This window comes from Jonesia quinghaiensis DSM 15701 (genome assembly GCF_000423205.1).
GTDB lineage: Bacteria > Actinomycetota > Actinomycetes > Actinomycetales > Cellulomonadaceae > Jonesia > Jonesia quinghaiensis.
In genome coordinates, this window is sequence record NZ_AUHN01000011.1 from 1 (window position 1) to 57671 (window position 57671).

Below are 57671 nucleotides of genomic sequence, written 5' to 3' on the forward strand. Positions count from 1 at the left end.
CAGCCTTCATCCATACAAAGAAAATCCCAACCCCACAACAACCACAAAAGCAGTCATCGCAAAATTGAATAAAAACGATCCCCCAACCACCAACAAATAGCAGCCAGAAAACCACAAACAAACTCTACAAAACAAACACACTATTGAGATAACAAACAACAAACCCACCACGCGAAACCAACCAAAAACCCGGCCAATCCCGCCGCTAAGGCAACTTCTCAACCCTACCAGAACCTCACCAGCGATGCAAACCCCGTGTGTGACACACAGTCACACAACAACAGCCCAACACCAACCAGCAAAAACCCACACACAAGGCCAAGAACAACCCGCCAAGCGGGCCGAGAAACAACACTACAACACCCCAACCCCACAACGCAACAAACGCCAAAACACAACGATTCGCCAATGAAAATGTGCCCTCACAAGGGATTTTAGGGTGACCGCCCGATGTGCTCAATAATGTGATCCGCGCAATGCTTTGATCGCGCATCGGCGATTCTTCCGTGGGACAGCATCGAATACTCTTGCCCCCATAAACAAAAGTGGCGTGGAGTTCAGAACGACCTGAACTCCACGCCACATCGAGAGCAACCAACAACTAGTCATCTCAGTGGGTGGATTGCCCACTGACAACGACACAAAGACCTACGCATGGCCTCCTGCTGCCAGAAACAAAACACCGGCAACAATCGCACCAATACACACACCAAAGCACACGACACCCCAGGCTTTACGCCCAACCGATATCGCAACAACATCGCCACTAGGTGTGGTCTGCGGGGTGAAGGCTCGCACCCCCAACGCGAACAATGTAGGTAACCCAGCGCCAAGAACAATTCCCGCAACCACAACAGCGAGAAGCGCATCGAATTCGATGAATGCAGACATCAGCGAGCCTCTTCCTTCGGTTCAGGAGCAGTGTCATCTGTACCCGCTGTTGCGACAGCAACCAGAACTTCCGCTTCTGCGGGATCCTGTGAGGTAGTGGCAGGAGGGTCAGTCACATCGGATGCAACAGCATCGGCGGCTTCTGGCGAACGGCGAGCACCAATACCAATGGGCTCATTCGCATCATCCTGCCAATCCTCGTTGACGTTGTCAGGATTAACCGGCTGACGGCGAGAAGCGAGGAATAACCACGTAGAGACAGCAATAAGCAAAGCAAACACAGTGATGGAACCTGCCGCCCCACCCAAACCATGTTGAATGCCGTAGCACACGGCCCCAACCAAACCAGCTGCAGGCAGCGTAATCATCCACGCGAGGAACATGCGCTTCGCAACACCCCAACGCACCTTAGCTCCAGGCATACCAACACCAGAACCCATGACCGAACCAGTAGCCACGTGCGTTGTTGACAGCGAATACCCAAAGTGTGAGGACATCAAGATCACGGCAGCTGACGAAGTCTCGGCGGCCATACCTTGGCGCGAATCAATCTCAACGAGCCCTTTACCCAAGGTGCGAATGACACGCCAACCACCGGTATAGGTGCCCAACGCCATGAATGACGCACAAGAAATGATGACCCACAGGGGCACCGAGGAATCAGCTGGCGCAGCACCAGCAGCAATGAGCGCAAGAAGGATGATTCCCATCGACTTCTGTGCATCATTTGTGCCGTGAGCCAGCGACACCAGGGAAGCAGAACCAATTTGCCCCCAACGGAAAGTTTTCTCCTGCGTTTCCTTCGGGATACCCGCAGTGATGCGAGCAACGATCCACGTTCCAATGCCCGCAACCAAGATGGCGAGCAGTGGTGCGATCAACGCTGGAAGCAAAACCTTAGCGATCACCCCTGTCCACAACACGCCAGCTACACCGCTAGCAGCCAGCACGGCGCCAACCATGCCGCCAACCAGTGCGTGAGAAGAAGACGAAGGGATCCCATACAGCCATGTGATGAGATTCCATACGATCCCGCCGACCAGGCCAGCCAAAACCACCTCAAGGGTAATCACGTTGGCATCAACAATGCCTTTAGCGATGGTTGCGGCGACAGCAAGCGACAGAAAAGCGCCAACAAAGTTCAGTACTGCCGATAGTGCCACCGCGACTTTAGGGCGAAGCGCCCGGGTCGCAATTGACGTGGCCATTGCATTGCCTGTGTCGTGGAAGCCGTTCGTAAAATCGAACGCCAGGGCAGTAGCCACGACCAGGACGAGGAGAGTCATCTCGTTCACGGGATTAATAGTGCCGGTTAATGTCGTTAACGCAAACCAACTTCAACCACGCTTCCACTGGCGTTCACCTGTTGTTCATTTTTTAACGGCGTGTTGTGGGAACTGTGCCACTGGCGTGTCGAATTGGGTGAACGGAAAGTGACCGCCACCACGAAAAATCTCATCAGGTGGATCAACGTCAACGACACCCACAACCCCCCACAATAGGAAGGTGCCACGAAACGACGAACTGCTCGACATCCTCACCGCCGGGGGGCGCAGAAACGAGCGCCTGCGGCACGTCCACACGATCAATGCCCAGCAAGGACAAACATCGCAATGGCCTAACTGGGTTAACGAAGATGTGGCGCACGCCCTCAAAGAACGCGGCGCCCAAGAACCGTGGACGCACCAAGTAGCAGCAGCACAAGCAGCCTGGGACGGGCACCACGTGGCTCTAGCGACCTCCACCGGGTCAGGCAAATCCCTGGCCTACTGGGTCCCCACTTTGTCCACAATACGCGCAAGCAAAGACCAATCAACGCGGCGCATCGAGCACGCCCGACATTCAGTAACCGCACTGTACCTTGCCCCCACCAAAGCCCTGGCCCACGACCAACACCATGCGCTCACGCAGCTGCTCGGAGCAGGCAACATCACGGACATCTCAGCGGAACCCTGCGACGGAGACACCCCCTTCGAATCGAGACGTTGGATCCAAGCACACGGTGACATTGTGCTCACCAACCCCGACTACCTGCACTACTCACTCCTCCCCCAACACCAACGCTGGTCAAGGTTCCTGCGATCGCTGCGCTACGTCATCATTGACGAAGGGCACGTGTACCGCGGTGTGTTTGGCGCACACGTCGCCCTCGTCCTGCGCAGACTCCGCCGCCTCGCTGCGCACTACAACGGAGACGAGCAACTGCAATGCATCGTGGCCTCCGCTACGACAGCTGAACCTGCCGCCAGCACCGCGCGACTCATCGGGGAAACACCAGAAACTATCCGTGCAATCACCCACGATCACTCACCACGAGGCCGCAAAACCATAGCCCTGTGGCAACCTCCTACCCTCGACCTCACAAACACTCAAGCGCCCGGCACCCCCACAGCCGATGACTCCCCTTTTAGTGCACTTCTTGATTCCTCTGCGCAATGGAGCGCAATTGACGATGACCTCACCGGCCCCGCCACACCGCGCGGCGACGACATCACCGGGCTCCTGCCCGATGCCCCACTCCCCGCAGCACCACGACGAAGCGCAACATCGGAAGCAACCGACCTACTCGCAGACCTGACCGCCCATGGAGCCCGCACCCTCGCCTTCACGCGATCCCGGCGGGCCGCAGAATTCGTTGCCCTCCACACCCAAGAAGCGCTACAACATTCCATGCCGCGCTTAGCCAATACCGTCGCCGCATACCGCGGCGGATATCTCCCTGAGGAACGCCGCGCCTTAGAGGCACAAGTGCGTAACGGAACGATACGCTGCCTAGCCACAACCAATGCCCTCGAACTCGGAATAGACATCAGCGGACTCGATGCCGTGGCCATCATCGGATGGCCAGGGACCCGCACCTCCCTGTGGCAACAAGCAGGCCGGGCAGGCCGCGCCGGACAAGACGGGTTAGTTGTCTTCATCGCGCGCGAAGACCCACTGGACACCTACCTGGTGAACAACCCTGACGCTATCTTCGGAGCGCCGCTGGAAGCCACCATCTTTGACCCGCATAACCCCTACGTTCTCGGAGGGCACCTGTGCGCAGCAGCCGCCGAACTCCCCATCAAAGCGCACGATGTCACACGCTGGTTTGGTGGCGAGGCGGCCCACGCAGTACTCGACAAACTCACCGCCCGGGGAACACTACGGCAGCGCACATCGGGATGGTATTGGACGCACGACTCAAACGCAGCTGACTTCACAAGCATCCGCGGCGACAACACCCCAACAGTGCAAGTTGTGGAACGTTCCACCGGACGACTCCTTGGCACAGTTGACGGTTCAGCTGCCGACGGGCAAGTCCACGACGGGGCGGTTTACACCCACCAAGGGGAGTCCTACGTTGTTGCCCACTACGACTGGGAGGAAGGAACCGCACTGGTTGATCGCGAAGTTGTTGCCTACTCCACCTGGTCGCGCGACGTCACCTCGATCGAAATACTCGACACCGGACGCACCACCACATGGCAGGACACCGGCGTCGAGTGGGCCTGGGGGCAAGTCAATGTTCACGGGCAAGTCACCGGGTTCAGCCGCCGACGCATTCCCAGCGGTGAAATACTCTCCAACGACACCCTTGACCTGCCCACCCGGACCCTGACCACAAGCGCCGTGTGGTGGACACTGACCGCAGATCTGCTCACCACCGCACAACTAGACCTAGAAGAAATCCCCGGAGCGCTCCACGCAGCAGAACACGCCGCCATTGGGCTCCTCCCCCTCATTGCAACCTGCGACCGGTGGGACCTTGGCGGGGTCTCCACCGCACTGCACGTGGACACAGAGATGGCAACGATCTTCGTCTACGATGCACTGCCCGGTGGGGCCGGGTTCGCCGAACGGGGCTTCACCCAAGCCCGACAGTGGATGACAGCAACGCTTTCAGCACTCACAGCATGCGGATGCGCGGACGGTTGCCCCAGTTGTGTGCAGTCACCAAAATGCGGGAACGGCAACAACCCACTCAGCAAAGACGGCGCCATCCGGCTGCTCCACGTGATGCTTCACGGTTCACTGAACGACACCGTGCAGCACTGACCACGAAGCAGCGCAGACGTTGAGGGAGGGGTAGGCGCGAACGCTTTTGCTATCAGGCATTATCCCCATCACGGGTGTGAAGTGCGTGCTCAACGGATGCCAACAACACGCATGTCGCTACCCCATCCATTGCCGCGTGCACCGCTTCAAGCGGTGGGAACGAGGGTGCCAACCGGATGTTCTCATCACGCGGGTCCCGCCCATACGGAAACGCCGACCCCGCAGCAGTGAGCGCAATACCAGCACTCTTCGCCAACTCCACGACACGGCGAGCCGTACCGGGCAGCACATCGAGACTAATGAAATACCCACCCTCGGGGCGGGTCCACCGGGCGACACCAGCTGACGCTAGGCGGGCATCGAGAATGTCGAGGACAGCTTCAAACTTCGGAGCCAAAATCGCGCGATGCCGGGCCATGACATCCCGCACGCCCTGAGCGTTCTGGAAAAACAACACATGACGCAACTGGTTCACCTTGTCCGGGCCGATACTGCGCTTGCCCGTGTGTGACAGGTACCAATCAAGGTTGGCCGTCGAAGCAGCGAAGAATGCCACCCCCGAACCGGCGAACGTGATTTTCGAGGTCGATGCAATCACGTACGGGCGGTTAGGGTTACCCGCCTGGGCGGCAAGACCCAAAATGTCGATAGCTTCCGGCGCCTGATCAACGAGCGTGTGAACCGCATACGCGTTGTCCCACCACAAACGGAAATCAGGGGCGGCGGTCTCCATCGAGACCAACGCCTCAACAACCTCACGCGAGTAGGTGGCACCCGTGGGGTTGGAGTAGGTGGGAACACACCACATGCCACGGATCGTTGGGTCTGCAGCAACAAGTTCACGAACCACGGTCATGTCTGGCCCGTCTGCCAACAGTGGGACGGGGATCAGTTCGATACCGAACGATTCACAGATCGCAAAGTGGCGGTCATAGCCGGGGACTGGCGCCAGAAACTTCACGGGGGTGTTCGTGACCCATGGGCCCGTGGAGTCCACGTTGCCGTGCAGCAGTGAAAAAACAACAAGATCATGCATGATCTCGAGGCTGGAGTTCCCGGCAGCGATGATGTTGTTCACGTCAAGGTTCAGAAGCTCCGCGAAAACGGCGCGCAACCCTGGCAGCCCACGGTTGCCCCCGTAGTTGCGGGTATCTGTGCCGTCCGGGCATCGGGACACTCCCCCCGGCAGTGTCAACAGTGCATTTGATATGTCCAGTTGCTCCGTTGATGGTTTGCCGCGTGTGAGGTCAAGAGATAAGCCACGTGCCGTGAGGTCCTCGTATTCACGCTGGAGTTGTGCGTGTAGATCACGCAAACCCTGGGTTGGGAGGTCGAGGATTGCTGACGGTGAAGACATGGTGGCACCTCTCACCGGCCGTGGGCCGGTCACATTCATGGTCTGCGACGCCTGGTGGCGCTGGTCACGTCTTATCTTATCGGGCTGTTGTCAGTGTGCGCTGCTGGGGTCATGCTGCGCGTGCCGAGCGGGTCACCGAAAACCCCATCACACGTACCGTTACCTCCACAGACACAACATCGTCTGTCACTGAGCAACTCATACGAGCCCCAGGCTCACTCACGGACAGTAAATGCTCCGCGGCGTCACATGGAGAGCCCTGCGCTAAGCCCTCAGTAGGACCAAGAATGAAAGAGCTATTGAACAGCACGTTCGCACCAGCAAGCGCTGCGAAGTCAGCAGTTGATTGAGCCCGAGCACCAGCGGCATGCACACCGCCAATAGTAAAAAGGACCCCGGCAAGTACCGCCCACACAGCGATAACTGCGAGCGCAGTGACGCTGACAGAACCGTTTTCATGACGGTGAGTGTGGGGAAGCCACTTGGTTGTGCGGGACGGAGAGTGGTTACTGGGACCGGGGTGGCAGGTGAGGGTTGGCTGGCGGCTGAAGCCGGGTTGGTGGTTATGGGCGGGTTGGGGCACCGAGACCCTCCTCGTCGAGTGCGGTTGCGGACGCTTTGAGGGTGAACCCGGGGAGGGTAACTCCGATGATTTTGACGCGTCTGGTGGCTTGCGTGTGCACCCATCCTGGGGTTCGTGTGGTGGTAATTGCAGTGATTGTTGCGGGCGTGTAGGTGGTTCCAATGGAGGCAGCACGGGCGGCTTGTTGCGCTTCGGCGATGACGGCGACATGTTGGTGTGCTGCGCTGGCAATGGATAGGAGGAGGGCAAGAAGGGCGACTATTGCTGGCAGGATGATGGCGAATTCGACGGTTGCACTGCCTTGTTCGCTGTTTGTTGTGGCGTCGATGCTTGGCCGATTCTTGTTAGAGAGGGTTATGCGTTGTGGTGTTGTCATGGGTGTTGTCCTTGCGCGGGGGCTTGGTGGGGCGCTGGGGGTAGCGCCCCACCGTTTGTGTTGGGTTACCCCACGACGGATAGTGCACCTTCGACGATGCTGGTGAGGAGTGACTTCACAGTGTCACTTTTGAGGAGGACCACGAGCACACCGGCGAATGCGGCGGCTGCGACCATGACAATGGCGTATTCGGTGGTGGCCATGCCTTGTTCGTTGGTGTCGTTGATGCGTTGGCGGGCTCGGCGGGTGATTGTGGTGGTGATGCCGTGAGCGTTGCGGCGGGTGAGGTGTTGCACGGTGTTTTTCATGGTGGTTCCTTTCCACAGGGTTGCTCTGTGTGATTCACAGTGCTGCCAGCCTGTCAGAGGGGAAGGAATACCTTCTGCGGAGCGTGATGCGTGAAGTGTTTTCTGTGGATATCCCAGTATCTAGCGTGGTGTGGATAACTCATCAGTTCGTCAACTATCTCGAAACTGAGTAACTTGCGCAGGCTTCACTTGATCAGGTTGGCGATGTGCAACTATCGCATCTCGCTAAGTGGCTTTATGTCGATCACCCCACCGCCGGCCGTGCAAACCTATGCAAAAGTTTCAAAATACGTTTCCTCACCGCGGCTCTCTCTAAGGAAGAGAGGTATCGCTTCACTTCATCGTGGGTATACCGCGGAGGAAGCAGCAAGGAAAAAATCAACCCCGCAGAGATCTTCGTGCGCGCCATTCGAGATGTCCGAGGACGTTTGATCACCGCTCAGAGCCTAATCCACCGGCCACCAATCACAGAAGAAGTACTCAGTGCAGTTTCAGAAGGCGAGATATTTGGACAGCAGTAGGAACTTATCGCGGGCAACAGACGGAAGAGCAACAAGAGCGATCTTGTTTGACGCTTCAAAAAAGCTTCCACTCCCCGCGAGGATGAACTGCACCACTGGGCGAATTTCGTTGAAGCACTCTGCCCTACCTACTCCAATGGGCAGTTCAGTGCCGCTCAACTGGCAGACCTAGTGAATAAACCTGACGACTTCGAGAAAATGTCCGAAAGTGATGATGGCGCCAGTAATCTCACTGGGGCGCTGCCGGACGCACTTGAGGACGAGGCTGAAGCAGAAATCGGCAGTCACCTCACCCGCTAAGACACCTTGTCTGAAGGCGCGCAAGAACTGTAGGCGCCTCCATATGGGCGCACGACGGAACGCACCAATACTCGTGATCGGCGACTTGGGGACATCATGCGCCTACTCGAGGAAAGACAGGAAGCCCAAGACGAAGTCTAGCCATTCCAAGTGGACAAGACTGTCAGGCGAATCAAATTTAAGCCCACCAATGTGCCTTCAAAAGGCTACCTTTTCAACCTGCTATGTAGTTCACTCAACGGGGTCGTTAAAACCCGATCCAGTGAACTGATCTCCCTCTTCGAGGCTACTTTTTGTGAGGCATTCGATGCGACCCTTCCGAACAATGCCGAAGTTCACACGTACGGAACATTGCGCAGAATCCCTCCCGGCAATTTCAAATGCACGAGCAACAACCATGACCGGCGCTTTCAATCGGTATCTGAACTCCGCGGAGTGATTTTACTCCACAAGCGAGACTTTCACCCGAACGGCAGCGGAGACAACGTACTCGATCCTGTGACGTGGATACAGATGGGCGAGAACAATGATGTTCTTCCGTACTACTACCGCACAGCAGGTCACGATTGGTACACGACGGTTGACCTCCCCACATTAGTCATTGATCGCCTGGGCGCACTCCGTCACGAGTCAAACCCTCTGAGCGATCCGCAGATTATTGCTCTTGTGGATGAAGCAACTAAATTCAAACGAGAAGTAGTCTCGTTCGTCACTCATCGAGATGACGAACCTCCTTTGGTCCATTTGCTGACGGCTACGGTGCTACTGCGGACTTCTGTTTTACAGGGAAGTTTTCTCACTGCTTGTTGTCCCAACCGCACAATTAGGATTGGTTACCAACCTTTGCTTCCTTCATTTTTGGTGAGCAGTAGCGTGCTCGTTGTCGGACATCGCTTGATAGATACGTTTACCTCTCTCAGTCGCCATCAGCAGCCCCTTGTCACGTTCGACGTGAGCGGCTAAAACTTGCCGCACAACTCCGGTGTTCACACCGTTGCCCAACTGCTTGAAAGTTGCAGCGTCTTTCTGGTCGCCGAAGTTGAAATCGTCGCTCAGCCCTTGCAACCGCGCCGCCTCACGCCACGACAACCTACGCCCCAATGGCCCGATGATCGGTGTCTGTGTGATAGCCACAAGCGCGGGAAGATGAGTCGGCCTCTTTACTCTGAGACCGGAAGGCCGAAGTGAGATAACGCAATCCCAGAGACTTGTAGCGTCTTGCGCCTGCCACTCGAGTTTGCGGCGCGACTCTGGGAATGTACGGACCCTCCTGAGCCAATCTTGCATCTGCGCATCCCCCATAAACAAACGCAGACTTTCGTATAAATCGAAGTTCTTGCGCAGGAAGTCAGCCTTCCAAGCTGCTACGCCCTTCAGTTGCTCATCGTGCTCACGCTTTGATACCCAAGCCTCCGTCCAAATCGGAAAACCTGGCAGGCGGCGCAAGTACTGGCCAGCGAGACGCGCCTGATCGGCCCGCCAAGCACGCATGACCTGCACCATAAGGTCCCAGTGGTCGATCCATCCGCGCTCGGCGTCAGAGATCTCTGTGCCAGGGATACTTGACTGATTATCCATCGGCAGATCCTGGATCAAGTCCCATTCGCGTTGCATCAGCACTTTTTCAGGCAGGCGAATCGGTTCAGGTTCAGGATCCATGACCATTCCCTCTGGCACGAGCGTAGCTGTAATAAACAGCCGGTCACGGGTCTGAGGACGGCCTCCGTATTCGGGCGCGATCATGTGCGGGGAGAAGATCGCAGGAGCGGACGACACTTGGTAGCCCGCGTCACGCAGGTGGTCAATGATGACCTCCCATTCGTGACGGTGACGAGGACCAACCAGATTACGGACGTTTTCAAGCACAATCAACGTGGGCTTACGGGCCCTCAATATCTTCTCGATATGGAAGAACAAAGTGCCCCGAACTTCGTCCATGCCACGCTGCGCACCGGACTTGGAGAATGGTTGACACGGGAACCCGCCCGCCAGCACATCATGCTCTGGCACGGTTACCCGCAAATCATTGGCATCCTCCGTAATATCGCCAAGCGGGTCATGCCCCCAGTTACGGGCGTATACCAAAGCAGCAGCCTTATCAATCTCAACGGCGTACGCGTGCTCGCCTTCTAGCGATCTAAACACTGATGCAAAACCGCCGATACCAGCGAATAAGTCTGCATAGCGGAAGGCGGGTTCGAGTAAGTTATCGCTTGCACCATCTGAGAGTTCGAACATGTGTTCAGCTTAGCTCGAGGTAACGATTGGCACAAGTTCCATCGAAAGCAAGTTCACACGCTAATGCTCTGGGAGTAGATGAGGAAGTTATCGATGTTCTTTTTATCGATCATCACCTTGACAGCTCGTTCCGCGCCACCAACCTGCCTCCCTTGCTTGAAGTCATCAAGGACGAGGTGGAAGTTTGCAACGTTGACCTCGAGAATCTTCATTCGAACGAAACGCACAGCTGACTTAAACTTGCGCGCATAAGACATCGAGTCATACCCAGCCCGCGGCGTATAACCCACCGAACGCCGCCATTCGTTCCAAGCGATCACCGGTTTGGCACCTTCGTCCTTGCTGTGCCATGTCTCGTGCTCGTAAAGCACATACCAGAAACGCCCGTACTGGGCAACGCACTCCAAAAGGTTCGCCGCATCGTTCCCGGGTGCCCCACGTGATGAAATACTTGAGGCTTTGAGGTCGCCAAGGAATGCCACTTCTTGCGATCCTTTGAAGATCAGGTCGTAGTCAAAGTCTCCACGACGCTTGGCTTTTTGGAATTCGACAATTCGGTGTGCGCCGGAGTTGCGAAGAAAGTCATCAACTCTGAACTCGAGGTAGAAACCGGCCCACTCTGCTTGCATAGTGTCCGGCCACTGTGCGTTATGCATCTGTTGGACAGCATCCAGGGCCGACAAATGCTCACCAGTCAAGAACTCAGCGTTGAATTCCTCAAATACCCGCGCGTGCGCCATCTCCTTACCCACGTTTCCAAGGAGATAGTCGCCAAATCGATCGGAACGCAGGCTCGTCAGACTGTTACCATTTTTGTCTGTCCGGCGAAAAATCCCCAGAGTTTGCGCCTGGAAGAGATCATTGGTCGCCACATGAGCAGCCGAGTTATTTGCCTTCCGCTCAACATAAGTAGTTGGGTCGAAATCAACGAAAACCGACACCTCTCCGTAGTGGTAAATGCCCACGAATCTGGTCACGATGCCATCAGCAGCAGCACGGCGATACACCTCGACCCAACGGCGCGGAATCTGGATTCGCTTCTTGAACCCCGGCCACGGATTTCCAAGGTATGTGACCTGTGCGCTAAGAATGATCTGACCGGCGAATCGAACAATCTGCACGCCAGCAATCTTTTCTACAACCGCCCCAGGGAGCGCGTCCATGAGCACGCCAACTTTCTGAGCCGGACTGAGAGTCGTGTCAACATCAATGACCAACTCGCCTGTTAGTCCGATTTGGTCCACCGCAATGTTTCCCATATGCCTATTTTCATCGGGAACGATTATAGATTTAGTATAATCTATGTAAAGTTACAAATTGATTGTAAACGAAGACCACTATTTTTTCAACTATTTCCAGGTGTCGTGACTAACCTACATACGTGAGCACCATGCCTGCGTCGCGCAACCCAAGATCCCCCACTCAAATAACTTTAGTGTCGCAAGCGATGAAGACACTCAAGGCATCCTGGAAATCACTACTTAACTGGCCCGTGAAATCGGAAAGCGTCTCAGAGCCAACTAGAATCGCTCGAAAATTCGTCAAGCAGTTTCCACGCTGAGCAAGGAACCACTACGCCGTCTGGAATAATTGTGAAACTGCTGGGTGACAGAAGCCGGAGCACATCAACATGTCCGATAATAGCTCTGCACAACATAACGCTGCGTAGCCTGCATCGACTTGATGCGGGATTTCGATGAGGCGTCTTTCTACCACCTTTGAGAGAGTTACCGCGATCAGAGCAGTCGCACGTCCGTTGGAATCGTTAGCAAGTTAGTTCAGATTGCGCTCCACACTCTTCAGTCGTTCACCACGGACAGCCTTTGGCAAAGCCACCAGTGAGCGTTAAGGCGTGGGGGCAAGCAGGTTGGCGAACCCTAAGGACACCAGCGTGGGCACCACCCCCACGAGCACAAAAGCTGGGAGATAACACAACCCCACCGGCAAAGCGATGTTCACCCCCAGCGCTTGAGCACTCGCTTGGGCTTGATCTTTGCCCTGATGAAGGATCTGCTCACGTGTTGCAGCCAACGATGACGTCACGGACGCACCTTGATGCCATCCATGGCGCAGCGCATCGCGAAGAAAGAGAAACCGGGGCGGTGCAACCACCCACGCCTCATCCCACGACGCCCCCTGGATGAGCGCGGTGGCGACCTGCGACAGTGCTACCCCTTCCACTCCTTTCAGTTCTTCGCCGATACAGGTCAACGCACTAGGTAGCGAATGCCCGCTCGTGAGCAGGGTGATGAGGAGGTCAATCACCACGGTTTCTGAAATGGGGGCAGATTCCGGCGACTGTGTGCGGGCGATGCGTGCTGATCTGGCGCGAGCAAGAAGGGACATAGCAACTTCCTAGAGTTGTAGGTTCAAAGAACAGCGCTCAGCTACTCGGTGCCGGATTAGGTGTGCGATGTACCAGGAGTCCTTGGGTGCTGGCGGCAGAAATGAGGCGGGCTACCCACCATCGCCCCGTCACAGTGCACACCGTGGCAAGAAAAAGACTGAGATATCCCAGTGGTGTGGTGAGCAGCCAGCCCACGGGATCTGCGCCGAGGGCGTTTCCCATGAGCAACCCAAACAGCGGTAAGAAAAAGAGTAGACGGGCGGTAGCCTGCGCCCCGGCAACAGCAGAGTGACGGGCGCTGTCAGCGTCGCGTGAATGATTCAGCGCGGTCACTGCTTGTTCAAGAACAACTGCGAGGGAGAGCCCGGTACGTTGGCTTAAGCGGCACGCAAGAACAATAGTCGCCGCGGCGTGGGTGCAGTTCCCCGAGGTGTAACTTCCGTCTGCTGTGAGTCGGTGCTCTAAAGGGCCAGGCAGCGGGATCCCATTGATGGTGGCAACCTGGCGGCGTTGCCATACTGCATCAGGCTGTTGACCAGCAGCTAATTCACTGATCACCCCGGGCAAAAAGGGCGCCGGGGTGGGTGCTACATGGCGGGAAAACCAGGTGGGGAAAACCTTTGCGGCAAAGCGCTGATAGCGCAGTAAACCCGATGCGGGGCGTGCCAGGCTCCGCAGGCGCCGGCGGGTCACGTACTTGCGGAGTAGCCACATGAGATAAACCACGAGTGCAGCGGTTACGCCAACCATGCTGGCACCACAGATACATCATGGCGGCGGGGAACACTCACGCCATCCCAGGTCAGTAATGGTTGAACAACAAGATGGCCGCTGTCAGAGCAGGTGAGCGCTGAAATATCAGAGATGTACCGTCGCCCGTGAGGTGGCCGAGTGATGTGCACAATGACGTCAAGGGCGCTAGCCACCTGAAGGACCGTTGTTTGCGGGTCCATGCCCGCTAAAGCACCCAACGCGATAAGGCGAGCAGGGACATCGTGGGCACTATTGGCATGCAAGGTGGCTGCCCCACCTGAGTGCCCGGTATTGAACGCCATGAGGAGGTCGCGGATTTCGGCGCCACGGCACTCCCCCAGCATGACCCGGTCAGGGCGCATCCGCAGAGCGTTGCGGACCAGTTCCGTAAGGTCGACTGCCCCAGCGCCTTCAGCGTTTGCCGCCCGTGACTGCAACGCCACAACATGGGGGTGAGTGGTGGCGATTTCTCGGGAATCTTCAATCGTAATGATCCGTTCTGTGTGGGGCACATGCCCCAACAACGTGCTCAGCAACGTTGTTTTCCCCGTGCCAGTTCCCCCGGAAATCAGCAGGTTCACCCGGTGCTCCACTAGGGCAGTAAACACCGAAACCCACTGGGCAGGGATCATGTCCCACTGCACCAAATCCCGCAGGCTCAAGTGACGGGCACGAAAAGCACGTAACGAAATCGTGGCTGGGGTTGGGCTAATAGGTTCAATGACAGCATGCAAACGCGACCCATCAGGGAGTTGCGCATCAACCACCGGGTGCGCGTCATCAAGGCGCGCCCCCGCACGCGTTGCCAACTGCACCGCCAGTTCCCGGGCCGCACGTGGCGATTCCAACGACAGCCCAGCATCGACAAGCCCCTGCCCTCGATCAACCCACACCTGGTGGCCGTTAACCAAAATGTCAGTCACCAACGGGTCTTCCAACAGCCCTTGCAACGGGCCGGCACCAAACATGTGATTCCATGCATGGCGGGCAACCGCTTGCTGAGTGTCCTGCCCAAACGCGAGGTTCCTGGCAACCACCAACCCGCGCACATCGTCAACACTGACACCCTGCGCGGTAGTGTCATCACGCAACCGGCGCATCCGCTCACCGCTTTTCATGGCGCTCCTGACCCACTACAAGATCAGTCAACCTCGCCACCACACGCCGCGCGGCCTTGTGTGCCCCGCGCGGTAAATCCACTGCAGTCGCCCCATGCTCCACTGCCTCCGCCAACCCGCGAACGTGTGGCCACTCCCCCGCTAATGGCAACCGCACATAGCGCGCCACCTGTTGGGGAGTCATCGACACCGGACGCTGAGGCGAGGTCACAACACTGCGACCGCCGCCAGGAGACGGTAACCCCGCGAGCGCGGCGGCGCCGGCAACACCACAGACGTTGCGTGCAGCGAGGACAAGATGGTGGGTGAGGAGGTGGTGGTGGTTATGCACGATGCTCGCCGGGGCGTCAACGACGACGTTGCGCCCGGCTGCTACCGCGCTTGCTAGCACTGTATTGACCGTGGGTGTGGCTGGGAATACTGGTGCGGTGCGGGTGCAGGTCACGACGTGCACCCCGCGCCAGGTTGGTAGTTGGGTTTCTAGGTGCGTCCAGTCGAGTGCCCCGCGGGCGTCGTGGAGTTCTGGCCATTTCACACCAGTGGAATCTTCCATGCCTAGGAGAACCTCTAACCCTGCGCCACCAAAGTGGGTGTCGAGGAGAATGGTGGGGCCGCGTGTTGATAGTTCGTCGGCGAGCGCTGCGGCGAGCAATGATGTTCCTGCCCCACCGGTTGCTCCGGTTACGGCAAGGACGACGCCGGGTGATGGTGTAGTTGATGGTGGGGACACACCCAGCACCCTATGGTTGAGGTGTGAATCACCGTGGTTGGGGAGTGGGGTTTGCCCCGAAGTTGTGGATAGCTTCGATGCTTTGACCCTGGGGACAACCAGAAAACGCTCAGCACCAGCAGCAAACGTTGGATAGGCTCATGGGGTGGCTTCTTCCTCTCCTGCTGCGACGCCCCGCATCGCCGCATTTTTTGACCTTGATAAAACGATCATCGCAACGAGCTCTGCTGCGGCGTTTTCCCGCCCGTTCTACCGGGGCGGGTTGATCTCACGCAGCGCTGCGCTACGCAGCGCCTACGCGCACATCATGTTCATGACTCGGGGTGCCAGCGAAGCCCAAACCGAGCGGTTGCGAGAAAACCTTTCCGCTCTTGTCACAGGGTGGCCGGTGGAGCAAGTCACCACCATTGTGAGTGACACACTGCACCAGAACATTGACCCCATGGTGTACGCCGAAGCGCTCGAACTGATCCGTCACCATCATGAAGCGGGCCACGATGTTGTGATCGTTTCAGCCTCGGGCAGCGACCTGGTTGCCCCTATTGCAGCGATGCTTGGTGCTGACCGGTTTATCGCCACGCACATGCAAATACGCGACGGTAAATACACTGGGCTCATCGATTTTTATGCCTTTGGTGAGAATAAGGCGACCGCTATCGCTGAACTTGCCGCCGAAACTGGGTATGACCTGAGCACGAGTTATGCATATTCCGACTCTGTGACGGATGAGCCGATGCTCTCCCTTGTAGGTCACGCTTTTGCGGTGAACCCTGACCGGGCGTTGCGGCGTATGGCCCAGGAACGTGGTTGGGGTCTTCTGACCTTTAAGCACCCCATTACGTTGCGGAGTCATATGACTCCGCGCCGTGTTGCTTGGGGTGTAGGTGTCGTTGTTGGCGGCGTTGCGCTGGCACTGTGGGGATGGCGGCGGCGGGTTGCTCGACGACGTTCGGCCTGAGATCACCCGCTGAGAGAGCGGGAAACTCATCTTCACCCTCGCTTTAAAGTGTGATGCAGGGCATACTGAAGTCATAACAGAACAGCGTCCGGAACCCACGCGCGATCGGTCCACGTATAGGACCTCCCGGTCGGACTTAGTGCCGATACGATGCCAACAAGTGCACGCTTGATACCCGGACGCATTCGACCTCATGGCACCCCACGTGGGTGCCATGAGTGTGTGTGAAACCTTCATTAAACACCACCGTGACGTGGGTAAATACCACAGCCGATGGTGAGAAGTCACGATTGCGGGCAAGCCGGATATACGGAAACCTTAAGGACACAGGGCAACACTGTTGCCCCAAGCTGTCGGGAACGCCGTGGGGGTGGGGCTCGACAGCTCGGAACGTAAGTTCCAGATGCCGCGTCAGCGTTCACCGCTGACGCGGCTTTTCTTATGACACTGCCTTACGCCACGCTCAGGCCACACTTCACCCGCCAGTGACCAGCAACATTATTTTTTTGACAAATATGTCGGCCCAAAGTCCCCCACCATTCATAGGATGACCTGAGATAGTGGGAGTATGCTCAGCTACCCCGAAGCCCTCGAGTACCAGGTCGCAGCCGCACAAAAAAAGACCAAGGCCGCGACGCACATCGGCAGCTACACCATCGCCAGCATGCTGGGTGGCGCCTATGTAGGGATTGGTGTTGTCGTCATGCTCACCGCCGCTGGGCCTTTTTTTGAAAACAACGACCCGGCAGTGAAACTCATCAGCGGCATTGTGTTCAGCGCAGCACTGTCCTTGGTGCTCGTCGCAGGTGCCGAACTCGTCACATCAAACATGATGACCCTCAGCCAAGGGCTCTTCCAGCGACGAATTCGGTTCACCGTGTGGGGTCGCACACTCACCCTGAATTTCCTGGGGAACCTCCTCGGCGCTGTCTTTCTCGCCGTCGTCGTGTGGCTATCTGGTGTCACACACCACGGCACAGCCGCGTACTCCTACCTTGAAGCTCTCCTCACCAGTAAAACGAGCGAATCCATACCGGTTATGTTCTTCCGAGCCATCTTGTGTAACGCACTCGTATGCTTGGCCATCTGGAGTGGAGTGCGCCTCAAGAGTGAAGTCGCACGGCTCATCATGATTTTCTGGTGCATTCTTGCTTTTGTTACCTCTGGGTTTGAACACGTTGTTGCCAACATGACAACGTTCACCCTCGGCTTCCTCAACGGGGTACCAGACATCACAGCCACTGACTTTGCCCTCAATATGGTGGTCGTAGGTGCAGGGAACCTCGTGGGAGGCTCGATCCTCGTTGGCCTCACCTATGTTGTCCTCGCCCGTGCGGAAACCCGAGCACACGCTGAGGAAGTAAACATCGAGAGCACACCTGCAGTGCAGGCCGATGCGCCCCCCACCAGTGCTAAGGCGGCAAGCAACGCTGACAGCTCAGTCACTCCCGCAGCCGACGTCTCATTGAGCCGGTAGTTTCACTCGTCACTTCTTGATGCCCGCCCACCAGCACATGGTGTGCGGGCATCTGTGTGCCCGCACAGCGTCAACAGGGGAAGGACTGCAGTGCCCATTTCTCCGATGCCCTAGGACTGATACTCATTGGGGGCCGCGCTTTCATCCACCACACACCAGCACTTGCAAGGAGTGACCATGATAAAAGCGACAGTTGTCGCCATAGCAGCCGCGATGACCGCAGCAGCTGGACTCATTTATCCAACGACAGCCGCCCAGGCTGCCCCTCAACACGGAATCCACGTTGAGGACGGCAAAATATACGAAGCGAACGGGCATGAACTGGTATTGCGTGGAGTCAACCATGCACATGCCTGGTTCCCCGGCAACACCCAAGCCTTCGACGACATCAGTTCGTTAGGTGCCAACTCTGTTCGCACTGTTTTGTCCAATGGTGTGACCTGGAACCGCAACAGCGAAGCTGACGTACAAAACGTCATCACCTCAGCAAAAGAAGCTGATCTCATTTCCGTCCTTGAGGTCCATGACACCACAGGCTATGGGGACACAGCAGCCAACGAAAAACGCTCCACTCTTGCACAAGCAACCGACTACTGGATTGACATCAAGAGCGCGCTGATCGGCGAAGAAGACTACGTCATGATCAACATCGGGAACGAACCCTACGGCAACAATAATGCCGCGAACTCTCACTACGTTGCAGAAACTAAAAAAGCCATCAAACGGCTCCGTGACGAGGGTTTGCACCACACACTTATTGTTGATGCGCCTGGTTGGGGACAAGACTGGCAGTACCTCATGCGCGACAACGCCGAAGAAATCTTCGCCTCCGACCCAGACCGGAATGTTGTGTTCTCCGTGCACATGTACGAGGTCTTTGACACCCCAACGAAAGTGTCAAACTACCTGGAGTCTTACCGCGCTAAGCGATTGCCCATCATCATCGGAGAGTTCTCCTCCACCCACTTTGACAAGCCAGTTGCTTGGGAAACGATCCTCACCGAAAGCAACCGCCACAACGTTGGTTACTTCGGTTGGTCCTGGTCAGGAAACGGTGCCGGCCTAGAAAAACTCGACCTCGTGCGTGATTTCTCTAAGAACTCGCTCACCCCATGGGGGCAAGAACTCTTCAACAGCCCCCACGGGATCGCGGCAACATCGCGCACTGCAACAGTGTTTCAGGAAGACACACCAGACGGTGACACCTACCCGACCTGCACCAGTTCAGCGTCAGACCCAGACGGTGACGGGTGGGGCTGGGAAAACAACCGCTCCTGCCGTGTTGCGCCTTCCGACACCTACCCGACCTGCACCAGTTCAGCGTCAGACCCAGACGGTGACGGGTGGGGCTGGGAAAACAACCGCTCCTGCCGTGTGAAGTAAGAAGCCATTCATCTCTCACGTGCCCGCACACCAGTACATGGTGGGCGGGCATGTGTGTGCCAGTGAGGTGTCAACATCGCAGTGAGCATTAGGCAACACAAAGTCAACCGAACCAGTGAAACGTTTAAGCAGGTGGGTGCGCACCCTGGACCTTGGTACCCATAAGGAGTCATGCTTCCCCACAGCACCCGACACCACAGCGAAAGCAAGGAGTAATCAATGAGGATGAGACACGCAGTCGCTGCTGCCACGGCGATCGCCGCATCTGCGGCCCTCGCCGGCACCGCAGCCGTCGCAGCACCAACCACAACCAGCGCCGACGACCCCATCGGGATCCACGTCAAAGACGGCCGGATCTTTGAAGCGGACGGCACCGAACTTGTTATGCGCGGCGTCAACCATGCGCACACGTGGTACACCGGGCGCACCCAGTCCTTCGAGGACATCGGGTCCCTGGGAGCTAACACTGTTCGCACTGTGCTGTCTAACGGGGTGAAATGGGAACGCAACGACGCAGCTGACGTTGCCAACGTCATCCAGCTCGCCAAAGACGCCGAACTCATCAACATGCTTGAAGTCCACGACACCACTGGGTACGGCGACCAATACGCAGACCCACCCCGGTCCACCCTCGCCGAAGCAGCAGAATACTGGGTTGACATCAAAGATGTGCTCATCGGCGAAGAAGACTACGTCATGATCAACATCGGGAACGAACCCTACGGTAACGACGCCGCCACCAATGCATCATTCGTAGCAGACACCAAAGCCGCCATCGCAACGTTGCGTGATGCTGGGCTTGAACACACCATCGTGGTCGATGCGCCAAGCTGGGGACAAGACTGGCAGTACCTCATGCGAGACAACGCCGAAGAAATCTACGAGGCTGACCCAACCGGCAACACCGTTTTCTCCGTGCACATGTACCAAGTGTTTGGCACCCCCGCCTCGGTCACGAACTACCTGCAATACTTCCTCGACCGCGACCTGCCCATCATCGTTGGCGAATTTGGTTGGGAGCACCAAGGGGAAACCGTGGCGTGGGAAGCGATCCTCTCAGAGTCCGAACGCCTCCAAACCGGTTACCTTGGTTGGTCGTGGAGCGGAAACACCGAGCCCTACTTGGACTTGGCGATGAACTTCAACAAAAACACCCTCAGCCAGTGGGGTGAAGACCTCTTCTTTGGACCCAACGGCATCCAAGAAACGTCACAGATAGCCAGCATCTTCGGCGGAGGAACCACAGACCCAACCGACCCAACCGACCCAACTGATCCCACGGATCCAACAGATCCCACCGATCCGACGGACCCGACTGATCCCACGGACCCCGGCACTGAGGTGTGCACAGCCACCTATCGCACTGTTGGCCAATGGCAAGGCGGCTTCCAAGGAGAAATCACCGTCAAAGCCACCACACCCATCACCTCATGGACACTGGAATGGAGCGCTCCAGGGGTAAGCGTTGGGAGCACGTGGGGCGGTGCAACAACAACCTCCGGCTCAACACTAACCACCGTCAATGAAGCATGGAACGGAACACTGGCTGCCAACAACACAGCAACCGTAGGTTTCATTGGCAACGGTCCAGCGCCAACAACACTGAATATCGCTTGCCGCTGATCACCGCCTTGTGTGACTGCCTGCACCGCAGGTAGTCACACCCCACTCACGATGCCCGCCGCCCCTGCACGTTCAGGGCGCGGCGGGCATCGTGCTGCTGTGGGTTTTTTGGTCGCGTGAACGCAGTCTCTCGCTCACCACACACAAGACATGTGCTCCGCACCACATTAGTATCGGAGGGGGACTAAGGTCCCAGCACCAATGATGATGCAACCGGAGGTATCCGTGACCCACAATGACACCCAGGCGACTCTGGACAACATGCTCCACGAAACCCGCTCCTTCCCGCCCTCCCCACAGTTCGCTGCGCAAGCGAACGCCCAACCCGAACTCGGTGAATCAGCTGCCACAGACCGCCTCGCCTTTTGGGCCACTCAAGCCCGCACCCACCTCACCTGGAAAACCCCTTTCACCCAAACCCTCGACTGGTCACAGGCCCCCGTAGCCCGATGGTTCGCCGACGGCACCCTCAACGCCGCCTACAACGCAGTAGACCGCCACGTACTCGCAGGCAACGGCGACCGAGTTGCACTGCACTTCGAAGGCGAACCCGGCGACACCGCGACCTACACCTACAACGACCTGCAACGCGAAACCAGCAGAACCGCAAACGCTCTTGCAGCCCTCGGCGTAACCTCAGGCGACCGCGTCATCATCTACATGCCACTCATCCCTGAAGCAGTTATTGCCATGCTGGCCTGCGCCCGGTTAGGCGCAATCCACTCAGTAGTATTTGGCGGGTTCTCCGCCGAAGCACTCCGTTCACGGATTCTCGACGCTGACGCCGCCATCGTCATCACAGCTGACGGAAGCTACCGCCGGGGCTCAGCGACCGCTCTAAAACCAGCCGTCGACGAAGCCCTAAACATGGACAACTGCCCCGTTCGCCACGTCCTTGTGGTCAGGCGCACCGGGCAAGACATTGCCTGGACGCAACACCGAGACGTGTGGTGGCACGATGCTTTAGCCGACGCCGACACCTTCCACGAACCTGCATGGGTGGACGCCGAACACCCCCTCTTTATCCTCTACACCTCAGGGACCACCGGAAAACCCAAAGGGATTCTCCATACAACAGGCGGGTACCTCACCCAAGCCGCCTTCACACACCATCATGTGTTTGACCTCAAAGCTGACAGCGACGTGTACTGGTGCACCGCGGACGTTGGATGGGTCACCGGACACTCATACGTTGTCTACGGTCCGCTCATCAATGGGGCAACACAGGTCATCTATGAAGGCACCCCCGACACCCCGCATCAAGGGCGCTGGTGGGAAATCATCGACAAGTACAACGTCACCATTTTGTACACGGCCCCCACCGCGATTCGCACCTTCATGAAGTGGGGTGAACACATCCCCCAGCAATACAACCTCGATTCCCTGCGAGTCCTAGGGTCAGTGGGAGAATCCATCAACCCCGAAGCGTGGATGTGGTACCGACGGGTCATCGGCAAAGACACCGCACCCATCGTTGACACCTGGTGGCAAACAGAAACCGGCGCCATCATGATTTCCCCCTTGCCCGGGATCACCGCCACCAAACCGGGCTCAGCCCAAACACCGCTGCCAGGCATCGTCGCCGATGTTGTGACCGACTTTGGTGAACCCGTAGCCCCCGGTGGCGGCGGCTACCTTGTCCTCTCCGAACCGTGGCCCTCCATGCTGCGCGGAATCTGGGGCGACCACCAACGGTTTGTTGACACGTACTGGTCCCGGTTCACCGGCCGCTACTTTGCCGGGGATGGCGCAAAACGCGACGATGACGGCGATATTTGGCTCATGGGCCGCGTTGATGACGTGATGAATATTTCTGGCCACCGGCTGTCCACCATGGAAATAGAGTCAGCACTGGTTTCCCACCCCAAAGTGGCAGAAGCTGCAGTGGTTGGCGCAACCGACGACACCACCGGCCAAGCGGTGGTTGCCTTTGTCATTTTGCGTGAAGAGTTCGCTGCCGCAGCAGCAAACCCAGAAACCCTCGACGCACTACACGCTGACCTTCGAGGGCACGTTGCCCACGAAATTGGCCCCATCGCGAAACCCCGCGACATCCTCGTGGTTCCAGAACTACCCAAAACACGGTCAGGGAAAATCATGCGGCGCCTCCTGCGCGACGTCGCAGAACACCGGATCGTTGGCGACGCCACCACCCTCGCTGACACCAGCGTCATGGATCTCATCACCGCTAAACTCTCGACGCCTGCATCGCGCTAATTTTGCACGTTACAGTAGGGAGACACCCTGTGGCCGCGCCGCTGGACGGTTGCGGCCACAGCCATGAGCACGACCTTCACCACCAACCTGAGGAGACACCTATGGCAGAGCAGCCAGACATCGACCGGGCACGCTTGATCGATGAGTTATCGCTGGCCGCTAAAAACGCTGAGGGCGATGCGAAAGCAGATACCTGGCGAGAACTATGGCGCCTCGTATTACCTCTCGAACGGTGGTTTTTCATCAAAGATGAATCCGAAACACTGTCTCCCATCTTCCTGAAAGACGGCGACAGCGTCATCCTTCCCGTCTTCACCGACTCAGAGCGCGCAACCCGTTTCGCGCAGGACTTTGGCGGACCAGACCGGGTATACGCATCGGCTCCAGGCTCGATGCTCACCGCCACCCGCCAACTCACCCAAGGCGGCGTAACCCTGTGTGTATTCAACCCGCAAGAAGAACCCTTCGCGGTGACCCCTGGCACGTTGGAACAACTAGCTGACGGGTATGTTTCCTCCGGTGAGGGACAAATTGTCGGGGTGCGCGGAACCGACCCACAAACCCAGGTAGATGTTCTAGCCGACTTTGCCCGCAAAAACCCCCAGGACCTCAAAGCTCGTGGCGCCCTGTGGGTACACACGCTGCTGCTTGAATCGTGGTACTTGGTGCCACGCGGCGAAGGGGAAAACATGCAGCCCTTCGCGGTGACTGGGGCAGACGGTGCCACGCTCATCGTTTTCACCGAAGCGAAACGTGCAGCCGACTACGCAAAACTGCGTGGAATGGGCGAGCTCGATGCGGTCATCGCTATGACTCCCGACGAGGTGGTGTCTGTGTTCACCGCTGAAAACAACCCCGTGACATCCGTGCAAGTAGACCCACAACACGGGTCCTTTTACACACCGGTAGACCAGCTGGCGTCCATGCTGGAGATTGCCCGCGAGGTAGAGCGCAAGCAAAAAGCCGCATCAGAGGAGTGACGCGGCTTTGTACTTGCTACTCCAGCTCGGTGAGGAACTTGCGGACCTCACCGTCAAGGGTGGTTGTTGACCCGATGAGGCTGGTTCCCGGACCAGCCACCTGAGTATCTAGTTCGCGGACTGCGTTGTCGATCCGATCAATGGATCCGTCAATGTCTGCGAGCGCAGCGGCCAGCGACGCAATGTGGTCACGTGATTCTGTGAGGCGTTCTTCGATTCCGGAGGACGCCTCACTGGTTTGGTCGGCTAGTTTGCGGATTTCATCGGCGACCACGGCGAAGCCTGCGCCTTGTTCACCGACTCGTTTTGATTCGATGGTGGCGTTGAGGGCGAGGAGCCGGGTTTGTTTGGCGATCTGTTGGATGAGGGAGTTGATGTCTCGCATCGCTTCGGAGTGTTGGGTGAGGTCTTCTGCCCTGGTCGCGGTGTCGCCGATGTGTTGGGCGACGCTTTGGGTGTCTGTGGTCAGTGTTGAGGTGACGTCGCGCAGGTCGTGGGACACGGAGGATAGTTGCTGTGCGTGGCGCAGGACTTCTTCTTCGAAGTGGGTGGCCAGTTCTTTGCGGCGGGCTGCGACTCCGGCGAGTTCTTCGTGGGTTGCGTGGAGTTGCCTGGTGGTGGCGTCAATGCGGCCTGCTTGGGTGGCGAACACTCCGCGCATCCCTGTTTCGAGGAAGCGGCGTTCGAAGCGTTGTTCGATGGCTGATGTTAGTGCGCCATCTGCTTCGCGGAGGCAGACATCAACCATGTCGAGGAAATGATTGAATTTGTCGCGGAGTTTGCGTGCGCCTCGTACTTGGTCGAATGCTGGTGTGTCTGTCCAGCGTTGTTCGAGGTTGCCGTCATCTATGCCACCGACGGCGGTGGTGAGGGTGGTGAAGAGCTGACGGTAGGCGTTCAGTTCGTCGCGTTCGCTGGCGGTGATGTTTGATCCGCCCAGGAATGAGGGTCTGTTCACGCTGCAACTCCTGTGGTGAGCGACCAGAACCATTGGCTGTAGGTCATTCCGGCTTGTGCGAGTGTTTCTTCGAGGCGCGCGTAGGAGGCTTCCCCTCGGGCACGCCCGGTGAGGCCGTGTTCTGCGGCGCGCATGGCGCGGTAGGTGTCCTCGACGGTGCGCAGTACTTGGCGGTTTATTGCGCGCCGGGAGGAGTGGTATCCGATGCGTTTGCCTTGCGCATCGTAGGTGGGGGTGACGTACGCTAGGACCCAGTAGTACGCGCCTGATGTTGCTTGGTTTTTGACGTACGCGAAAACTTCGTTGTTGGTTTCGAGGGAGTCCCAGACGAGTTTGTACACACCGGCGGGCATGTCCGGGTGTCGGATGATGTTGTGTGGTTTGCCGAGAGCTTCTGACTCTTGGAGGTCAGAGATGTCGAGAAAGACACTATTAGCGTAGGTGATACGCCCCTTGAGGTCGGTTTTGGTGACAATGATGTCCTGGGGGGCGAGGATCCTCTCCTCACCGGTGCGAGCTACGCCTGTCATCTGACGCTCCTTCTTGAGTCAACACGCCGATCGGCAGAGTCGATATTTCCTGTAGGTTTCGAGCGGGTGACTTTGCTGTGCGTATCGCCTCATTCGCCGCGTTTCACGATGCTCTATGCCGCCTTGTGTGGTGGAATGGCGGTATGTCAGCGGTCCTTTTGACGTCAACCAGCGGCCCCCTCACAGATGATGCGGCCAGTGGTGTTCTTGAACTTGTTGCTGCGATGACGCAGGAACTGGGGACGGCACCACTTTCAGAACAACCCCTTTTTAACCTTCGTGACCCGCGTGCACGCGTTGTGCACTTCATGGACACCCATGGCGGGGTTGTCACCGGTTACGGTCAGCTTGATGTCACCCCGGAAACTGGTGGCTCCTTTGAAGTCACGGCGCGCGGTGAGCACCGTGCGCACCGTATTCACCGTTTCCTTGAGGAAGCTGAACTTGTCGCAGCAGATCACGAGGTTGGTGTGCGCCCGTGGTTGCACGGCGATGACCCTGATGCGCGTGCCGCTTTCACCAGGGCTGGGTATTCACCAGCTCGTACGCTCGCAGTATTGCAACGCCCCTTGGACACTCCCATTGACGCGCACATCCCTGATGGGATGGTCATCCGAGAGTTCAACCCGCCTCATGACGTCACCGCTTGGCTTGCCACGAACGCGCAAGCGTTCTCGTGGCACCCTGAACAAGGCGACATCACGCTGCATGACTTGAACCACCGCATGGCTCAGCCGTGGTTCGATGCCAGTTTGTTTTTCCTGCTGTGCCCTGCTGATGACCCCTACGCTATTCACGGGTTTGTCTGGCTCAAAGCAGAACCAGGGGCATCGGACATCGAACTGTATGTCATTGGTGTCCACCCAGAGAGCCAGGGGCGCGGTTACGGTTCATTCCTCTCTGCTTACGCCGTTGACCATGCAACCCGCCTCGGGTACACCAGCATGACGCTGTATGTGGAGGGTGACAATGCCGCCGCAATGACCGTCTACCAACGCTTGGGCTTCTCACCTGTTGAACACCACGTTAATTTTGCGAAGATCAGACCTGAACGCGAGCAAGGATAAGACAATTAATGGCACCATGGAGACATGACTGAACGTGCCGCCGAGCAGCCCGATGTCCTTGTCACGCCCCCCAGTGCCGCCCCACTCGATGACGACCTTGCTGCGCACATCGCCGAGCACATAGCTGATATCCCCGAAATCGCCGCTGATGGCATTGAACCGTTGCCGGAGGGACGGTTCGTTGATCGGGAACTCAGTTGGCTAGCGTTCAACGAACGCGTGCTGAACCTCGCAGAAGACGAGCACGTGCCCCTGCTGGAACGTGTACGGTTCGCCGCAATCTTCGCCTCCAACCTTGACGAATACTTCATGGTTCGGGTGGCTGGGCTCAAACGCCGCATCGCAACCGGTTTGGCCGTCACATCTGCCTCAGGGATGACACCGCGTCAAACACTTGATGCGATCTCCCAACGCACCGGCGAACTCATGGAACGCCACGCACGCCTATTCCACAAAACACTTCAACCAGCCCTGGCTGAAGAAGGCATCACCATCGTGCGGTGGGAGGAACTCTCACCGCAAGAACAAGACCGCCTCCACAAGTTCTTCCGCAAACAAATCTTCCCCGTGCTCACGCCACTAGCCGTGGACCCAGCGCACCCATTCCCCTACATTTCAGGGTTGTCACTCAACCTTGCGGTGCTTTTACGTAACCCCACAACCGACAAAGAACACTTCGCTCGCGTGAAGGTTCCGCCCCTTCTGCCCCGCTTCATTGCTGTTGACGCCAAGGGCCGCCCTTCAGCGCCTGACTCTCACACCGTGGAACCCACCTCGTTTGTGCCGCTAGAAGAGATCATCGCCCACCACCTGCACTACCTGTTCCCTGGCATGGACGTCATGGAATATCACACATTCCGGGTCACCCGAAACGAAGATGTCGAAGTCGAAGAAGACGACGCCGAGAACCTCCTCAAAGCAATGGAAAAGGAACTGCTGCGCCGCCGCTTCGGCCCGCCAGTGCGCCTCGAAGTCGCGAAAGGCATCACCGGGAGAATCCGAGAACTGCTGGTGCGTGAACTTCGCATCACCAACGACGAGGTATACATCCTCCAAGCGCCCCTAGACCTCACTGGTGTGAACCTTATTGCTGATCTGGACCGAGCTGACCTGCACTACCCAGCGTTTGTCCCCACTACCTCACGCCAACTCGCCGACGTCGAATCAGCGACCCCATCAGACATTTTCGGGGCCATCAAACGCCACGACGTGTTGCTGAACCACCCGTATGACTCGTTCTCCACCTCGGTGCAAAGCTTCCTCGAACAAGCAGCGTCAGACCCTCACGTCCTGGCAATCAAACAAACCCTGTATCGCACCTCGGGTGACTCCCCTATCGTGGACGCCCTCATCGACGCTGCGGAAGCCGGTAAACAAGTCCTTGCACTGGTCGAAATCAAGGCCCGCTTCGATGAACAAAACAACATTTCCTGGGCGCGCAAGCTCGAACGCGCTGGTGTGCACGTGGTATACGGCATTGTGGGACTGAAAACCCACTGCAAACTGTCCCTCGTCGTTCGCCAAGAAGCCGACGGACTACGCCGCTACTGCCACATCGGTACGGGGAACTACAACCCCAAAACAGCGCGCGCCTACACCGACCTCGGGTTACTCACCTGCGATCCCGATGTCGGACAAGACCTCACCCGCCTGTTCAACCAACTCTCCGGGTACGCACCACAATCACGATTTCACCGCCTCCTCGTTGCCCCCCGCAGCGTCCGATCCGGCCTGATAGCCCGCATCGAACGTGAAACACTGGCAGCACAACAAGGGCAACCAGCCTGGATAAAAATGAAAGTCAACTCCATCGTTGACGAACAAACTATTGACGCCCTCTACCGGGCATCCCAAGCCGGTGTGACCGTTGACCTCGTAGTACGCGGCATCTGCGCACTACGCCCAGGAGTACCAGGCCTCTCTGACAACATTCGTGTTCGCTCAATCCTTGGCCGCTACCTCGAACACTCCCGCATTTTTGCGTTCGCGAACTCCCTCGGTTCCGCACCAGGCTCAGAACACTCACTGCCCGGCTCCGTGCACATCCCCGGTTTGCCCGATGTCTTCATCGGGTCCGCTGACCTCATGCACCGCAACCTCACTCGCCGTGTTGAAGCACTCGTCTCCGTGTCCAACGAACGGCAAGTCAACGGCCTCATCCAACTCATCGACCGATCCATGGCCGACGACATCTCCTCATGGCACCTGCTATCCGACGACACCTGGGAGCGACGCCACCTCAACGAAGAAGGCACCCCCCTCAGCGACCTGCAACATGAACTCATTGCCCGACAACGTCAACGTTTGACTCTGGGACAATAAAACGTGCCCACTCCACGACGAACCCCGCACTCCAAAGTAACCGGCGGGAGAGTTCACGGCGCCCTAGGCGTAGCCGTAGAACCACGATCAACCGCGCCAGTCATCGAATGCGCAGGATCATTGATCTGGCGTGAAAAAGAAGGAACCCTCCAGGTTCTCCTCATACACCGCCCCCGCTACGACGACTGGTCATGGCCAAAAGGGAAACGCGACCCCGGCGAAGCCCTGCCCTGCACCGCCGTACGCGAGGTGAAAGAAGAAACCGGCCGAGACATCGTGCTCGGCATCCCCCTGCCAGGGCTGCAATACATTACCCCCGAAGGGGACCTCAAACGGGTCCACTACTGGGCTGGGCGAATCGTCAAAAAAGGCAACGGAGCGCTGGCCGCACGAGCACCCGTTGGTGACGTGGACAGCCGTGAAGTTGACGAATCAGCCTGGTTTCCCCTCAAAGAGGCCTATAAGAAACTCACCCGTGCCGCTGACCAAACGCCACTGCGAGCCCTAGAACAGGCACACACTGAGGGCCGGCTCCATTCACACGTGGTTGCAATCGCCCGGCACGGCAAGGCCTTAGCGCGCTCAGCATGGTTCGGTACTGAAGGTGACCGCCCACTGACGCCCTTAGGGTTTGGGCAATCCTGGGCGCTCGTGCCTGTGCTGTCCGCATTTGGGGTCACCAGCGTCGTCACCAGCCGCTGGGCACGATGCACGTTAACCATGCGCCCCTACGAAGAAGCTGCCCGGGTCAAAGCAAAAGAACTCGATAGCCTCACTGAAGCCAGCCACGAACGTGACCCAGAATCAGTGGTGAACGCAGTGCGGGAACTCCTCGAACACGAAGAACCCGCGGTTCTGTGTTCACACCGCCCCGTGTTGCCCACCCTGTTCGCGGCGATGGGTAAAGCCTCTGCAGACAAAAAGATCGCCTCAGCATTCCCCAACAAGGACCCATACCTTGGCACCGGTGAGGTACTTATCGCCCACGTCGCAAACAACTTCCCTCACGACGATTCATCAAAACCAATTCGAGTACTCCGCACAACGGGGGCGCGGATCGTTGGAATTGAACGGGTACGGCCTGACGTCACCTAAACGAACGAGTGCGGTCAGGGGTTAGCCCCTGACCGCGCTAGCCGAAAATAAGATGGAAAATGCCGTAGAAGGCGGCGGCAACAGTCGCTGCCGCTGGAAGAGTGAGAACCCACGCAATAGCGATCGACTTTGCAACACCCCACCGCACCGCAGATAGGCGGCGGGTCGCACCAACACCCATAATCGCGGTCGTGATGGTGTGCGTCGTAGACACGGGTGCGTGCAACACAAACGCGTTGAAATACAACACGATCGCCGAAACAGACTCCGCAACGAAACCACGTGCTGGGTCAAGCTCAATGATGCGCCTACCCAGGGTTCGCATAATGCGCCACCCACCCGAGTACGTACCTAACGAAATCGCTGCAGCAGCCGCAAGTTTTACCCACAATGGGATGCCCTCATCGGCACTAGCCCACCCCACGGTCAGTAGCGCCATATAAATGACACCCATCGTTTTTTGTGCATCTTGCAACCCATGACCTAAAGCCATCGCTGCTGCCGAGGCTGTCTGAGCGATACGGAAACGCCGCGTGGTCTTCGACGGAGAAGCCCGCCGGAAAATCCACAACACCGCGATCATGACGAAAAATGCGAGAGTGAACCCCACCAACGGGGACAAAAACATTGGCAGAACAACTTTTTCCACCACAGCGTCCCAGTGAACACCTGCGGAAGCAGCAACGCCAGCACCCACCAAACCACCAATCAACGCATGCGTTGATGACGAGGGTAAACCAAACCACCACGTGATGAGGTTCCAGGTAATGGCGCCAATCAGCCCGGCCATAATCACCAACAGGGCAAGATGATTATCAGAGCCCTGCAGGTCAACAATCTCATTAGCGATAGTCTCAGCGACTTCGGTCCCCAAAAGGGCCCCCACAAAGTTCATGACCGCCGCCAAAATCAGTGCAGCACGCGGGGTTAAAGCCCTCGTCGACACGGAGGTAGCAATAGCATTCGCAGCATCATGAAAACCGTTGGTGTAATCGAAGCTCAGGGCGAGCACCACCACAAGAACAACTAGAGCGAACTCCACGAGTCTCAGGACTCCTTGAGCGCGATAGTTTCCACCATGTTCGCGACCTTCTCAAACGCGTCAGCTGCGTGTTCCAAGGTTTCAACAACCTCTTTCAGCTTCATCAACTGAATAGGGTCTTGCACCTCATCAAACATTTGCGCCAACAACTTACGATGCGCTTTGTCGGCTTGGTTCTCTAACCGGTTGATCTCTACCCAGTACTCCGACAGATCATTCATCTGGCGTAACCGAGGCATCGCCTCAGCTGTCAACTCAGAACACCGTTGAAGGATAGAAATCTGGTCAGACACTTTGCGTGGGATCTCTTCAAGTTTGTACAACACGATGAGATCTGCAGCTTCCTCCATGTAATCCATGCAGTCATCCAACGCAGATGCCAGCCCCGCAATGTCATCCCGGTCCAATGGGGTAACAAACGTGGAGTTCAACTGGCGCATGATTGTGTGCGCCACATCATCAGCGTTGCTTTCCGCTTCGCTGATTTTCTTCCCCAGTGCTTTACGGTCAGGCTTTGATGCCCCAAGGATTTCACCAAGGAGATTTGCACCGACAACAAGGTGCCCAGCAAGTTCGGCGAGTAGATCAAAAAACGATGTATCGCGCGGTGTGAAGCGCAGGCGCACGGCAGACTCCGTTGAACAAAGAAAGATATGACGGGAGGGACAGTCACACAGGACATCCCTGAATAAGATTAGGGCAGGATTTTCAATCCGTCACAGCCATCGGTCACACAAAGTTCACACACCCGCTAACTCACAGGTGTAAATGGCGGATTTTCGGGCTTCACCTCAGTGGGACACGCTCAACACCACACAACCCGCGCGGCGGAGCAAAGAAAAAGAACGCCGGACCGGGAGCGCCTCTCGGCGCGAGGCCGCTCGAAGCGGCTGAAATTGGAGCCCGGGGCTACCGCAGCCCGACGTTCGAAGGACCATGCTACCCACCCACTGCCACCCGGCGCCACCCCTAGAATGACGCATCGGGCATGGGATAAATCACGCCACCACACTGGATCGCGTGCACTTGTGTCACTTAATCAAGGCGACCCACACGGGCCAACGACGCAGCCTCGTCAAAGTCGTCCGCCAAATCTTGAGTACGCCGCGCTACCCGGACCAACTGGCGTGCTGTGGCCGTTCCAGTGTCCGACGCCCCCTGAAGGTCAGCATCATCGGCCTGCGACACTGCCCCCAGCGACACAACCCGACAGAACGCCGATGCGCGCGATAGCGCAACATCGACAGCGCCGGTAAAAGCACCAGACAGCACAACATCAGCCAACGTCAACAAGTCACTCGGTGAGGGTGGATCAACCGCCCCCGCAATCGCGTGGGCGACATCGGCGACGTTACGCCCCTGCCGGTAATGCACGGCCATCAGGTCAGGGCTGTCTTTGACCCACTCACGCAACATGTACAACCGCCACAGTGCCCCCGGCAGCGTGTTCGCAGGAGAGTCAGACCACATGCCAGCCACTGCCTCAATGCCTTCACGCTCTACCAGACGCACAAGACGGTCAATGACGTCTGGTGCGGCATCAGCGTGGGCCTGATCCACAATCGCCGCAGCAGTCATATGGGCAAGCTCGCCATATTCTGCCGGGTCATAACCCCCAGGGATGGCCGCAGCTTCACTGTGATCCATGCTCGCGGGACGCCTAGGGCGCCCCGCCGCAGGTAACCAACGCTGCCCCATTTAGGCCCCTTGACCGGGTGTCGTAGCAGCCTCAGCGTCATCAGGGATAAACCGCAAACTCACCGAGTTCATGCAATACCGCTGCCCTGTTGGAGTCCACGGAGCATCATCAAAAACATGCCCCAAGTGAGACCCACACGCAGCACACAGCACCTCAGTGCGCACCATCCCCATAGAAGCGTCTTCTCGCAGTTCAACAGCATCATTACTGGCTGGGTCAAAGAAACTTGGCCACCCACAATGAGCATCGAACTTCGTGGCCGCAGTAAACAACTGCGCATCACACCCGCGGCACACATATTTCCCGGTGCGGTCCTCATTAAGCAACGCCCCCGTGAAAGGCCGTTCAGTGCCCGCTTGCCGCAACACGGCAAACTCAACATCACTAAGTCGCGCTTTCCAATCCGCGTCGCTTCTGGAGATTCGGTAAGTCATCGGTAAACCCCTTCACCGGATGTCGTGGATGATGCGTCATGGAGACAACAAGCGTGCCACCATAGTTATGCCCGCTTGACTGTCTGCGCTGCACGAACAGGACTCACCATCTTATGACTTTCCCCGACGATCTTCTCGAGCCCGTCGCAACACTCGAGCGCACGCACCTGATCATCCTGCTCGTTGCACTCGTTATCGCACTGAGCTGGCACCCGCTGTGGCGCACACTACGACACATCGTGACGATCGTCCACGAAGGTGGACACGCATTCATGGCACTCCTCGCAGGGCGAGAACTCTCCGGAATTCGCCTGCACTCAGACACCTCAGGGCTCACCGTCAGCCGAGGGAAACCACGCGGATTCGGCATGATCCTCACCGCAGCTTCAGGCTACACCGCCCCCGCAGTAGTAGGTCTACTAGGAGCCTGGCTCGTATCACTGGGGTACACCATGATCTGGGTGTGGGGTTTTGTCCTCGTCCTCGTCGCTATGCTCATGAAAATCCGCAACTGGTTCGGTGCGTGGGTACTCCTCGCTACCGGTGCCGTCATAGGCGCAGCAACCTGGTTCGGCCCACCAGAAATCCACGTATGGATCGGCACCCTCCTCGCCTCACTGCTCACCATCGGTTCAGTGCGGGCAGTCATCGAGCTAGGCCGTTCACGGGCCCGTGGGGCACGTTCAACCGACGCAGACATGCTCGGCCACATTACCTGGCTACCCGCACCACTGTGGGTTGCCGGGTTCTTCCTCATCACCGTGGGCTGCACCGTGGCAGGTGTATGGCTACTCCTTGGCTGAGGTAGCCGACACATGAAGCGACCGTGACGCAGTGAATACTCACCCTTTGTGACGTGACGCGCTACGAAACACTTGGCTAACACTGCCCAAAAACAGCCCTGATCACTATTTTCACCCCGTTCTCGCACCCTAGTCTGTGGACGTAATCCCCTCCACAATTGGGAAGAGAAACGACGATGGCAACCCCTGTCTTAGTAGACAGCACACCCGCGCCTGCCACGCCGGTCACCCTCACAGACACCAACCGGACCACCCGGCCACCGTCTGAGGTCCGCCGGTCACCCGGTACATTCCGGTGGAGGCTCTGGCGTCAATACCTAGCATTCCTCCTGCTCGCCGGCCCCAACCTGGCGCTGCTGCTGATCTTTACCTACAAACCACTGATCGAGAGTTTCTACTACTCGACACTGCAATGGAACATCGGCTCCCCCACCGCACGATTTGTGGGATTCGACAACTACATTCAGTTCTTCACCAGCAGCAAAACCGCGCAGGTTGCAGGGAACACCCTCGTGTTCACCCTGGCCACTGTTGGCGGGGCACTTGTCCTTGGACTTGGCCTAGCGCTCCTGTTGAACCAGCGCATCCGCGGCCGCTCCATTGCACGGACCGTCGCATTCGCGCCGTACGTCCTGTCCGGCATCGCGGTCGGCATGTTGTGGCTTTACATCTTCGACCCACGCTACGGGCTACTGGGCACACTGCTCAGCGCCGTAGGGATCACCTCACCCGACTGGTACAACTCCTCACCCTGGGCGATGGTCATGCTCATCATCGTCTACCTGTGGAAACACCTCGGCTACGTGGCGCTCATTTACCTTGCTGGCCTACAAGGCATCAGCCAAGAAGTACGAGACGCAGCAGCCCTCGACGGCGCAGGACGGTGGCGGACACTACGCTCCATCGTGCTCCCCCTGCTCGGGCCCACCACATTCTTCCTCCTCATCACCACACTGCTGGCGTCACTACAGTCATTCGACCTCATCCACGCCATGACCCAAGGCGGACCCCTCGGGTCCACCACCACACTGATGTACCAGATCTACCAAGAGAGCTTCGTCAACGGCCGGGCCGGGTACGCCTCAGCAGTAGCAACCGTGCTGTTCATTGTGCTCCTCGTGATCACGCTCATTCAGTTGAAGTTCGTTGAAAAGAAGGTGCACTACTGATGGCCGCGATCACCCAACCCGACCACCTCAACCTTCCGGTGCGTCAACAACGCCAACGTTTCACCTTGCTCGATGCCAGCAGCTACCTCACGCTCATCATCGCGGTACTCGTGATGGCGGTGCCCCTGGTCTGGATGTTCGCAGCCAGCATGAAACAACCCAGCGAACTCACCACCGTCCCCCTGCAATGGTTACCCCAAACCATCAACGCAGATAACTACGCAACCGTTGGTGACCGGCTACCACTAGGCAGGCTCTTCGCCAACTCACTCCTCCTGACGGCACTAGGCGCAGGACTCAAAATCCTTCTCGGACTCACCTGCGCCTACGCGCTCGTGTTCCTGCCCTTCCCCTTCAAAAAAACCGTGTTCGCTATCGTGCTGTTCACCCTGCTCGTCCCCCAACAAATCACGATCATCCCCAACTACACGCTCGTGGCATCACTGGGGTGGCTCAACACCTACCAAGGCATCCTCATACCAGGACTAGCCAGCGCCTTCGGTACCTTCCTCTTCCGTCAACACTTCCTCACCGTGCCGGTATCAATCCTGGAAGCCGCACAACTAGACGGAGCAGGACACTGGCGCCGACTCTGGCGATTCGTTGTCCCCATGTCCTGGCCAACCATCTCAGCCGTAGCGCTCGTGTCGATCGTCGCGGAATGGAACGAATACCTCTGGCCATTCCTCGTCATCGACAACGCCGACATGATGACCCTGCCACTGGGGCTCACCCTGCTCCAAGACATCGACGGCATGAACAACTGGGGCGTCCTCATGGCAGCGACCGTCCTGGTGACACTGCCCGTGCTCGTCATGTTCCTGATTTTGCAGCGCCGCCTCGTTGACGGACTCACCGCCGGTGCCGTCACCGGCTAGGTGCAACGCGCTGGCAAAAAACTTACCCATCCCCCGGCAGGCAACCGCCTGCCAACACCACCCCTAACAAGGAGAAACTGTGTCTCGTTCTGCCTTTGGAAAAATTGTTGACATGCAGGTATCCCGCCGTTCCATCCTCCAAGCATCAGGCCTTGGTGCCCTGGGCATCGCCCTAGCCGCTTGCTCCGGCCCCGCAACTGGAGAAGAACGCAGCAACAACCAAACCAGCGACGTTGACTGGTCAAGCATCACCCCAGCCAAAGAAATCACCTGGTGGTCCAACCACCCAGGCGCATCCAAAGAAGCCGAAGAAGAACTCATCTCACGCTTCACCGCTGAAACCGGTATCACCGTTAAACTCGTCACCGCAGGGGCAAGCTACGACGAAGTCGCCCAACGCTTCCAAGCAGCCTCAGGCACCGACTCCCTCCCAGACCTTGTTATCGCATCCGACGTGTGGTGGTTCCGATACTTCCTCAACGGCCAAATCATGCCGCTCGACGGCGTGTTTGAGCACCTCAAAGCCGACGTCGCGGACTTCAACCCCACCCTCTACAGTGACTACGAATTCGAAGGGCAGCACTACGCGGCACCATACGCCCGCTCCACACCGCTGTTCTACTACAACAAAGAGGTCTTCGCGAAGGCCGGGCTCCCCGACCGCGGCCCCGAAACTTGGGCAGAATTCGAAGAATGGGCACCAAAGCTCAGCGAACACCTCCCCTCAGACGGCGCACCACTCGGGTTGGCCATTGGCCCATCCTGGTCCGCTTGGTGGATGTCAAACATCATGTGGGGACGCGGCGCATCATTCTCCCGCGAATGGGACGTCACCCTCAACACACCAGAAGCCATTGAAGCCGGTGAATGGGTGCGCTCACTGTACAACGAGAAAAAATTCGCATCCGTTGGTAACGACACCAACGCCGACTTCGCTGCCGGATACTTCGGCTGCCTCATCGGCTCCACAGGTTCCCTCGCCGGGCTACTAGAAGCTGCCCCTTTCGAACTAGGCGCATCATTCCTCCCCGACGGCCCCAACGGCCCCGGCGTCCCCACCGGCGGAACCGGCCTAGCCATCCCATCGTCACGCACACCAGAACAACAACTCGCCGCCGCACAATTCCTGGCCTTCATGACCAACGCAGACAACACAGCGTTCTTCTCCAAATCAACCGGTTATGTGCCCGTGCGCACCTCCGCAACCACCGGAGAAACCATGACTGCCCTCTACGAAGAAATCCCCCTCTACCGGGTTGCTATCGACCAACTTGAACGCACTCAAACCCAAGACTGGGCACGCGTATTCGTGCCATCAGGCGACCAAATCCTCACCGACGGCATCGAACAGATAGTGTTGAACAACACCCCAGCCGAGGAAGCGTGGGCGGCAATCACCCCACGCCTTGAGCAAGCATTCTCCGAGAACGTGGAGCCCTACCTGTGACCAACACCCCCACCAACCCCGATGATCTCATTGATGGTGCTGGAGCTGCCGGCGGTAGTGCTGCCGGCGGTGTACCGCAGATCATCGCTCACCGGGGCAACCGATCAGTAACCCCGGAAAACACCCTCGCCGCGTTCGCATCTGCGATCCGGGCAGGGTGCGGGAGCATCGAACTCGACATCGTGCGCTCCCGTGACGGCGTGCCCATGATCATTCATGACGAGACACTCGATGCCACCACCAACGGCGCCGGGAAAGTGAGTGACTACCTCGCAGAGGAAATCGCCGCCCTCGATGCAGGAAGCTGGTTCGACCCTGCGTTCGCAGGAGCCCAAGTGCCCACTTTTGCACAGTTTGCTCACCACCTCGCGCAGCACCCAAGTGTTGAAGTCCTCCTTGAATTCAAGGGGGACTGGGACGAGCAAGCCACCGCAGGAGTCGTGGATATCGTCAATGAGCATGGCATTGCAGACCGCACAATTTTGCAGAGCTTCTCAAGGGTATCGATCACTGCGCAACACGCGATTGCCCCACAATCGCGGCGCGGTGTGCTGTGCGTCGAAGAATTCGACGGGCTGTTAGATCAGTGCGCAGCAGCTGGGGTGTACACGGTGAACCCGTACGTTGAGTACGTGCTAGCCCACCCCGAAATTGTGCAGCGCATCCACGAGGCGGGCATGTCCACCATGGTGTGGACCGCCAATAGCCCCACGCAGTGGGAGCGCCTAGTGGAGTTGGGTGTTGATGGGATCATCACCGACCGGCCCGATGCCCTAACCGGGTGGTACGCCGGGCGCGGGTTGGTCTAGGTCCTAACGGTCTGGTGTAGGAGCAGAACGCAACTGCACCAGACCACCCAAGCCCCCTCTGACCAGCGATTAAACGCCAGCAAGACAGAAAAAACTGAGGCACTGGTCACAACTGGGGTAGTCTGATTACGCGAATCGGCGATCATTGCGTATCCTAGATAACTGGTAGCGGCTCGCCGCAACCACGACGCTGTTAACCGCTCGGTTAATTCGCGTCAACAACTGAATGTGTTGCCTCTTTAGCTCAGTGGTAGAGCATCGGACTTTTAATCCGCGGGTCCTGGGTTCGAGCCCCAGAGGAGGCACCATCGGAAAAGCGGGCCTGACGTGCAAAAACGTCAGGCCCGCTTTGTTGTTCTCGGTTGCATTTGACGGGTCACTGCAGCCACATTGGGGCAAAACTGGGGCGCAGATTCAGGATCTTTCTGACACACCCCGTCCACCTCAAGATTGCCCTGCCCACGCATCGTAAGCTCCGGTATCCCCCACCACACCCACACCAGCATGTGGCATGTTTGAGGACAATGTGGCATGTCCTAAACAGGCCACTCAGTGCCAAAACATGCCACATGGAAAAGCGGGCGGTGGGGAGGGGCTGCGATAAGAAGGTGGAGGAAGAGTAGACAACCGTCAAGCTGTACGGCAGGTGCATTTCGCAAGCTACTCTCAGGCGTTGACAACCGATCGCAAACTCCTCGAACCAAAATGATTAGAATGTGCCCATGGGGAGTATTCGTCGATGGCCGCCGCAGATGAATTGGAAGTGGCTCATTGCGACTTTCTTCATCGTATTGACGATAGCGGTGGCAGCCAGTTGGAGATCTGGAACGTGTGAAGATACGGCTTCCACTATTGAAGTAAATGACTGCACTTCGCAAGCAATGTTCGGGATTCCGGTGATAATAATTGCCCTACTCGGGATTTCAGTAGCGGCTTACACGGCTTTTCGTGCATTTAAACGCACTTAGGCGGCTTTAGCGCGAACTTGCCTCATCTTGCAACATGTAGCGATCAAAGCCTGAAGACCATCAGCTTGTCGTGCGGCAACAACACATTTAGTCGATACTAGGACTAAGCGGGCTCTCCCTTTCCGCTCTTGCGCAAGCGACACGAATGTAACTAAGGCGTGGGGGCACTCACTCTCTGGATCTTTTCGCCATTCCGATGGAATTCACTTTACGATCTTGAAAACACGGATAGGCGCTGATGCAGGCTGGTCTACTTAGTCTAGATTCCTGAAACGAAGCGCTTTGCCAAAGGGGATCTGTCTCTCATTTGCCATCACGTGACAGTTTCGTAGCCCCGTCAAACTCGTCATCCATTGCCTTATCGAGCGCGCACAAGATCATGTCCATCTCTTCGTCGTCCTCGGCGCCGTAGACGAGGAGATCGCTGGGATCATAGCGGCTGTTCATGCGGAAAGAATAGCATTTTCGGATTGCCATATTCGCCGATGATTGTTCATACGGTACGCCGTCCGCCTGTAGAAATTGCGCATCATTATTACCAAGTGCCATCACACAGCCAGCACCACGCTTCGTATGCTCCCGCATTTCCTCACCCCCGCCAACCCGCGAGCTCGTGGTTTCGCAGCGACTTCGTCCCAGGCAGCGTGAGTTCGTGGTTGGGAACCACGAACTCACGGGTTAAACCACGAACTCGCGATGGAAGACAGTTGGCAGCACATGTATGGAGCTAGCAAGGTGTCTGACCGTTAGGGCAAAAGCCGACGGATCACAGCATCGGCATCACGACCCACGCCGCGCAACGTTGCGGAGGCGTGCGAACGCTGGTGTTCCAACCCGACGAAACCCATCCCTGGCATCGTCGTAGACACTCCACCTCGGTGAAGGACTTTGCCCACGGCATCAACGGCTGGTGTCCCGTCAAGGAACGGCACATGTGGTCTGTACCCGGTGGCGAAAAGCAGCACATCAACGCTGCGCCGGTGCCCATCAGCGCCTATGAGGTCTTCGCCTTCGATGCGCGTAAACATTGGGTGCCAGGCGACAGTCCCCTGGTCGAAGAACGCGCGGTAGCGACCGTCATCGAGCACAGGAACAGCTTGCGCAAGAAAACGAGCGGCGATGCGAGAACGATCGACGCCACTGTAAGTGAGCCACCAGTGCAGATCACGCCCTGCAAATCGCTGACGCTGCCAGCGGATTGGCTGTCGCGAATATACGGAAACGTCACTAACTGCAGCGAGTTCGGCCGCGATCTGGATTGCTGAGTTCCCCGCCCCCACAACCGCAACCCGGGTACCTGCGAAAGTTTGTGGGGTGCGGTATTGCGCAGCATGGAGGACTTGCCCTGTGAATGATTCGACCCCATGCAGGCTCGGTATATGAGGGTTGGTAAAACTTCCGCTAGCTACGATCACTCGCCGGGCTTGGATTTCGTGCTCAGCGGTTGCGGCAATCAGCTCACTGTCAGCGCTCGTTATGGACACGACGCGATGCCCGTACCGGATGTCTGTGGCAAGTCGGTCAGTGTATTCGGTGAGGTAATCCACGACCTCATCTCGATGTGGGTAGCGTTCAGGGTTTCCTGGGAAAGGTAGACCCGGTAGCGCGGAGAACCGCGCGGGAGAAAACAGTGTGAGTGAGTCGTAGTAGTGGGGCCACGATCCGCCTGGTTTTGGGGAAGAGTCAATGACTACGTGGTCTATGCCTCGGTTTTTGAGGTGGTGGGCGGTGGCGAGCCCGGATTGGCCGGCACCGATAACCAGGGTGTCTGTTGTTGTGTTGTGCATTGCCACATCGTATCGTTATTTCCCGAAATGACGAATACTGACTAGAGTAGATGGTATGAGTGACCCATTGTTTCCGGCAGAAACTCAGTCCTTCCTCAAAGCGTTGGCGAGCGAAACGAGGCAGCACATTGTGCAAGAACTCGCCACCGGCAACACGCTCACTGTTGGCGACATCGCCAAACGATGCGGCATCGGATTCTCCACAGCATCCGAACAACTAGCAATCCTCAAACAAGGCGGCCTCGTCACCTCCACCCGCCACGGTAAACAGGTGCTCTACCAAGCCGACCCAACATCAATCGGCGCCCACCTGAAAACACTCAGCGCCTATCTCTCAGCATGCTGCCCACCTACAACCGACACGGCTGACTAACTAAACGCTCGGAGATAATTACCAAAATCCCAGCACAGCCATGCATTGAGCTCGTGGTTGAGCAGTGTGATGTCTGCCGTAAATGTTGCAGGCTCACCGCGCATCACTAAGGCTTAAAGCACCCTTGCTCACCAGCCCCGAGAGCGCGCGATGATCACTTTTGAGAACGTCAATAAAACTTACCCAAACGGCACCACCGCTGCCCTTGATGTGTCCTTCACGGTGCCTGCGGGTTCTACTGTGGCGCTATTGGGGCCATCTGGTGCGGGGAAAACCACCCTGTTGCGCATGGTGAACCGTTTGGTTGACCCCGATTCGGGGCGTATCACGGTGGGTGACCGCGATATTTCACAGATCAACCCGGTGACGTTGCGCCGCTCCATTGGGTACGTGCTCCAGGAGGGTGGGCTCCTTCCACACAAGCGGGTCTTAGATAACGTGGCGTTGGTTGCTCGCCTTAATGGCGCGTCGAAGGCCGATGCACGGGAACGGGCTCAGCGCATGCTTACGTTGGTGGGGTTGGATGCTGAGTTGGGGTCGCGTTTTCCCCACCAGTTGTCTGGTGGTCAGCAGCAACGTGTTGGGGTGGCCCGGGCATTGGTGGGTGAAGCTGATGTGATGTTGATGGATGAGCCGTTTGGCGCGGTGGACCCGATGATTCGCCGGGAATTACAGGCGCAAACGCGTAGGTTGCAGAGCGAACTTGGTAAAACGGTGCTGCTGGTGACTCACGATGTTGATGAGGCGTTTTCCCTGGCTGATCAGATTGTGGTGTTGCGTACTGGTGGCAGTGTGGCCCAGTACGCAACCCCCGAGGAACTCCTTACCAACCCGGCTGACGATTTTGTGGCTGATTTGCTGGGCTTGAGTGATGGTGCCCGTGACTTGCATGTGGTGGACCGTGGTGGGCGCGCCTTGGTGACGGATGGGTCTGGCCGGTTTATTGGGCGGGTTCGCGCGTGAAGTGGCTGTCACAGAACTGGCCGATGGTGATTGATTTGACGCTTGATCACCTGTGGATGACAGTTCAAATCACGGTGCTCACTGTCTTATTCGCGGTGCCACTTGCGCGTTTATCCATGACAAACCGCTGGCTGCGGGCGGTTGCAGTGGTGTTTACCAACTCGTTGTACGCGGTTCCGTCGTTGGCGTTGTTCATGATGGTCCCCGTGCTGGTGGGAGTCCCTTTGCGGTCCACCACGAACGTGGTGATCGTGTTGACACTGTACGGTGTTGCGGTGATTTGGCGGTCCACTTTGGATGCGTTTGATACGTTGCCGCCGCGGATTCTCGATGCGTCTGACGCTATGGGCGTTACGCGGTGGCGCCGGTTTTGGTCAGTGGAGTTGCCGTTGGCCTCTCCGGTGCTTGTGTCAGCGTTGCGTGTTGTTCTTGCCTCAACGATCAGCTTGATTACGGTGGGTGCTGTCATTGGGGTGCCGAGCCTTGGTTTGTTGTTTACTGACGGTTTTCAACGGGGTATCACCGCTGAGGTAATCACCGGCATTGTTGTGGTGGTGGCGTTGGGTTGGTTGTTGGACCGGCTTGTTGCGGTGGCGGGTGCGGCGGCTATGCCGTGGCGCGCCACTACTCCTCGGCGGTCGCGGCGCCTTGCCCGCCGCGTGCAGGCACAGTCGTTAAGGGGGACTGATGGATCTGCTGCGTGAAGCGTTGGTGTGGTTGGCTGATGGTGGTAATTGGGCTGGCCCCACTGGGATCACTGCACGCCTTGGTGAGCACTTGATGGTGACCGCGATTGTGGTGGCGCTTGCGTGCCTTTTGGCGATGCCTATTGGGGTGTGGGCTGGGCATCGTGGGCGCGGTGGTGACTTGATTGTGGGCATTGCGGGCGCGGCACGTGCGTTGCCGACACTGGGTTTGTTGACGCTTGCGGCGTTGGCGTTGGGCATCGGTTTGGTTGCGCCGGTTGTGGCGCTGGTGGTGTTGGCTATTCCTCCTGTGTTGAATGCCGCGTATTCGGGGATCGCGACCGTTCAACCGTCGGTGACGGGGGCGGCGCGCGCAGTGGGTATGTCTTCTCGCCAGGTGTTAGCGCAGGTTCAGTTGCCGTTGGCGACCCCTGTGCTGCTTGGTGGGGTGCGCTCGGCAACATTGCAGGTCATTGCGACGGCTACGTTGGCGGCTTATACGTCGAACACCGGTTTAGGCCGGTACATTTTTGCGGGTTTAAAGGCGAACGATTACCCGCTATTGATCGCAGGGTCGCTGCTTGTTGTGGTGGTGGCCCTGGTGGTGGATGCGCTTTTCGCGGTTGCTCAGAGATTTTCTGTGCGCCACCGATGACAACGTGACTTAAGGAGATTGACTGTGAAACAACGCATGACTTTTGGTGCGGTGGCCGCTGTGGCGACACTGACGCTCGCAGCGTGTGGCAGTAGCGACACCATTGATGCTGACCCTTCGGCTGACAACACTGCAGGTACTGGTGGTGGTAGTGAGGAGTTGGTGATTGGGTCGCAGGATTACTATTCCTCAGAGATCATTGCGGAAATTTACGCTCAAGCGCTGGAAGCTGAGGATTACTCGGTGCAGCGCGAGTACCGCATCGGGCAGCGTGAGATTTATGTGGGTGAGATTGAGGACGGGTCCATTGACTTGTTCCCTGAGTACACTGGCCCGTTGTTGCAGTTCTGGGAGCCTGACACTGAGGCTCGGTTGATGGATGATGTGTACGATGCGTTGGTTACGGCGGCACCACAGGGCGTGAGCATTTTGGATCAGTCGCCTGCCACTGACCAGGATTCTTATGTCGTCACGCAGGAGTTCGCTGATGAGTATGACCTGACGACCATTGCAGATTTGGCGAATGTCACGCAGGACATCACCCTGGGGGCTAACTCTGAGCTTGAGTCTCGTCCTAATGGTCCCGATGGGCTCAAGGAGTACTACGGCGTTGACGTGGGTTTCACACCCATTGAAGACGGCGGTGGCCCTTTGACGGTTAAGGCGCTGCAAGACGGGGACATCCAACTTGCCGTGATTTACACCGCGGACCCTTCCATTGACACAAATAACCTGGTGACGTTGGAGGACCCTGAGGGGTTGTTCCTCGCATCGCACGTGGTTCCTGTGGCGTCAGAGCGCGTTGATGCCGATGCGCAAGCGATTATCAACAGCATTTCAGCGGCGATGACCCCTGAAATTTTGCGGGAACTCAATGCGCGTTCAGTGACTGATCAGTCCCCTGCTGCCACTATCGCGGCGGATTGGCTCGCGGACACAGGCATGGTGAGTTGATCCCTTTATCCGGGTAGAAAAGCATCTTCCCATCGGGTGAACGCGTGATGTACTGTTGATGAATCTGGGAAGTGTGGTCAGTGACTGCACTCGTTCAAGGGCCCGTCTGGTTGAGCAGACGGGCCCTTGTGCGTTCTCTGTCAACCCCTCGCATCACCCGTTGGCTCCGTTTAATATTCTGACAAAAACTACTGCCGAGGGGTCTCATGGCGTTGGCTGTCATTGCTGTTGTTGCTGGGTTGGCGCTCTTGGTGTGGAGTGCTGAACGCTTTGTTGAAGGGGCCGCAGCCACAGCTAAACACGTGAATGTGCCGTCTCTGCTTATTGGGATGGTGATTGTTGGTTTTGGCACCTCCGCTCCAGAAATTGTGGTGTCAGCGTTTGCAGCGGCCGGGGGTAACCCTGGGCTTGCTTTAGGTAACGCTTTTGGTTCAAACATCACGAACATCGCCCTCATTTTGGGTATCACCGCTCTGATCAGTCCCATTGCGGTGCGCTCTAAGGTGTTGCGTAGTGAACTGCCCCTGTTGGTGGGGGTAACAGCTCTTGCTGCCTGGTTGCTTCGTGATGGCGAGTTGAGTACTCGTGACGCAGTGGTGCTGCTTGTTGCCTTTGCCGCTGTCATGGCGTGGTCGATTTGGCGTGGGTTGCGTAAGGGGGAGGATTCGTTGGGTAGCACCACCGATGCTGACCTGGTTTCGCACCCGATGCCCCTGAAACGTTCTGTCATGTGGCTGATTGTGGGGCTGTTGCTGCTGGTGGTGAGTTCGCGTGCTTTGGTGTGGGGCGCAGTAGAGATCGCCCAAGCCGCAGGGTTGAGCGATCTCTTCATCGGGTTGACGATTGTTGCGTTGGGGACGTCTCTACCAGAACTTGCGTCTTCGGTCATTGCTGCGCGTAAAGGTGAGCATGAGATCGCTTTGGGTAACGTGCTGGGGTCAAACCTGTTTAATACACTCGCCGTGGTGGGTATTGCTGGGGCCATTCGCCCTATTACCGCCGACCCGGAGGTGTTGAGCCGCGACCTGCCGGTGATGGCTGCGTTGACGCTGTCCCTCTTTGTTGTGGGTTATGGGTTCCGCCGCGGTAGGGGTGGGCGGATCAACCGTTTCGAGGGAGGCTTGCTTGTTGTCGCGTACCTCGTTTACATGACTTACTTGGTTGCCACTGCGTTTGGCTGAGGCGCTGGTGTTGCTGCTGGCTTCGGTAGGGCACGCATGTCGCGGAGTGCTTGTTTGGTGATGGTGTCGAGCCAGCGCTTGCGCCCTTGGTCTGTGGAGGTGCGCACGGGAGTGAGCCGTGTGATGCCGGTGACACGGATTCCCACGTAGCGGAAGATCGCTATTTTCAGTGACGTTTCTGCTGCGTTGCGGTACATGATGCGGTTCCACCAGCGTGGGGAATCCATCGTCATGACGATGCGCGCGGTACGCCCCTTCAGCAGCGCCTGTGGGATGGTTTTGTCGTGGAGGAACGCAACCCCGGAGAGAAATGTCAGGTCGAAGAAGCCTTTGAGAACTCCGGGGTAGGTGCCCCACCACTGGGGGAAGAACACCACAATGTGACGGGCCGTTTGCACGGAGTCGATCCATTGTTGTTGCTGTTCAGTCAGGTGAGAGGTTTCTCCGCCTTGGGCTCGTAGGTGTTGCAGTTCGGGGTGGAGCTCGGGTGTTTGGTGGGCTAGGTCAATGACGTCGATGTCGCGCTCTTGATGGCCGTTGTCGCGCAGCGTTTGTATATACCGCTGGGCCAGGCTGTGGTTGAGTGAGCCTTCGCGTGGGTGTCCGATGATGACGAGGATTCTGCCCGCCTCTGGGGTGCGGGGAGCTGGCATTGTCATGGGGTGGTCCTTTCGGTGGCTATTTTGGTTTCCAACGTGGAAATCATGGTGGCGAGGTCTGCGTGGAGTGCGCCGATGTTGATTCCGGTTTCTGCGAGCAGGTCGCGGAACATGCCGTCTAGTTGTGGGGCTGCTTCTTCGACGATGCGCCGCCCTTGGTCGGTGAGGGTGATGACGACCCGACGGGCATGGTGCGGGTCTGCTGCAGTGCTGAGGTAGCCTGCCGCTGCGAGCGCAGGGAGGCGTTTTGATACTGCCGCTTTGGATACCCCGAGGCAGTGCGCTAGGCCGGTGACGTCTGTGGGTTCTTCGTCGAAAAGTACGGCGATGGCGTGGTACTGGTTGAAGGTGATGTTGAAGCGGTTTCGCAGCCAGGCATCGGCGTATTCGTCGATCACGGTGACGAGGTGGTGCAGTGCCACGGTGATGTGTTGTTGGTAGGGCTGTATGGGGGGTGAGGTATCCACACGATGATGTTAACCTGTTAACAACCTAGGTTGTCAACCTGTTAACACTTTTCTTTGTGCCACCCAATCGTGCCGCGATCTCACCCCCTGGGATTCTCGCCCACGAATTTTCCCCAGCCCACAGGCCACGGGGACTACAGTCCCCTGCGAACCTGCGACAACCGGGATACAAAGAGAGCAACCCAACCGCAAACAACGAGGGAGCGAGCACGTGCGCATAGGTGTACCCCGTGAAGTGTCGCCCGACCAGCGGCTCATCGCCGCCACCCCCCAAACCGTCCAACAACTGATCACGCTGGGCTACGACGTCGTCGTCGAAACAGGAGCAGGCCTGGGAGCAAACATTCCCGACTCCAGTTTCCTTGACGTCGGCGCAACAGTAACCGAGGCCGCCGAAACCTGGGGCTCGGACATCGTCATCACCGTCGACCAACCCGACGCCACCCACCGCGCGCTCCTGCGCGACGGCGCCACCCTGATCACCCGCATGCAACCCGACGACGAACCTGACGTCGTTGCAGAACTACAAACACGGAACAACACAGCACTAAACCTGCTCTCCGTTCCCCGCATCTCCCGCGCCCAAGCGCTCGACGTCCTATCTACCATGTCCAACGTGTCGGGTTACCGTGGCATCATTGAGGCCGCCGAAGAATACCCCGGCATGTTCGCAGGCCAAGTCACCGCCGCTGGGTCCACGAAACCTGCCCGCGTTTTTGTTATCGGTGCAGGTGTAGCTGGTCTAGCCGCACTTGGCGCAGCTGGAAGCCTCGGCGCTGACGTACACGCCTACGATGTTCGGGCAGACGCCGCCGAACAAATCGAATCCATGGGTGCTACTTTTGTGCGCGTTGAAGCTGCCGCACAAGAATCAGCTGATGGTTACGCCAAAGAACTCTCCGATGACCAGGCCGCTGCCACCGCGAAGGTTTACGCTGAGCAATCTGCCCTCGCAGACATCGTCGTCACAACCGCGTTGATCCGCGGAAAAGCGCCCATCACCATCACCGCTGACATGGTCGCAGCAATGCGCCCCGGATCGGTCATTGTTGACCTGGCCGCGCAAGGCGGCGGGAACTGTGAACTCACCGTTCCCGGCACCAAAGTGGTCACCGACAACGGCGTAACCATCATCGGTTACACCGACCTACCCGGCCGGATGCCCAAGCACACGTCCCAGCTCTACGGCACGAACATCGTCAATTTGTTCAAACTGCTCACGCCGGGGAAAGATGGCGCGACCGTTCTCAACCTTGACGACGTCATCCTGCGCGGAATCACCGTCACCCACGGCGGTGACATTTACTGGCCACCACCGCCCATCCAGGTCTCTGCCGCACCCGCCCCACCCGCCGATGCGACTGCCGCAGGCGCATCCGCCAGCGACCCCGCAGCCGCTAGCGCCGACAACGCAGCAGCCCTGACACCACGCCCCGGGTTGCCGAAGAAAACCAAAAACCTCATCGGTATTTTGGCGGGGGCAGCCATCCTCATTGGCGCAATCACCGTCTCCCCCGTCGCGTTCGCTGGGCACATGACCGTGTTTGTGCTCGCAGTTATTGTCGGGTTCTACGTGATCTTGGGAGTCACCCACTCCCTACACACCCCGCTCATGGCGCAAACCAACGCGATTTCCGGAATCATCCTCGTGGGTTCGCTCCTCCAAATCGGTAGCGACAACATTGTCATCACCGTCATCGCGATGATTGCCGCCGCGGTGGCATCCATCAACATCTTCGGTGGATTCCACGTCGCGTCCCGGATGCTCGCCATGTTCCAGAAGGAGTCCTGACCGTGGAGACACTCACACAGTTCGTCGCCGGGACCTACGTCGTTGCCGGAATCTGCTTCATTGGGTCACTCGCTGGCCTCGCCCGCCAAGAAACAGCACGCGCTGGGAACCTTGCCGGCAAAGTTGGTATGACCCTGGCACTGGCTGCCACCGTGGTACTTGCTCTCATCCAATCGCAACGCCCACCCCTGGTCACAGCGCTCCTCATTGCGTTGGCACTGGGAACAGGTGCCGTCATTGGTTTAACCCGGGCACGCAAAGTTGAGATGACTCAGATGCCTGAGATGATCGCAATTTTGCACTCCTTTGTGGGTCTCGCCGCGGTTTTGGTGGGGTTCAACTCCTACCTCGCAGACACCACCCACGACCCGGTACACATGGTGGAAGTATTCCTCGGTGTGTTCATCGGTGCGATCACCTTCACCGGGTCAGTAGTTGCCTACCTCAAACTCTCCGCCAAGGTGAAATCATCACCGGTGCTGCTTCCAGGGCGCCACCTACTCAACCTCATCGCCATCATTGCCTCACTGGGGCTCATGGTGTGGTTCATGGCCGCGCCAAGCATCTGGCCGCTCCTCATCATGACCGCCATCGCACTATTCGTTGGGTGGCACATGGTGGTCGCCATCGGCGGCGGAGACATGCCCGTCGTTGTGTCGATGCTGAACTCCTACTCCGGGTGGGCAGCAGCAGCAGCCGGATTCATGCTCTCCAACGACCTACTCATCATTACCGGTGCACTCGTGGGTTCATCCGGTGCGATTTTGTCGTACATCATGTGCAAAGCAATGAACCGCAAATTCCTGTCCGTGATCGCTGGCGGATTTGGTGACACCAGCGGCGGTGGAACAGGTGCAGTTGTCGAAGGCGAACACCAAGAAGTAACTGCCCCCGATGCCGCTCAACTCCTCAAAGAAGCCAAACGCGTCATCATCACCCCTGGGTACGGCATGGCCGTAGCCCGCGCCCAATACCCGGTCGCTGAGCTCACCTCCAAACTACGTGCCCAAGGCATCGACGTGCGGTTTGGTGTGCACCCAGTCGCAGGGCGCCTACCCGGCCACATGAACGTGCTCCTCGCTGAAGCGAAAGTTCCCTACGACATCGTCGAAGAACTTGAAGAAGTCAACGACCGCATGGACAACACCGATGTTGTGCTCGTTATTGGCGCCAACGACACGGTGAACCCTGCCGCCCAAGACGACCCCACCTCACCTATTGCAGGAATGCCTGTCATTGAAGTGTGGCGGGCAAAACACGTCATCGTGTTCAAACGGTCCATGGCTGTGGGGTACGCCGGAGTGCAAAACCCACTGTTCTTCAAAGAGAACACCTCCATGCTGTTTGGAGATGCCAAAGAACGCGTGGAAGACATTGTCAAAGCCCTGTAAAAACGGCACACCCGGCACACAATAGGCAGACAACAAAGAAGCGCCTGGAAACCCATTCCCAAGGGGTTCCAGGCGCTTCACCATGTCGTAGATTCCCACCCACGTGCATGGCTCAGAGCACTCGGCTCTGCTTCCATTATCTCGTCACAGTTCAGCAAACGCATAAGTCTGCGCTGAGAGTTCACACACAATCCCAGCAAACTCTGAAACGTTTCACACCCTCGCTAACCAGCACAAACGCATATACCGTAAACCCATGCGTGACACCACACACCCGGTACCCCCGCAACGTTTCCCTGCCATCACCGCACTGGTGGGCGCTTGTGCCGTTCTCTTTGCCGTTGGAGGTTGCAGCACTACCCCAAGCGGCCCACAAGCAGCAGAAACACAATTGACCACACCAGGGTCAGCGCTCTCCGCTGACCCACTAGACATCCACATTCTGGGGTCAGCAGCTCAAGTCACCGTTCTGCCGCTACCCGCAGAAGAACCCGCGAACACTGGTGACGTTGAACAAGACGCAGATGCACGCGACGGCGGGGCGTCCGAAGAACCCGTCATGATTAAGGTGACCTCAGATAACGACCGGGCCGCGCTGCCCTTGGTCACCCAACCTAGCGCACAACGCTACGAGGTGCGCAGCGACCTCGGTGACGAAGCCGGATCGTCCCACATCACCGTCCTCTTGCACGCAGACGCGACATGGAATGTCAGCCTCGACGCCCCCGTGGACACATTCACCGCTGACTTTGCGACCCTAAACGTTGATGAACTTCACCTCAGCGAATCAGTCGCCACAGCGACAGTCACCACTCCACACGAGCGCGACATCAACATCGAACAATCAGGGGGCGCAGGCCAGGTGACGGTCATAGCGCCCGCAGGCGCCACACCCAACGTGATATTCAACGTGGGCTACGGGCAGGCCGACATTGACGGAACCACGTTTACCAGTGGCGAAGAAATATCCCTACCAACCAGTGAGGCTGACGGGTCACCACAGATCACCGTCAGCCACACCGCAGGGATAGGTCAGTTCACTCTCCAGCGACGCTGATGCGACGCGGGCCAGTCTGCCAAGCAGTCCATGCTGAGGTCAAAATCTCCTCAAGGCCATTTTGTGCAGTCCACCCGAGGGTTTCATTGATCCGGGCAGGGGAACCAACCAGGTGTGGCGGGTCGCCCGCGCGGCGTTCAAAGAGTTCAGGTTCAATAGCCAACCCTGATACGCGGGCCAAACCATCCAACACTTCACGCACCGAGGAACCGGTACCCGTACCGACGTTAAACACGTCGTAGGGGCGCTCATCCTTAGCAAGGTAAGTCAAGGTGTCGATGTGCGCCTGAGCGAGATCAAGAACGTGAATGTAATCGCGTACGCAGGTGCCATCTGGGGTGTCATAGTCATTACCAAAAATGAGCGGTTGCTTGCCGTTAGCAATCCGGTCAAGAACCATAGGTACAAGGTTCAAAACGGCCGGGTCACCAAGGTCATCCCACCCGGAGCCCGCAACGTTGAAGTAGCGAAGAGCTGCGAACCGCAAACCCCACGCCTTACCCGCCGCACGGCCCATCCACTCACCAACAAGCTTTGTTTCACCGTAGGGGTTGATGGGGCGAGGGTCTGCTGTTTCTTCAACAATGGCCGTTGGGGGCATGCCATACGTTGCCGCAGAAGAAGAGAACACCAAGTCACGAACCTGTGCGCGCTCCATAGCGGTAATGACGTTAGCCATCCCGCCAATATTTTGGTGGTAGTAGTACGCAGGGCGAGCCACAGACTCACCCACTTGCTTTTGTGCTGCAAAGTGAATCACTGCTGTCACGGAGTGCTCACGCATCGCATCAACCATGAGGTCTACTGCGCGGTCTTCTGCGATATCGACCTCAATGATGGGGGCACCGCCAACACGATCACGCTGGCCCGTGCTGAGGTTATCCACCACCACGACCTGGTCGCCCTGCTGCTGTAGCAGCCGAACAACGTGTGCACCGATATAGCCTGCTCCACCTGTCACAAGAATCGTCATACCCCCAGCCTACCTGTGACATCAGTGTCGATGCGCGCCTAGAGTCCCAGGTGAGATAACCCCCCTGATACGTGGTTGCGTGCAGGGCTGAAGCCTGCGGGCAACTCGGCGGCAACTGGACGCTCGGTTGAGCTGTTGAGCTGTTGAGCTTTTGGTAGACCGTGCGCTGCTACGCCCACCCGAGTTCGTGGAGGCGTTCATCGGTGAGCCCGAAAAAATGTCCCACCTCATGAAGCACTGTGATACGCACCTCGTCTATGACGTGCGCCTCATCGCGGCACAGTTTTAGGAGGGGATTTCGGTAGATCGTGATGGTGTCTGGCAACGTTCCCATCCCCCAATCGGAGCCCCGTTCAGTGAGGGGAACCCCCTCATACAGGCCCAGTAAATCTGGTGTTTCTGCAGGTGGGAAGGGTTCAATGAGAACAACGACGTTGTCGATGAGGCTCGCGAGTTCCGCGGGAATGAGGTCGAGCGCCTCACCAACCGCAATCTCAAAATCTGCTTCACTCATCTCCACCATGCGCCCATCGTGACACACCACCACCACAAGGCGCCGCAATCGTTTTGCCAAAACGCCCTTCCAACCCATATGCTTTTTCAGCAACGTTGATTTGCCCGCTACGGGCAAGAAACGGTTCAAGGCCCCCATCGTCTAGCGGCCTAGGACGCCGCCCTTTCACGGCGGTAGCACGGGTTCGAATCCCGTTGGGGGTACCACTCGGTTCACGCAGGAATGCTGATCGGGGTCCAGTTCGCTGGACAGTAAGGCCCTGTAGCGCAGTTGGTTAGCGCGCCGCCCTGTCACGGCGGAGGTCGCGGGTTCAAGTCCCGTCAGGGTCGCTCTTATGCAGAGTGATCGCGTAAGGAAAATTGCAAGGCCCTGTAGCGCAGTTGGTTAGCGCGCCGCCCTGTCACGGCGGAGGTCGCGGGTTCAAGTCCCGTCAGGGTCGCGGTAGTTAACACAACTCCATATGGCTCTGTAGCTCAGTTGGTAGAGCGTTCGACTGAAAATCGAAAGGTCACCGGATCGATGCCGGTCGGAGCCACAATAAGAAGAACCGCGAGAAATCGCGGTTCTTCTTCATTTCCCGGCAAAGTCAAAACCCCGAAAAACCCGCTAGTGTACCCAAAGCGCGCCCAGATCATTGCAGACCACGTCCAGACCAAACTGAAGCCCCGCCCCTCGAAAATGAGGAGAGGGGCTTTTTTGCGTTCTCAGAGCTACTGTGCGCTCACTGTCCCTCTGAAGGTGTCGCCGTCAAGATAGATAGAGCATGTCCACTCATTGCGGATCATGGCACCAAAAGAGTTTTCCGAGTCGACCGCGCCGGTCACTTCCCACTTCAGTATTCCAGCGCTCTTCACGACTTGGTCGGAGTATTTCGCAGTCGACGGGGCTTTGAGTTTTTTGTCGACCCATTGCTCACACATGCTTGTGACTTCCCAGTCGCTGACTTCATCGTCTGCGCTGTCATCGTCTCCGAGGGACCCAAAGAAAGCCATTGCACCTATGACGGCGATTGGCCACACTACCCATTTCCACATACCACTAGGCTTCTCGCCTTCAGTAGGTTTTGGGCTGGTGGGCGTGGCTTCTCCCGCTTGAAGTTTTTCCTTCTCGCGCTTGAATTCTTCCAGTGTGATTGCCCCCGACTGATAGAGAGCAATGAGAGCCGAGAGCTTGTCAGGCGGTTCCTTTTGGTCGCTCATACCGCTTTGCCTTTCATCGATTGATGCCAGATTTTTAGTATCTTCTTTGATACTCGCAGCTCGCGTGCTATTGATGCGTGGCATCCATCGTGTAGCGATTCTGCTAATTCGTACTCTATAGGGCCAATGAGTAGGCGCGCGGCGTACATCGATGCAGGGTCTTTGTAGTTTGGGTTGCCCAAGCGGCGTCAATCGCAGTAGAGATCGCAAAAACAGACTACTCGTTTTCGATTTTTTCGATTAGCATTGAGGCATGTCCGCATCTACAGCAGTTCCCGTGACATTCGTACCCCCCGACGAGTCGGAGGCTCTCGCGTCGGTCTCACGCATCCTCCACGGTCACGACATGCCTGCGCTCGTAGGTCCCGGTGGGGAGCAGATCACTTTGCCGTTGAATGTCTTCGAGATCCTTAAGGACGTCGTAGACGCAATGCAGCAGGGGAAAGGCATCACAGTAGTGCCGCGAGACACAATCATGACAACACAGCAAGCCGCAGATTTCCTCGGGATTTCGCGTCCAACTCTTGTTGGACTACTCGAGGACGGGCAGATTCCTTACACGAAGCCAGGTCGGCATCGTCGGGTACGTCTTGCTGATCTCGACGCGTTCCAGCGCCGTCATGCGACTGAGCGCCGCGAGGCTCTCGACGCACTAACCCGCGAAGCGACCGGGGGGCCCTTGACGACCGGGTTCGTCAGGACACGGTAGAACAGCTGATGTACTCAGCCGTGCTTGACGCATGCGTGCTTATTCCCTATCCATTGTTTGACGTTCTGCTGCGCTGCGCCGACAAAAGCATGTACCGTCCACTATGGTCCAACGACATCCTCGAAGAGACCGAGCGGAACCTCATCAAACATCTGAACCTAGATTCGGAGAGGGCCGCTAAACGTGTGAAAACGATGCGGCAGGCCTTCCCCGATGCGACGGTGACCGGCTATGAAGGCTTGATCCCTGCGATGACCAATGACCCCAAAGACCGCCACGTACTGGCAGCGGCTGTACGTGCAAACACAGGGCTGATTGTGACAGCAAACATTAAGGACTTCGCGCCGGAGCACCTCGAGCCGTACGGGGTTAAGGCAATCCACCCCGACGAGTTTCTGCTGGATCTGCTGGACCTTAGCCAGATTGCAGTGGCCCAAACATTGCACGAGATGCTGGCCCAGAATGCTGGGCCTCCGACCAATGCGCTCGAACTTGTCACAACACTCGACGAGACGGTACCGAAGTTTGCTGCCGAACTCACGGCGTTACTCAGGTAGCCACACCTCCCGCACGAGACAGCCAGTCAGGGGTGGAGAGTAGCGTTGGAGTATGAACTTGCTTTTGCTCTCCATCAACAGCGGCGCGGTGCCGGATTTCTTAGCCCAGTGCACGGGCAAGCAACCTCAACACATCCGCATTGGGTACATCACGGACGCCGCCGAGGGCATGCCGTTTGCCGCTATTGAGCACGAAGGCGTCGAAGCGTTCGGCTACAACGTCATTGACATATGTGCACGTCGTTCCACCGTTGAGGATTTCGCAACCCTGCTGGACACACTCGACGCCATCTACGTGGCAGGCGGCGAAACTTTTGTGCTGCTCGAAGCACTACGCTCGAACGGCACAGGTGACGTACTCGCCGACCGAGTGCGAGCAGGGTTGCCCTACATCGGGTGCAGTGCTGGCTCGATCATTGCAGGGCCGACAATCACCCCTGCCGAACTGATGGACGACCGAGAAAGCGCGCCAGACCTGCGAAGTGACGAGGGCCTGAACCTCATCGACAACGTCGTGATCCCACACGCAGACGGCAACCTCCCGCCCTACCCGCCGGAACTCATCAAACGCATCGTATCCACCTACGGCGACCGTTACCCGCTACTCACTCTGCGCGACGACCAAGCACTATGGGTCACATCTGACACTTCGAAAGTCGTCACATCGGCATAGGCAAAGCGCTCTAGCGTCGCCGCCGATAAAGCCAGGCAACAAATGGCACGGGGGCAAGCATGTGGACTGCCGGCAGTGCTCCGCCGTTCTCCAGCCACATTGCTGGTCCTAGCTGTAACGTCATCAGCTCAAAGTTGGCGTCACCGGGCAGCGGAAAGGACATCATCGCCCAGGCAACAAGGCATACCGTCGTCACCGTGAATGCAAGTACTGCACCACGTTGGAATTGTTTGTTCGCACGCCCCACACCAACCAGCGACACCCACAACACACCCCACCCAAGCACAGCTAACATGGCGAAGCTCAGCCACGGGGTCCTCGGCGGTTCAATTGAAGCGGCATTGTTTTGCCAGTCGAGGACAAGACCAACCTGAGCAGCTTCCGCCTGAAGCGCGAAATACCCTGCAAGGGCAATAAAAACGGCGGCGGCAATGATGCCACTTGAAACACCTAGGATCAACGATCGCAGCGTTCCCGCGCTTCGCGAGGTCTCGACACTCTCGCCCTCCGTCGGCTGACCGTTGCCTGCCAGATCAAGACGACTCGCCCCAGTCATGCTGAAACTCGGTAGAACACAACACATTCCATGGCTGAACAAACGGTCATACTCGTCATTAATTTCTCCAAAGGTATTTTCAGTTTCTCTTCAGAATATAGCCATATGGAAACTTGGCGTCAAGAGTCCGATATCAGCCATTAGGAGTTTCATGGTGCGCTCGGACAACTGAGGATCACTATCGCCCTTCTCTGCTTCCCAGTTTCTCCACCCTCCACAGGCAGCCCGAGCTCGTGGTTTAGGTGGTGGCTCGTCCTGAACACATCGCGTTCGTGGGGCCCAACCACGAACTCACGGCCTTGACCACGAAGTCACAGCAGAAGTGGAGTTTGGCGGACAGGGAATCTCCACTCAGCCAGGCGGATAGAGCGCCGCGCCACAGCCAAGCCGATCGGCGGACAGTCGTCACCTTCAAGGTTGCAGCGGCTAACGGCACCTGGTTTTGAATCGTCCCCTTAGGGCGAATGAGGCTTCTTAGCTGACTCCTCTTCTTGAAGGCCTCATTTCTAAGAACGCTCCTAGGTTTTGAACGCAATAGACGCCCGGCCACAACGCCCTACATCAAACCTTTTGCCCTGGCCATGCCGCATATATGTCGAAATCTCTCTCTCTAGATGGAACTAGATATCCGTTATATGGCATACAGGTTCTTTCTGAATACTCTATCTTCTATAGCCATAACGATATTACATACTGTCACCTCCTATCACAGAGTAATATCTCCAACGCGCAGAAACTTAATTTTACATATATGGCTGTTTATAGATTGAAACTCTGATACCCTCTGATAGTCCGATCACACACTTCAGAAGGTTGAAAGCCGTGAAGCGCAAAAAACACCACTTGCTGGTTTCACTCTTAACCAGTTCTTGGTCCTATCAGGTTTGACTCCGGTCATCGCAAGCGAGAGCACCCCTCAGCAGGAGCCGCCGCTTGATGCCACTGAACAAGAAATATCCGATTTCATGGAAGAGAACGACTTAGAACATTTCTCTCGTGATTATGAAATCGAAATGCCCAAATATTCCGATGACACCATCATCATCATCATTGATGACAGCGACGACGACAGCATAGAGTTTCTACCGCCAGTCATCACCGACGTT

General features: G+C 57.5%; 57 protein-coding genes and 5 tRNA genes (1 of these 62 running past the window's edge). 35 read left to right on the forward strand and 27 right to left on the reverse strand.

Annotated features, from left to right (window positions below):
* The first annotated feature begins 259 nt into the window (after positions 1-259).
* Positions 260-412, forward strand: coding sequence for a hypothetical protein (locus G538_RS18045; RefSeq protein ID WP_157544452.1), 153 nt, complete (start codon positions 260-262; stop codon positions 410-412).
* A gap of 236 nt (positions 413-648) precedes the next feature.
* Here the strand turns inward: G538_RS18045 and G538_RS0111115 are convergent, their stop codons facing one another.
* Together G538_RS0111115 and G538_RS16395 are read right to left on the reverse strand one after the other, a co-directional pair.
* Entirely contained in the window at positions 649-891 is a 243-nt protein-coding gene (locus tag G538_RS0111115; protein ID WP_029069381.1) for a hypothetical protein, read from the reverse strand.
* Positions 891-2177, reverse strand: a complete 1287-nt coding sequence (locus tag G538_RS16395; RefSeq protein ID WP_051197017.1) for an inorganic phosphate transporter — start codon at positions 2175-2177, stop codon at positions 891-893. Before G538_RS16395 ends, G538_RS0111115 begins: the two co-directional genes overlap by 1 nt.
* A gap of 220 nt (positions 2178-2397) precedes the next feature.
* On the opposite strand from G538_RS16395, the gene G538_RS0111130 reads away from it, so the two are divergent.
* A complete protein-coding gene (locus tag G538_RS0111130) occupies positions 2398-4929 on the forward strand; it encodes a DEAD/DEAH box helicase (protein ID WP_035834240.1) in 2532 nt (843 codons plus the stop codon).
* 52 nt (positions 4930-4981) lie between these two features.
* Here G538_RS0111130 and G538_RS0111135 read toward each other — a convergent pair whose 3' ends face one another.
* The 5 genes from G538_RS0111135 to G538_RS18050 form a co-directional block, all read right to left on the reverse strand.
* A complete protein-coding gene (locus G538_RS0111135) occupies positions 4982-6286 on the reverse strand; it encodes an aspartate aminotransferase type Ic (RefSeq protein ID WP_051197019.1) in 1305 nt (434 codons plus the stop codon).
* Positions 6287-6395: 109 nt separating this feature from the next.
* Entirely contained in the window at positions 6396-6869 is a 474-nt protein-coding gene (locus G538_RS0111140) for an Rv3654c family TadE-like protein (RefSeq protein ID WP_029069384.1), read from the reverse strand.
* Positions 6850-7245 carry a TadE/TadG family type IV pilus assembly protein gene (locus G538_RS16400; protein ID WP_035834241.1) on the reverse strand — a complete coding sequence of 132 codons (396 nt, stop codon included), beginning with the start codon at positions 7243-7245 and terminating at the stop codon, positions 6850-6852. Before G538_RS16400 ends, G538_RS0111140 begins: the two co-directional genes overlap by 20 nt.
* Before the next feature lie 65 nt (positions 7246-7310).
* The gene (locus tag G538_RS16405; protein ID WP_035834242.1) at positions 7311-7553 is read right to left on the reverse strand and encodes a DUF4244 domain-containing protein; all 243 of its coding nucleotides are present in this window, start codon (positions 7551-7553) and stop codon (positions 7311-7313) included.
* A 491-nt stretch (positions 7554-8044) separates the two neighbouring features.
* Positions 8045-8233 carry a hypothetical protein gene (locus G538_RS18050; protein ID WP_157544454.1) on the reverse strand — a complete coding sequence of 63 codons (189 nt, stop codon included), beginning with the start codon at positions 8231-8233 and terminating at the stop codon, positions 8045-8047.
* Positions 8234-8245: 12 nt separating this feature from the next.
* Here G538_RS18050 and G538_RS18440 point away from each other — a divergent pair, with 12 nt between their 5' ends.
* Positions 8246-8374, forward strand: coding sequence for a hypothetical protein (locus tag G538_RS18440; RefSeq protein ID WP_281170264.1), 129 nt, complete (start codon positions 8246-8248; stop codon positions 8372-8374).
* A gap of 852 nt (positions 8375-9226) precedes the next feature.
* On the opposite strand, the gene dcm is transcribed toward G538_RS18440, so the two are convergent.
* The 6 genes from dcm to G538_RS17480 all read right to left on the reverse strand — a co-directional run bounded on the left by dcm (position 9227) and on the right by G538_RS17480 (position 15560).
* Positions 9227-10612, reverse strand: a complete 1386-nt coding sequence (dcm, locus tag G538_RS16410; protein WP_051197021.1) for a DNA (cytosine-5-)-methyltransferase — start codon at positions 10610-10612, stop codon at positions 9227-9229.
* Between the two features lie 53 nt (positions 10613-10665).
* On the reverse strand, positions 10666-11871 hold the full coding sequence (locus G538_RS0111170; protein WP_029069385.1) for a hypothetical protein: 1206 nt from the start codon (positions 11869-11871) through the stop codon (positions 10666-10668).
* 586 nt (positions 11872-12457) lie between these two features.
* Positions 12458-12958: a type II secretion system F family protein gene (locus G538_RS16415; RefSeq protein WP_051197023.1), complete on the reverse strand. Its 501-nt coding sequence runs from the start codon at positions 12956-12958 to the stop codon at positions 12458-12460.
* A gap of 37 nt (positions 12959-12995) precedes the next feature.
* Positions 12996-13709 (reverse strand): hypothetical protein, encoded by a 714-nt coding sequence (locus tag G538_RS17475; RefSeq protein ID WP_051197025.1) that lies wholly within the window; start codon positions 13707-13709, stop codon positions 12996-12998.
* Positions 13697-14830, reverse strand: a complete 1134-nt coding sequence (locus G538_RS16425) for a TadA family conjugal transfer-associated ATPase (protein ID WP_051197027.1) — start codon at positions 14828-14830, stop codon at positions 13697-13699. The genes G538_RS17475 and G538_RS16425 overlap by 13 nt, the downstream gene beginning before the upstream one ends.
* On the reverse strand, positions 14817-15560 hold the full coding sequence (locus G538_RS17480) for a CpaE/TadZ family protein (protein WP_157544456.1): 744 nt from the start codon (positions 15558-15560) through the stop codon (positions 14817-14819). The genes G538_RS16425 and G538_RS17480 overlap by 14 nt, the downstream gene beginning before the upstream one ends.
* 145 nt (positions 15561-15705) lie before the next feature.
* On the opposite strand from G538_RS17480, the gene G538_RS0111195 reads away from it, so the two are divergent.
* The 6 genes from G538_RS0111195 (at position 15706) to G538_RS17485 (ending at position 24198) form a co-directional block, all read left to right on the forward strand.
* The gene (locus tag G538_RS0111195) at positions 15706-16518 is read left to right on the forward strand and encodes an HAD family hydrolase (protein ID WP_029069386.1); all 813 of its coding nucleotides are present in this window, start codon (positions 15706-15708) and stop codon (positions 16516-16518) included.
* A 568-nt stretch (positions 16519-17086) separates the two neighbouring features.
* On the forward strand, positions 17087-17995 hold the full coding sequence (locus tag G538_RS16435; protein WP_051197032.1) for a formate/nitrite transporter family protein: 909 nt from the start codon (positions 17087-17089) through the stop codon (positions 17993-17995).
* 177 nt (positions 17996-18172) lie between these two features.
* Positions 18173-19378 (forward strand): cellulase family glycosylhydrolase, encoded by a 1206-nt coding sequence (locus G538_RS0111205; RefSeq protein WP_029069387.1) that lies wholly within the window; start codon positions 18173-18175, stop codon positions 19376-19378.
* 225 nt (positions 19379-19603) lie between these two features.
* Positions 19604-21001, forward strand: coding sequence for a cellulase family glycosylhydrolase (locus tag G538_RS18445; RefSeq protein ID WP_281170266.1), 1398 nt, complete (start codon positions 19604-19606; stop codon positions 20999-21001).
* A 201-nt stretch (positions 21002-21202) separates the two neighbouring features.
* A complete protein-coding gene (gene acs, locus G538_RS0111220) occupies positions 21203-23218 on the forward strand; it encodes an acetate--CoA ligase (protein WP_051197034.1) in 2016 nt (671 codons plus the stop codon).
* A gap of 101 nt (positions 23219-23319) precedes the next feature.
* On the forward strand, positions 23320-24198 hold the full coding sequence (locus G538_RS17485) for a hypothetical protein (protein ID WP_051197036.1): 879 nt from the start codon (positions 23320-23322) through the stop codon (positions 24196-24198).
* Between the two features lie 16 nt (positions 24199-24214).
* Here G538_RS17485 and G538_RS0111230 read toward each other — a convergent pair whose 3' ends face one another.
* Together G538_RS0111230 and G538_RS0111235 are read right to left on the reverse strand one after the other, a co-directional pair.
* Complete coding sequence (locus tag G538_RS0111230) at positions 24215-25156, reverse strand: methyl-accepting chemotaxis protein (RefSeq protein WP_029069390.1); 942 nt, start codon at positions 25154-25156, stop codon at positions 24215-24217.
* Entirely contained in the window at positions 25153-25686 is a 534-nt protein-coding gene (locus tag G538_RS0111235; RefSeq protein WP_029069391.1) for a PAS domain-containing protein, read from the reverse strand. Before G538_RS0111235 ends, G538_RS0111230 begins: the two co-directional genes overlap by 4 nt.
* Before the next feature lie 143 nt (positions 25687-25829).
* Between G538_RS0111235 and mshD the strand changes: the two genes are divergently transcribed.
* From mshD to G538_RS0111250, 3 genes are read left to right on the forward strand one after another with little or no spacing between them, the layout of a single operon-like run.
* On the forward strand, positions 25830-26753 hold the full coding sequence (mshD, locus tag G538_RS0111240) for a mycothiol synthase (protein WP_029069392.1): 924 nt from the start codon (positions 25830-25832) through the stop codon (positions 26751-26753).
* 24 nt (positions 26754-26777) lie between these two features.
* Positions 26778-29075 carry an RNA degradosome polyphosphate kinase gene (locus G538_RS0111245; RefSeq protein WP_029069393.1) on the forward strand — a complete coding sequence of 766 codons (2298 nt, stop codon included), beginning with the start codon at positions 26778-26780 and terminating at the stop codon, positions 29073-29075.
* 3 nt (positions 29076-29078) lie between these two features.
* Positions 29079-30170 carry an NUDIX hydrolase gene (locus tag G538_RS0111250; protein ID WP_029069394.1) on the forward strand — a complete coding sequence of 364 codons (1092 nt, stop codon included), beginning with the start codon at positions 29079-29081 and terminating at the stop codon, positions 30168-30170.
* Positions 30171-30207: 37 nt separating this feature from the next.
* Here the strand turns inward: G538_RS0111250 and G538_RS0111255 are convergent, their stop codons facing one another.
* From G538_RS0111255 to msrB, 4 genes are all read right to left on the reverse strand, one after another.
* The gene (locus G538_RS0111255) at positions 30208-31212 is read right to left on the reverse strand and encodes an inorganic phosphate transporter (RefSeq protein WP_029069395.1); all 1005 of its coding nucleotides are present in this window, start codon (positions 31210-31212) and stop codon (positions 30208-30210) included.
* A gap of 5 nt (positions 31213-31217) precedes the next feature.
* On the reverse strand, positions 31218-31838 hold the full coding sequence (locus tag G538_RS0111260; protein WP_029069396.1) for a DUF47 domain-containing protein: 621 nt from the start codon (positions 31836-31838) through the stop codon (positions 31218-31220).
* Between the two features lie 409 nt (positions 31839-32247).
* Positions 32248-32859, reverse strand: coding sequence for a hypothetical protein (locus G538_RS0111265; RefSeq protein WP_029069397.1), 612 nt, complete (start codon positions 32857-32859; stop codon positions 32248-32250).
* A 51-nt stretch (positions 32860-32910) separates the two neighbouring features.
* Complete coding sequence (msrB, locus tag G538_RS16445) at positions 32911-33345, reverse strand: peptide-methionine (R)-S-oxide reductase MsrB (RefSeq protein WP_035834243.1); 435 nt, start codon at positions 33343-33345, stop codon at positions 32911-32913.
* A gap of 113 nt (positions 33346-33458) precedes the next feature.
* On the opposite strand from msrB, the gene G538_RS0111275 reads away from it, so the two are divergent.
* From G538_RS0111275 to G538_RS0111300, 6 genes are all read left to right on the forward strand, one after another.
* A complete protein-coding gene (locus tag G538_RS0111275; protein ID WP_029069398.1) occupies positions 33459-34148 on the forward strand; it encodes a M50 family metallopeptidase in 690 nt (229 codons plus the stop codon).
* Positions 34149-34324: 176 nt separating this feature from the next.
* Positions 34325-35317 carry a carbohydrate ABC transporter permease gene (locus tag G538_RS0111280; protein ID WP_029069399.1) on the forward strand — a complete coding sequence of 331 codons (993 nt, stop codon included), beginning with the start codon at positions 34325-34327 and terminating at the stop codon, positions 35315-35317.
* A complete protein-coding gene (locus tag G538_RS0111285; protein WP_084618351.1) occupies positions 35317-36195 on the forward strand; it encodes a carbohydrate ABC transporter permease in 879 nt (292 codons plus the stop codon). Before G538_RS0111280 ends, G538_RS0111285 begins: the two co-directional genes overlap by 1 nt.
* A gap of 79 nt (positions 36196-36274) precedes the next feature.
* On the forward strand, positions 36275-37642 hold the full coding sequence (locus G538_RS0111290; RefSeq protein WP_084618352.1) for an ABC transporter substrate-binding protein: 1368 nt from the start codon (positions 36275-36277) through the stop codon (positions 37640-37642).
* The gene (locus G538_RS0111295; protein WP_051197038.1) at positions 37639-38451 is read left to right on the forward strand and encodes a glycerophosphodiester phosphodiesterase; all 813 of its coding nucleotides are present in this window, start codon (positions 37639-37641) and stop codon (positions 38449-38451) included. The genes G538_RS0111290 and G538_RS0111295 overlap by 4 nt, the downstream gene beginning before the upstream one ends.
* 233 nt (positions 38452-38684) lie before the next feature.
* A tRNA-Lys gene (locus G538_RS0111300) sits at positions 38685-38759 on the forward strand.
* Between the two features lie 963 nt (positions 38760-39722).
* Here G538_RS0111300 and G538_RS18055 read toward each other — a convergent pair.
* Together G538_RS18055 and G538_RS0111310 are read right to left on the reverse strand one after the other, a co-directional pair.
* On the reverse strand, positions 39723-39866 hold the full coding sequence (locus tag G538_RS18055) for a hypothetical protein (RefSeq protein ID WP_157544458.1): 144 nt from the start codon (positions 39864-39866) through the stop codon (positions 39723-39725).
* A gap of 299 nt (positions 39867-40165) precedes the next feature.
* Positions 40166-41206, reverse strand: a complete 1041-nt coding sequence (locus G538_RS0111310) for a flavin-containing monooxygenase (RefSeq protein WP_035834244.1) — start codon at positions 41204-41206, stop codon at positions 40166-40168.
* A gap of 55 nt (positions 41207-41261) precedes the next feature.
* Between G538_RS0111310 and G538_RS0111315 the strand changes: the two genes are divergently transcribed.
* From G538_RS0111315 to G538_RS0111340, 6 genes are all read left to right on the forward strand, one after another.
* Entirely contained in the window at positions 41262-41579 is a 318-nt protein-coding gene (locus G538_RS0111315) for an ArsR/SmtB family transcription factor (RefSeq protein WP_029069405.1), read from the forward strand.
* 150 nt (positions 41580-41729) lie between these two features.
* A complete protein-coding gene (locus G538_RS0111320; RefSeq protein WP_029069406.1) occupies positions 41730-42542 on the forward strand; it encodes an ABC transporter ATP-binding protein in 813 nt (270 codons plus the stop codon).
* A gap of 23 nt (positions 42543-42565) precedes the next feature.
* On the forward strand, positions 42566-43246 hold the full coding sequence (locus G538_RS16450; protein ID WP_245566856.1) for an ABC transporter permease: 681 nt from the start codon (positions 42566-42568) through the stop codon (positions 43244-43246).
* Positions 43230-43883 (forward strand): ABC transporter permease, encoded by a 654-nt coding sequence (locus G538_RS16455; protein ID WP_035834245.1) that lies wholly within the window; start codon positions 43230-43232, stop codon positions 43881-43883. The genes G538_RS16450 and G538_RS16455 overlap by 17 nt, the downstream gene beginning before the upstream one ends.
* Positions 43884-43919: 36 nt before the next feature.
* Positions 43920-44837: an ABC transporter substrate-binding protein gene (locus G538_RS0111335; RefSeq protein WP_157544486.1), complete on the forward strand. Its 918-nt coding sequence runs from the start codon at positions 43920-43922 to the stop codon at positions 44835-44837.
* A 206-nt stretch (positions 44838-45043) separates the two neighbouring features.
* Entirely contained in the window at positions 45044-46018 is a 975-nt protein-coding gene (locus G538_RS0111340) for a calcium/sodium antiporter (protein ID WP_029069408.1), read from the forward strand.
* Here G538_RS0111340 and G538_RS0111345 read toward each other — a convergent pair.
* Positions 45991-46677 (reverse strand): NAD(P)H-dependent oxidoreductase, encoded by a 687-nt coding sequence (locus G538_RS0111345; protein ID WP_051197040.1) that lies wholly within the window; start codon positions 46675-46677, stop codon positions 45991-45993. The genes G538_RS0111340 and G538_RS0111345 overlap by 28 nt on opposite strands.
* Positions 46674-47144, reverse strand: coding sequence for a MarR family winged helix-turn-helix transcriptional regulator (locus G538_RS16460; protein WP_051197042.1), 471 nt, complete (start codon positions 47142-47144; stop codon positions 46674-46676). Before G538_RS16460 ends, G538_RS0111345 begins: the two co-directional genes overlap by 4 nt.
* 211 nt (positions 47145-47355) lie before the next feature.
* Between G538_RS16460 and G538_RS0111355 the strand changes: the two genes are divergently transcribed.
* The 3 genes from G538_RS0111355 (at position 47356) to G538_RS0111365 (ending at position 51384) form a co-directional block, all read left to right on the forward strand.
* On the forward strand, positions 47356-48936 hold the full coding sequence (locus G538_RS0111355) for a Re/Si-specific NAD(P)(+) transhydrogenase subunit alpha (protein WP_029069410.1): 1581 nt from the start codon (positions 47356-47358) through the stop codon (positions 48934-48936).
* 2 nt (positions 48937-48938) lie between these two features.
* A complete protein-coding gene (pntB, locus tag G538_RS0111360) occupies positions 48939-50327 on the forward strand; it encodes a Re/Si-specific NAD(P)(+) transhydrogenase subunit beta (protein WP_029069411.1) in 1389 nt (462 codons plus the stop codon).
* A 256-nt stretch (positions 50328-50583) separates the two neighbouring features.
* Entirely contained in the window at positions 50584-51384 is an 801-nt protein-coding gene (locus tag G538_RS0111365) for a hypothetical protein (RefSeq protein WP_029069412.1), read from the forward strand.
* On the opposite strand, the gene galE is transcribed toward G538_RS0111365, so the two are convergent.
* Together galE and G538_RS0111375 are read right to left on the reverse strand one after the other, a co-directional pair.
* Positions 51365-52357 (reverse strand): UDP-glucose 4-epimerase GalE, encoded by a 993-nt coding sequence (galE, locus tag G538_RS0111370; RefSeq protein WP_029069413.1) that lies wholly within the window; start codon positions 52355-52357, stop codon positions 51365-51367. The genes G538_RS0111365 and galE overlap by 20 nt on opposite strands.
* Before the next feature lie 169 nt (positions 52358-52526).
* The gene (locus G538_RS0111375; RefSeq protein ID WP_029069414.1) at positions 52527-52880 is read right to left on the reverse strand and encodes a metallopeptidase family protein; all 354 of its coding nucleotides are present in this window, start codon (positions 52878-52880) and stop codon (positions 52527-52529) included.
* Positions 52881-53001: 121 nt separating this feature from the next.
* Between G538_RS0111375 and G538_RS0111380 the strand changes: the two genes are divergently transcribed.
* From G538_RS0111380 to G538_RS0111395, 4 genes are all read left to right on the forward strand, one after another.
* Positions 53002-53077, forward strand: a tRNA-Glu gene (locus G538_RS0111380).
* Positions 53078-53126: 49 nt separating this feature from the next.
* Positions 53127-53200 (forward strand) — tRNA-Asp (locus G538_RS0111385).
* 36 nt (positions 53201-53236) lie between these two features.
* Positions 53237-53310: transfer RNA gene (locus G538_RS0111390), tRNA-Asp, on the forward strand.
* 23 nt (positions 53311-53333) lie between these two features.
* Positions 53334-53406 (forward strand) — tRNA-Phe (locus G538_RS0111395).
* A gap of 175 nt (positions 53407-53581) precedes the next feature.
* Here the strand turns inward: G538_RS0111395 and G538_RS17490 are convergent.
* A complete protein-coding gene (locus G538_RS17490) occupies positions 53582-54070 on the reverse strand; it encodes an SHOCT domain-containing protein (protein WP_157544460.1) in 489 nt (162 codons plus the stop codon).
* Positions 54071-54347: 277 nt separating this feature from the next.
* Here G538_RS17490 and G538_RS16470 point away from each other — a divergent pair, with 277 nt between their 5' ends.
* Genes G538_RS16470 through G538_RS0111415 form a run of 3 tightly spaced genes read left to right on the forward strand, consistent with a single transcriptional unit; the run spans position 54348 to position 56009 of the window.
* Positions 54348-54779, forward strand: a complete 432-nt coding sequence (locus G538_RS16470; RefSeq protein ID WP_169514120.1) for a helix-turn-helix domain-containing protein — start codon at positions 54348-54350, stop codon at positions 54777-54779.
* 8 nt (positions 54780-54787) lie between these two features.
* A complete protein-coding gene (locus G538_RS0111410) occupies positions 54788-55336 on the forward strand; it encodes a PIN domain-containing protein (RefSeq protein WP_035834246.1) in 549 nt (182 codons plus the stop codon).
* Between the two features lie 52 nt (positions 55337-55388).
* On the forward strand, positions 55389-56009 hold the full coding sequence (locus G538_RS0111415) for a Type 1 glutamine amidotransferase-like domain-containing protein (protein ID WP_029069416.1): 621 nt from the start codon (positions 55389-55391) through the stop codon (positions 56007-56009).
* Positions 56010-56019: 10 nt separating this feature from the next.
* Here G538_RS0111415 and G538_RS0111420 read toward each other — a convergent pair whose 3' ends face one another.
* Positions 56020-56565, reverse strand: a complete 546-nt coding sequence (locus G538_RS0111420; RefSeq protein WP_029069417.1) for a hypothetical protein — start codon at positions 56563-56565, stop codon at positions 56020-56022.
* Between the two features lie 884 nt (positions 56566-57449).
* Between G538_RS0111420 and G538_RS0111425 the strand changes: the two genes are divergently transcribed.
* Positions 57450-57671, forward strand: partial view of a hypothetical protein gene (locus G538_RS0111425; protein WP_157544462.1) — the start only. It continues 543 nt past the right edge of the window; 222 of the gene's 765 nt are visible here — the first part of the coding sequence; its start codon is at positions 57450-57452; the stop codon falls past the right edge of the window.

Excerpts from the sequence above, each read along its gene's own strand:
- G538_RS16455 (WP_035834245.1), top strand. The coding sequence starts at position 43,230 with ATGGATCTGCTGCGTGAAGCGTTGGTGTGGTTGGCTGATGGTGGTAAT.
- G538_RS0111275 (WP_029069398.1), top strand. The coding sequence starts at position 33,459 with ATGACTTTCCCCGACGATCTTCTCGAGCCCGTCGCAACACTCGAGCGC.
- G538_RS0111265 (WP_029069397.1), bottom strand. The coding sequence starts at position 32,859 with ATGGATCACAGTGAAGCTGCGGCCATCCCTGGGGGTTATGACCCGGCA.
- mshD (WP_029069392.1), top strand. The coding sequence starts at position 25,830 with ATGTCAGCGGTCCTTTTGACGTCAACCAGCGGCCCCCTCACAGATGAT.
- G538_RS17485 (WP_051197036.1), top strand. The coding sequence starts at position 23,320 with ATGGCAGAGCAGCCAGACATCGACCGGGCACGCTTGATCGATGAGTTA.
- G538_RS0111235 (WP_029069391.1), bottom strand. The coding sequence starts at position 25,686 with ATGACAGGCGTAGCTCGCACCGGTGAGGAGAGGATCCTCGCCCCCCAG.
- G538_RS17475 (WP_051197025.1), bottom strand. The coding sequence starts at position 13,709 with ATGGTTGGCGTAACCGCTGCACTCGTGGTTTATCTCATGTGGCTACTC.
- G538_RS0111420 (WP_029069417.1), bottom strand. The coding sequence starts at position 56,565 with ATGACTGGGGCGAGTCGTCTTGATCTGGCAGGCAACGGTCAGCCGACG.
- G538_RS18055 (WP_157544458.1), bottom strand. The coding sequence starts at position 39,866 with ATGAACAGCCGCTATGATCCCAGCGATCTCCTCGTCTACGGCGCCGAG.
- G538_RS16415 (WP_051197023.1), bottom strand. The coding sequence starts at position 12,958 with ATGTCCCTTCTTGCTCGCGCCAGATCAGCACGCATCGCCCGCACACAG.
- G538_RS0111245 (WP_029069393.1), top strand. The coding sequence starts at position 26,778 with ATGACTGAACGTGCCGCCGAGCAGCCCGATGTCCTTGTCACGCCCCCC.
- G538_RS0111315 (WP_029069405.1), top strand. The coding sequence starts at position 41,262 with ATGAGTGACCCATTGTTTCCGGCAGAAACTCAGTCCTTCCTCAAAGCG.
- G538_RS0111415 (WP_029069416.1), top strand. The coding sequence starts at position 55,389 with ATGAACTTGCTTTTGCTCTCCATCAACAGCGGCGCGGTGCCGGATTTC.
- G538_RS0111320 (WP_029069406.1), top strand. The coding sequence starts at position 41,730 with ATGATCACTTTTGAGAACGTCAATAAAACTTACCCAAACGGCACCACC.
- G538_RS16405 (WP_035834242.1), bottom strand. The coding sequence starts at position 7,553 with ATGAAAAACACCGTGCAACACCTCACCCGCCGCAACGCTCACGGCATC.
- G538_RS0111170 (WP_029069385.1), bottom strand. The coding sequence starts at position 11,871 with ATGGGAAACATTGCGGTGGACCAAATCGGACTAACAGGCGAGTTGGTC.
- G538_RS17490 (WP_157544460.1), bottom strand. The coding sequence starts at position 54,070 with ATGAGCGACCAAAAGGAACCGCCTGACAAGCTCTCGGCTCTCATTGCT.
- dcm (WP_051197021.1), bottom strand. The coding sequence starts at position 10,612 with ATGTTCGAACTCTCAGATGGTGCAAGCGATAACTTACTCGAACCCGCC.
- G538_RS16400 (WP_035834241.1), bottom strand. The coding sequence starts at position 7,245 with ATGACAACACCACAACGCATAACCCTCTCTAACAAGAATCGGCCAAGC.
- G538_RS0111365 (WP_029069412.1), top strand. The coding sequence starts at position 50,584 with ATGCGTGACACCACACACCCGGTACCCCCGCAACGTTTCCCTGCCATC.
- G538_RS16425 (WP_051197027.1), bottom strand. The coding sequence starts at position 14,830 with ATGAAAAGCGGTGAGCGGATGCGCCGGTTGCGTGATGACACTACCGCG.
- G538_RS18445 (WP_281170266.1), top strand. The coding sequence starts at position 19,604 with ATGAGACACGCAGTCGCTGCTGCCACGGCGATCGCCGCATCTGCGGCC.
- acs (WP_051197034.1), top strand. The coding sequence starts at position 21,203 with ATGATGATGCAACCGGAGGTATCCGTGACCCACAATGACACCCAGGCG.
- G538_RS0111345 (WP_051197040.1), bottom strand. The coding sequence starts at position 46,677 with ATGACAATGCCAGCTCCCCGCACCCCAGAGGCGGGCAGAATCCTCGTC.
- G538_RS0111335 (WP_157544486.1), top strand. The coding sequence starts at position 43,920 with ATGACTTTTGGTGCGGTGGCCGCTGTGGCGACACTGACGCTCGCAGCG.
- G538_RS0111310 (WP_035834244.1), bottom strand. The coding sequence starts at position 41,206 with ATGCACAACACAACAACAGACACCCTGGTTATCGGTGCCGGCCAATCC.
- G538_RS0111280 (WP_029069399.1), top strand. The coding sequence starts at position 34,325 with ATGGCAACCCCTGTCTTAGTAGACAGCACACCCGCGCCTGCCACGCCG.
- msrB (WP_035834243.1), bottom strand. The coding sequence starts at position 33,345 with ATGACTTACCGAATCTCCAGAAGCGACGCGGATTGGAAAGCGCGACTT.
- G538_RS16435 (WP_051197032.1), top strand. The coding sequence starts at position 17,087 with ATGCTCAGCTACCCCGAAGCCCTCGAGTACCAGGTCGCAGCCGCACAA.
- galE (WP_029069413.1), bottom strand. The coding sequence starts at position 52,357 with ATGACGATTCTTGTGACAGGTGGAGCAGGCTATATCGGTGCACACGTT.
- G538_RS0111135 (WP_051197019.1), bottom strand. The coding sequence starts at position 6,286 with ATGTCTTCACCGTCAGCAATCCTCGACCTCCCAACCCAGGGTTTGCGT.
- G538_RS0111375 (WP_029069414.1), bottom strand. The coding sequence starts at position 52,880 with ATGGTGGAGATGAGTGAAGCAGATTTTGAGATTGCGGTTGGTGAGGCG.
- G538_RS0111410 (WP_035834246.1), top strand. The coding sequence starts at position 54,788 with ATGTACTCAGCCGTGCTTGACGCATGCGTGCTTATTCCCTATCCATTG.
- G538_RS0111340 (WP_029069408.1), top strand. The coding sequence starts at position 45,044 with ATGGCGTTGGCTGTCATTGCTGTTGTTGCTGGGTTGGCGCTCTTGGTG.
- G538_RS0111115 (WP_029069381.1), bottom strand. The coding sequence starts at position 891 with ATGTCTGCATTCATCGAATTCGATGCGCTTCTCGCTGTTGTGGTTGCG.
- G538_RS0111205 (WP_029069387.1), top strand. The coding sequence starts at position 18,173 with ATGATAAAAGCGACAGTTGTCGCCATAGCAGCCGCGATGACCGCAGCA.
- G538_RS16450 (WP_245566856.1), top strand. The coding sequence starts at position 42,566 with ATGGTGATTGATTTGACGCTTGATCACCTGTGGATGACAGTTCAAATC.
- G538_RS16395 (WP_051197017.1), bottom strand. The coding sequence starts at position 2,177 with ATGACTCTCCTCGTCCTGGTCGTGGCTACTGCCCTGGCGTTCGATTTT.
- G538_RS0111285 (WP_084618351.1), top strand. The coding sequence starts at position 35,317 with ATGGCCGCGATCACCCAACCCGACCACCTCAACCTTCCGGTGCGTCAA.